46 protein-coding genes (2 of these 46 only partly in view) are annotated in these 57671 nt (G+C 69.5%); 34 read left to right on the top strand and 12 right to left on the bottom strand.

From position 1 onward, the window contains the following. The 14 genes from AR3_RS00480 to AR3_RS00540 form a co-directional block, all read left to right on the top strand. Positions 1-246, top strand: partial view of an SUKH-4 family immunity protein gene (locus AR3_RS00480; protein WP_067906750.1) — the 3' portion only. The gene continues 615 nt to the left of window position 1, outside the view; only the last 246 of its 861 coding nucleotides appear in the window; its start codon lies beyond the left edge, outside the window; it ends in the stop codon at positions 244-246. A gap of 188 nt (positions 247-434) precedes the next feature. Next, positions 435-1832 carry a type VII secretion integral membrane protein EccD gene (gene eccD, locus AR3_RS00485; protein WP_067906752.1) on the top strand — a complete coding sequence of 466 codons (1398 nt, stop codon included), beginning with the start codon at positions 435-437 and terminating at the stop codon, positions 1830-1832. 31 nt (positions 1833-1863) lie between these two features. Continuing rightward, positions 1864-3300 (top strand): type VII secretion protein EccB, encoded by a 1437-nt coding sequence (gene eccB / locus AR3_RS00490; protein ID WP_067906754.1) that lies wholly within the window; start codon positions 1864-1866, stop codon positions 3298-3300. A gap of 82 nt (positions 3301-3382) precedes the next feature. Further along, complete coding sequence (locus tag AR3_RS00495) at positions 3383-3673, top strand: WXG100 family type VII secretion target (protein ID WP_067906756.1); 291 nt, start codon at positions 3383-3385, stop codon at positions 3671-3673. A gap of 379 nt (positions 3674-4052) precedes the next feature. Continuing rightward, positions 4053-4367 carry a WXG100 family type VII secretion target gene (locus tag AR3_RS00500; protein WP_083950780.1) on the top strand — a complete coding sequence of 105 codons (315 nt, stop codon included), beginning with the start codon at positions 4053-4055 and terminating at the stop codon, positions 4365-4367. 40 nt (positions 4368-4407) lie between these two features. After that, positions 4408-4698 (top strand): WXG100 family type VII secretion target, encoded by a 291-nt coding sequence (locus AR3_RS00505; protein ID WP_067906761.1) that lies wholly within the window; start codon positions 4408-4410, stop codon positions 4696-4698. A gap of 143 nt (positions 4699-4841) precedes the next feature. Further along, a complete protein-coding gene (locus AR3_RS00510; RefSeq protein ID WP_067906763.1) occupies positions 4842-5225 on the top strand; it encodes a hypothetical protein in 384 nt (127 codons plus the stop codon). A gap of 12 nt (positions 5226-5237) precedes the next feature. After that, entirely contained in the window at positions 5238-6518 is a 1281-nt protein-coding gene (locus tag AR3_RS32515) for a WXG100 family type VII secretion target (protein WP_067906765.1), read from the top strand. Positions 6519-6682: 164 nt separating this feature from the next. After that, on the top strand, positions 6683-8020 hold the full coding sequence (locus AR3_RS00520) for a S8 family serine peptidase (RefSeq protein ID WP_227023202.1): 1338 nt from the start codon (positions 6683-6685) through the stop codon (positions 8018-8020). A 58-nt stretch (positions 8021-8078) separates the two neighbouring features. Further along, on the top strand, positions 8079-8462 hold the full coding sequence (locus AR3_RS30120) for a hypothetical protein (RefSeq protein WP_146150278.1): 384 nt from the start codon (positions 8079-8081) through the stop codon (positions 8460-8462). Positions 8463-8675: 213 nt separating this feature from the next. Then, a complete protein-coding gene (locus AR3_RS00525) occupies positions 8676-9506 on the top strand; it encodes a hypothetical protein (protein WP_067906769.1) in 831 nt (276 codons plus the stop codon). 383 nt (positions 9507-9889) lie between these two features. Then, positions 9890-10705 (top strand): hypothetical protein, encoded by an 816-nt coding sequence (locus AR3_RS00530; RefSeq protein ID WP_146150279.1) that lies wholly within the window; start codon positions 9890-9892, stop codon positions 10703-10705. 421 nt (positions 10706-11126) lie between these two features. Next, on the top strand, positions 11127-11426 hold the full coding sequence (locus AR3_RS00535) for a hypothetical protein (protein ID WP_146150280.1): 300 nt from the start codon (positions 11127-11129) through the stop codon (positions 11424-11426). 542 nt (positions 11427-11968) lie between these two features. Next, positions 11969-13216, top strand: coding sequence for a hypothetical protein (locus AR3_RS00540; RefSeq protein ID WP_146150281.1), 1248 nt, complete (start codon positions 11969-11971; stop codon positions 13214-13216). Between the two features lie 1490 nt (positions 13217-14706). Here AR3_RS00540 and AR3_RS00545 read toward each other — a convergent pair. Further along, the gene (locus tag AR3_RS00545) at positions 14707-15036 is read right to left on the bottom strand and encodes a WXG100 family type VII secretion target (protein WP_067906777.1); all 330 of its coding nucleotides are present in this window, start codon (positions 15034-15036) and stop codon (positions 14707-14709) included. Next, complete coding sequence (locus AR3_RS00550; protein WP_227023190.1) at positions 15033-15506, bottom strand: YbaB/EbfC family nucleoid-associated protein; 474 nt, start codon at positions 15504-15506, stop codon at positions 15033-15035. Before AR3_RS00550 ends, AR3_RS00545 begins: the two co-directional genes overlap by 4 nt. A 319-nt stretch (positions 15507-15825) precedes the next feature. Here AR3_RS00550 and AR3_RS32520 point away from each other — a divergent pair, with 319 nt between their 5' ends. The 3 genes from AR3_RS32520 (at position 15826) to AR3_RS00565 (ending at position 18736) form a co-directional block, all read left to right on the top strand. Then, entirely contained in the window at positions 15826-17406 is a 1581-nt protein-coding gene (locus tag AR3_RS32520) for a MinD/ParA family ATP-binding protein (protein ID WP_067906779.1), read from the top strand. Next, positions 17403-17855, top strand: coding sequence for a hypothetical protein (locus tag AR3_RS00560; RefSeq protein ID WP_067906781.1), 453 nt, complete (start codon positions 17403-17405; stop codon positions 17853-17855). The genes AR3_RS32520 and AR3_RS00560 overlap by 4 nt, the downstream gene beginning before the upstream one ends. 629 nt (positions 17856-18484) lie before the next feature. Beyond that, on the top strand, positions 18485-18736 hold the full coding sequence (locus AR3_RS00565; RefSeq protein ID WP_067906783.1) for a hypothetical protein: 252 nt from the start codon (positions 18485-18487) through the stop codon (positions 18734-18736). Between the two features lie 43 nt (positions 18737-18779). Here AR3_RS00565 and AR3_RS00570 read toward each other — a convergent pair whose 3' ends face one another. Continuing rightward, a complete protein-coding gene (locus AR3_RS00570; protein WP_146150282.1) occupies positions 18780-19079 on the bottom strand; it encodes a hypothetical protein in 300 nt (99 codons plus the stop codon). 441 nt (positions 19080-19520) lie between these two features. Here AR3_RS00570 and AR3_RS00575 point away from each other — a divergent pair, with 441 nt between their 5' ends. The 6 genes from AR3_RS00575 to AR3_RS00600 all read left to right on the top strand — a co-directional run bounded on the left by AR3_RS00575 (position 19521) and on the right by AR3_RS00600 (position 24801). After that, complete coding sequence (locus AR3_RS00575) at positions 19521-20288, top strand: hypothetical protein (RefSeq protein ID WP_146150283.1); 768 nt, start codon at positions 19521-19523, stop codon at positions 20286-20288. A 12-nt stretch (positions 20289-20300) separates the two neighbouring features. Continuing rightward, positions 20301-20786, top strand: coding sequence for a hypothetical protein (locus tag AR3_RS00580; RefSeq protein ID WP_067906788.1), 486 nt, complete (start codon positions 20301-20303; stop codon positions 20784-20786). 572 nt (positions 20787-21358) lie between these two features. Next, positions 21359-21814 carry a hypothetical protein gene (locus AR3_RS00585; protein ID WP_146150284.1) on the top strand — a complete coding sequence of 152 codons (456 nt, stop codon included), beginning with the start codon at positions 21359-21361 and terminating at the stop codon, positions 21812-21814. A gap of 76 nt (positions 21815-21890) precedes the next feature. Next, on the top strand, positions 21891-22307 hold the full coding sequence (locus tag AR3_RS00590) for a hypothetical protein (protein WP_146150285.1): 417 nt from the start codon (positions 21891-21893) through the stop codon (positions 22305-22307). A gap of 105 nt (positions 22308-22412) precedes the next feature. Beyond that, positions 22413-23003 (top strand): hypothetical protein, encoded by a 591-nt coding sequence (locus AR3_RS30125; RefSeq protein WP_157406590.1) that lies wholly within the window; start codon positions 22413-22415, stop codon positions 23001-23003. Positions 23004-23175: 172 nt separating this feature from the next. Beyond that, a complete protein-coding gene (locus tag AR3_RS00600) occupies positions 23176-24801 on the top strand; it encodes a hypothetical protein (protein WP_067906796.1) in 1626 nt (541 codons plus the stop codon). Between the two features lie 686 nt (positions 24802-25487). On the opposite strand, the gene AR3_RS00605 is transcribed toward AR3_RS00600, so the two are convergent. Together AR3_RS00605 and AR3_RS00610 are read right to left on the bottom strand one after the other, a co-directional pair. Then, positions 25488-26279, bottom strand: a complete 792-nt coding sequence (locus AR3_RS00605) for a hypothetical protein (RefSeq protein ID WP_067906798.1) — start codon at positions 26277-26279, stop codon at positions 25488-25490. 237 nt (positions 26280-26516) lie between these two features. Continuing rightward, a complete protein-coding gene (locus AR3_RS00610) occupies positions 26517-26972 on the bottom strand; it encodes a MarR family winged helix-turn-helix transcriptional regulator (protein WP_067906800.1) in 456 nt (151 codons plus the stop codon). 99 nt (positions 26973-27071) lie between these two features. On the opposite strand from AR3_RS00610, the gene AR3_RS00615 reads away from it, so the two are divergent. Next, positions 27072-28205 carry an epoxide hydrolase family protein gene (locus AR3_RS00615; protein WP_067906801.1) on the top strand — a complete coding sequence of 378 codons (1134 nt, stop codon included), beginning with the start codon at positions 27072-27074 and terminating at the stop codon, positions 28203-28205. A 69-nt stretch (positions 28206-28274) separates the two neighbouring features. Beyond that, complete coding sequence (locus tag AR3_RS00620; RefSeq protein ID WP_067906803.1) at positions 28275-28814, top strand: hypothetical protein; 540 nt, start codon at positions 28275-28277, stop codon at positions 28812-28814. Between the two features lie 3 nt (positions 28815-28817). On the opposite strand, the gene AR3_RS00625 is transcribed toward AR3_RS00620, so the two are convergent. Further along, a complete protein-coding gene (locus AR3_RS00625) occupies positions 28818-29771 on the bottom strand; it encodes a DUF6177 family protein (protein WP_227023191.1) in 954 nt (317 codons plus the stop codon). A gap of 118 nt (positions 29772-29889) precedes the next feature. Between AR3_RS00625 and AR3_RS00630 the strand changes: the two genes are divergently transcribed. Together AR3_RS00630 and AR3_RS00635 are read left to right on the top strand one after the other, a co-directional pair. Beyond that, the gene (locus AR3_RS00630) at positions 29890-31377 is read left to right on the top strand and encodes an LCP family protein (RefSeq protein WP_067906805.1); all 1488 of its coding nucleotides are present in this window, start codon (positions 29890-29892) and stop codon (positions 31375-31377) included. A gap of 246 nt (positions 31378-31623) precedes the next feature. Further along, positions 31624-32664, top strand: a complete 1041-nt coding sequence (locus AR3_RS00635; protein WP_227023192.1) for a glycosyltransferase — start codon at positions 31624-31626, stop codon at positions 32662-32664. Positions 32665-32688: 24 nt separating this feature from the next. Here the strand turns inward: AR3_RS00635 and AR3_RS00640 are convergent, their stop codons facing one another. Continuing rightward, positions 32689-35955: a sialidase family protein gene (locus AR3_RS00640; protein ID WP_067906807.1), complete on the bottom strand. Its 3267-nt coding sequence runs from the start codon at positions 35953-35955 to the stop codon at positions 32689-32691. 241 nt (positions 35956-36196) lie between these two features. Between AR3_RS00640 and AR3_RS00645 the strand changes: the two genes are divergently transcribed. Then, a complete protein-coding gene (locus AR3_RS00645) occupies positions 36197-37603 on the top strand; it encodes a family 43 glycosylhydrolase (protein ID WP_067906809.1) in 1407 nt (468 codons plus the stop codon). A 54-nt stretch (positions 37604-37657) separates the two neighbouring features. Here AR3_RS00645 and AR3_RS00650 read toward each other — a convergent pair whose 3' ends face one another. Genes AR3_RS00650 through glf form a run of 5 tightly spaced genes read right to left on the bottom strand, consistent with a single transcriptional unit; the run spans position 37658 to position 44158 of the window. Beyond that, positions 37658-39184, bottom strand: coding sequence for a sulfatase family protein (locus tag AR3_RS00650; RefSeq protein WP_217998407.1), 1527 nt, complete (start codon positions 39182-39184; stop codon positions 37658-37660). A 48-nt stretch (positions 39185-39232) separates the two neighbouring features. Then, a complete protein-coding gene (locus AR3_RS00655) occupies positions 39233-40000 on the bottom strand; it encodes an ABC transporter ATP-binding protein (RefSeq protein ID WP_067906811.1) in 768 nt (255 codons plus the stop codon). Beyond that, positions 40000-40944, bottom strand: a complete 945-nt coding sequence (locus AR3_RS00660) for an ABC transporter permease (protein ID WP_083950783.1) — start codon at positions 40942-40944, stop codon at positions 40000-40002. Before AR3_RS00660 ends, AR3_RS00655 begins: the two co-directional genes overlap by 1 nt. After that, positions 40941-43010, bottom strand: coding sequence for a glycosyltransferase (locus AR3_RS00665; RefSeq protein WP_083950784.1), 2070 nt, complete (start codon positions 43008-43010; stop codon positions 40941-40943). The genes AR3_RS00660 and AR3_RS00665 overlap by 4 nt, the downstream gene beginning before the upstream one ends. Beyond that, positions 43007-44158, bottom strand: a complete 1152-nt coding sequence (gene glf, locus AR3_RS00670) for a UDP-galactopyranose mutase (RefSeq protein WP_245637839.1) — start codon at positions 44156-44158, stop codon at positions 43007-43009. The genes AR3_RS00665 and glf overlap by 4 nt, the downstream gene beginning before the upstream one ends. A 482-nt stretch (positions 44159-44640) precedes the next feature. On the opposite strand from glf, the gene AR3_RS00675 reads away from it, so the two are divergent. The 6 genes from AR3_RS00675 to AR3_RS00700 all read left to right on the top strand — a co-directional run. Beyond that, entirely contained in the window at positions 44641-45711 is a 1071-nt protein-coding gene (locus tag AR3_RS00675; RefSeq protein ID WP_146150287.1) for a hypothetical protein, read from the top strand. Between the two features lie 63 nt (positions 45712-45774). Beyond that, on the top strand, positions 45775-46938 hold the full coding sequence (locus AR3_RS00680; RefSeq protein ID WP_146150288.1) for a hypothetical protein: 1164 nt from the start codon (positions 45775-45777) through the stop codon (positions 46936-46938). After that, positions 46931-47842 (top strand): glycosyltransferase, encoded by a 912-nt coding sequence (locus AR3_RS00685; RefSeq protein WP_067906819.1) that lies wholly within the window; start codon positions 46931-46933, stop codon positions 47840-47842. The genes AR3_RS00680 and AR3_RS00685 overlap by 8 nt, the downstream gene beginning before the upstream one ends. 23 nt (positions 47843-47865) lie before the next feature. Further along, positions 47866-48978 (top strand): acyltransferase family protein, encoded by a 1113-nt coding sequence (locus AR3_RS00690; RefSeq protein ID WP_067906821.1) that lies wholly within the window; start codon positions 47866-47868, stop codon positions 48976-48978. Between the two features lie 683 nt (positions 48979-49661). After that, positions 49662-53447, top strand: a complete 3786-nt coding sequence (locus AR3_RS00695; RefSeq protein WP_146150289.1) for a LamG-like jellyroll fold domain-containing protein — start codon at positions 49662-49664, stop codon at positions 53445-53447. A gap of 93 nt (positions 53448-53540) precedes the next feature. Further along, positions 53541-57671, top strand: the 5' portion of a protein-coding gene (locus AR3_RS00700) for a polymorphic toxin-type HINT domain-containing protein (protein WP_146150290.1). 2685 nt of this gene lie beyond the right edge of the window; only the first 4131 of its 6816 coding nucleotides appear in the window; its start codon is at positions 53541-53543; its stop codon lies beyond the right edge, outside the window.

Consider the following 57671-nt stretch of genomic DNA (forward strand, 5'->3'; position numbering starts at 1 on the left):
GTCGGCGCGCCGCACCCCGAACGGGTCCTCTGGACGCGGCTGGAGGCGCAGGGCGTGCGTCCGGAACAGGTCACCCGGGTCTACACCGAACTGGAACCGTGCTTCCTGCCCGGGAACTACTGCGCGATGTGGCTCACCCAGTTCACCAACGCCGAGTTCACCTACTCGTTCGACTACGGCAGCACCGCCGAGAACCGTGAACAGGGCTTCCTGGAGCTCATGCGGCACGCCGCCCAGCAGGGATGAGCCGGCAGGGCGATCGAGACGGAAGATTCCGGGAACCGGAGGCCGGGCGGCGACATCCAACGCATGCCGCGGGCGCTTCGCCGGTTCGGCGCGCCCCGGACGGGCGCACCGGTACAGCGAGCGTCCGCGGCATGACACCATGCACATTGGTCGTCCTTGTTTGACACAGCACACATAGCGAGGAAGTCGTGAGCGCGCCCCCTGGAGCCGACCTCTGTCGGATCACGCTCGTCGGACCGAACCGCCGCGTCGACATCGCGTTGCCCGCCGACGCGACGTTCGCGGAGCTCTACCCCACGATGCTGCACTACGCCGGGCAGAACCTCGCGGACGCGGGGCTCGCGCACGGCGGCTGGGTCCTGCAGAAGCTCGACGAGGCGCCGTTCGACCCTTCGTCCACGCCCGCCCAGGCCGGGCTGCGCGACGGTGACCTCGTCTACCTGCGGCCGCGCATGGCCCAGCTGCCGGAGCTGGCGTTCGACGACGTCCCCGACGTCGTCGCCACCGCGGTCAACGACCGGCCCGACCGCTGGCGGCAGGACTCCACGCGCCGGTTCGCGCTGGGCTGGGGTGTGACCGGGCTGCTGGTCGGCGCGGTCGCGGTGCTGCTGTCGGGACCGTCGTGGATCGTGCCGTCCATCGTCGCCGGCCTGATCGCCCTGCTGCTGCTCGGCTTCGCGGTCGGCCTGTCGCGGGCGCTCGGCGACTCCGGCGCGGGCGCCGCCGTGGGCTACGCGGCGATGCCCTACGCCTTCCTCGCCGGGCTGCTCGCCCCGGCCAGGGACACCGCGCTGCTCGACCTCGGCGCCCTCCACCTGGTCGCCGGGTTCGGCGCGGTCGTCCTGGTCGCCACCATCGCCGGATTCGGTGTCGCCGACGGCCTGCCGGTGTTCTACGGCGCCGCCATCGCGGCGCTGCTCGGCACCATCAACAGCGCCATCCCGCTGGTGTTCGACACCGACGCCGCCGGCGTCGCCGCCGTCACCGTGGCGATCGCGCTGGCGCTGACCCCGGCCCTGCCGGGCGTGGCGTTCAAGCTCGCCCGGGTCAAGCTGCCGCCCGTCCCGCAGAGCGCCGAGGACCTGCGCCGCGACACCCTGATGGTGGACGGCAAGCAGGTCCTCAACCGCACCGCCGTCGCCGACCGGTTCGTGACCGGCGGCGTGTCCATGCTCGGGCTGACCGCGCTCGGCGCGTTCATCCCGCTGACGCTGGACGGCGGCTGGGTCAGCTCCGCCATGACCGTGGTGGTGTCGCTGGCGCTGCTGCTGCGCGCGCGTCTGTTCCGCGGCCGGGCGCAGAAGTTCTGGCTGCTGGTGCCGGGCGTCACGGGGCTGGCGCTGCTGGCGGTCAGCACCGCGTTCGAGACGTCCTCGCAGACCGTCGCCCTGGTCGGCGTGCTGCTGCCGGCGCTGGTGGTCTCGGGCATCGCGGTCGGCGTCGGCATGTGGCTGCCGAAGAACCGGCTCACCCCCTTCTGGGGCCGCGCGGGCGACATCGTCGAGATGATCTTCGTGATCGCGCTGATCCCGCTGGCCCTCGGGGTCGCCGGGGTGTTCGAGTACGTCCGCACCGTGGTCGGCTGACCGGAGGGTCCGAGGCTAGGAGGCACCGTCCATGCAGACCAAGCGGGATCTGCTGCAGGCGCACCGGCTGATGACGCACCGCGCCTCGCAGGCGCTGATCCTCGGCGAGCCCGACTACCCCGAACAGCCGCTGCGCCGTCTCAACGTGGGCACGTTCGCCGGGGTCATGGTGGGCGTGCTGGTGGCCGCCGGATTCGGCATCGCCGGGCTGATCTTCGGCGGCGGGACGAAAGGACTGACCAACGGCGGCCTGCTGCTCATCGAGAAGGAGACCGGCAGCCGGTACGTGTGGTGCCAGCCGCAGGGGTACAAGGAGAAGGTCTTGTGCCCCGTCGCCAATTACGCCTCCGCCAAGCTGGCCGTCGCCGGCAGCGGCGGGAGCCAGGGTCAGCAGAAGTCCGTGTCGGCCAAGTCGCTGGCGAAGTTCCCCCGCGGCCCGATGATCGGCATCCCCGGCGCGCCCGACACCGTGCCCGACCGCAAGCGCCTGGTCGGCGGGCCGTGGTCGGTGTGCGTGCGGGAGGGCGACGTCAACGGCATCACCCGCTCGGTGGTGTCGCTGGTCGGCGGCCGGGACGTCGGCGGGCGCAAGCTCGACGCCGACACCGGCGTGGTCGTCAGCACCGGCGCGGGCGCGAACTGGCTCATCTGGCGCAACCAGCGGATGCGCATGTCGCCCGCGGGCATGACCGTCCTGCAGGCGTCGGCGCCGCCCCGGGTGTCGGAGGCGTTCGTCAACGCGCTGCCCGCCGGACCCGACTTCGCCCCTCCGCGCATCCCCGACTTCGGCCGTCCGACCCAGACGCCCGGGGGCGCCAAGGGCACGATCGGCCAAGTGTTCGTCGTCAAGGGCGTCGCGGGCGGCGCCGACCAGTTCTACGTGCTGCTGCGCGACGGCTTCGCGCCCATCAGCCGGGTGCAGGCCGCGCTCATCCAGTCCAGCGGGCAGTACCGCTTCCCCCGCGACACGCCGCTCGAAGCGGCCGTCGTCACCAACAACCGGTCGCCGCAGCGGCTGATGGACGACCGGCTGCCGCAGACCCAGATCAAGGCGGAGCCGCTCAACGTCAAGGAAGCGCTGTGCGTGGTGTACCGCGACACCTCCAAGGGCGCGCAGAACGCCGTGCTGACCGTCGGCGGCGGCAAGGACCTGCCGATGCCGACGCGGGTGTCCGGGACGGGCGTGGACAACGTGGTGCTGCCGCCGGGCAGCGCCGTGCTCGCCGGCGTGCTGCCGGCGTCGGGCTCCGTCGACGCCATCAACACCTACGTGTTCGTGTCCGATAACGGACGCAGGTACTCGCTGAAGTCGCCCGAGACCGCCAAGGCGCTGGGCTACTCGATCTCGGCGGACCAGAACGACTCGGTTCCGGTGCCCGCCAACCTGCTCAACATGGTGCCGCAGGGGCCCGTGCTGGATCCGGACAAGGCGGTCTTGCCGGTCGCCTCCGGTTCTGCGGGTCTATAGATCACTGAGAGATAAAACGCTGCTTCGTTCGGTATGCGGTTGCTACGCTCCGGATGGACGCAGTCGTGACGGAGGGAAGACCGTGGGTCAGGCGTTCAGCACCGACTACTCCGTGATGCAGCAGGCCGAGGCGATGTTCCAGGCCAAGAATCGCGAGATGGTCGAGCTCCTGGACAATCTCGAGGCGGACCTCCAGAGCGGGCTGTCCAAATGGGAGGACGACGCGCGGGACGCCTTCTTCGACGCCAGGGCGAAGTGGGACAAGGCCGCGCGGGAACAGGCCAGGATGATCAAGGAGTTTCACCAGGTCGTCATGACCGCGCGGGGGAACTACCAGACCGCGGAGAAGGCCAACTCCGAACTGTGGGCCTGAACCGCGAGGCGCCTCCCGACGATGACGACGGCCATGGAACCGGGCCTGCGGGCCGCCGGGTCTAAGTCGTGCGATGCGGCCTTCACCGCGCGGTCGCATCGTCGCCGAAGGCCGGAAACGGTCGTCGGTAGCTGGCAGGAAAGTCCGGCCCCTCCGACGGCAACGGTCCCGCATACGCGGGCTGTCGACGGTTGCGAGCGGACCGCGGCAGGCGCACGTCGCGTGCCGCGGACCCGTGGCAGGGCTTTACCGATGCGGTGCCGTGCCCGACGATGGTGGCGAAGACGGGGTGAATGCGAATCGATCCGATTTCGTGCGAACCATCCGGCTCGGCGCCGCGTCTGAAAGATCTGCAGTGGGTAGTGCGGAAGGATGACTCATGAGCCAGAGGTCTTCGGTCGACAGAGCAGAAATGGCGCAGGCGGCCCAGCGGGTCGAGTCCGCCGCTCAGGACCTGCGCAAGATCCAGGGCGACCTGGGTCAGGAGCAGGCCCAGCTCGCCGGCCGGTGGATCGGTGAGGCGAGCAACGCCTTCACCAAGGTCTACAACGAGTTCAACACCGAGCTGAGCAAGGTCCTCGACGTCCTCGAGGAGCTCCACGAGAAGCTCGTGCAGACCAAGATCAACTACGAGGCCAGCGAGCAGCAGCAGACCGAGAGCATCAACCGGATCGCCGGCCTGCTGAACGGCTGACCGAATCCCCCACCGATCCTCGGGACTCAACGGAGGAACAATGAGCTACAGCTCCATGGACTTCGGCGCCATGCAGCAGGCGTACGCGACGTTCCAGGCCAAGTTCACCCAGATGCAGAGCGAGCTGGACGACCTCGAGAAGAGCGTCGAGAGCAAGCTCGCGCAGTGGGAGGACGACGCCAAGAACGCCTACTTCGACGCCAAGCGTCAGTGGGAGCAGTCCGCCCAGGAGATCGGCCGCGTGCTGCAGCAGCTCGGCGAAGTCATCAACTTCTCGTCCGAAACCGGCCAGAGCACGGTCCGTACGAACGTCAACCTCATCTCGGGCTGACGCCGTCCGCGGCCGGCCGCCCCGCGGACGGGCGGTCGGCCGCGACGCTCGCGGGGTGGGCATGCTGCCCGGCCCCATGAGAGGGACACGACGGGGACTCCAGCAGGCAGCGGGGGCCGGGGCGCCCCCACGGGAGGTTTCACATGGGTGCTGGCGGCAAGAGCGAAATCGACACCGATGCGGCCAAGAAGATCCTCAAGATCCTTGAGGACAATCTCGCCACCTTCGACACCGGCTACGGGACGCCGAGCGACATCCAGGGACGCGGCAATGTGACCCAGGCCGACCTCGGCGGGAGTGCGGGTTTCTCCGCTGGCCAGCAGCTCGGCGAGAATACCGCGCGGGCCTACAGCGTGATCAACCAGGAGTACACCACTTTCGTCAACGCCTACGGCCAGGTCATTGAGGCGCTGCGGCGTGCGGTCAACAACCACGACGAGAAGGAGCAGACCAACACCGCTGCGGCCAACAGCGTGCAGGTCAGCCACACCAGCCGACCGACCACCGGGAACACCCGGGCCTACTGATAGGGCGGGGCTATGACGATTGCGGACCAGACGATGACTGACAGCAAGCCGAAGGATCACCACATCCGATACGGCCCCATCTCGCCCAGCGAATTCACCGGCGGCATGGACGAGATGGACCGGATCCTCGACTCCACCCGGCCCGACAAGGTCATCCAAGCCGGACAGGCGTACAACGCCGCCGCCAGCAAGCTGAACGAGGCGGCCGGCACCCTGCGCGCCCAGGCCTCGGCCTTGGAGAGCGTGTGGAAGGGCGATGACGCCGACGTCGCCATCAAGCAGATGCGGCGTCTGCAGACCACCGCCGAGAACATGTACAAGGTCGCCCATGAGACGGGCACCGCGCTGTCCACCTATGGCCCGCAGCTCGAGTGGTACCGGGACCACCGTCCCGGCCGGGGGAACTTCGAGGGCCTGAGCACCGGGGACGCCGCGGTTTTCGCTGCCGGCACCATGATCGCCGGCCCTGGCGGCGGTCTGATCGCCGTCGGCGGCAAGACGCTCGCCGAGGCCATCGGCCTCCTCGAGGACGAGGAGGACAAGATCGCCCGCGAGCACATGAAGCGGCTCACCGAGCGCACTGTCCAAGCCAACGACAAACTCCCCACCACCCTCACCACCGACCAGCCCATGGTGAATCCGGGTGATGAGAGGTGGAAGCGGCGTACCGATTACCCGGGCGGCGGCGGAGGCGGAGGCGGAGGCGCCAAGGTGCCCAACCCGTATGGGAGCGGACCTCCTGGCAGCGACCCCTTCGGTGACCAGAACGTGCCGAACCCGTACGGCGGGGGCTCCGGCAACGGGCAGAACGTGCCCGACCCGTACGGCGGCGGGGGCGCTGGCGGCGGGCAGAACGTGCCCAACCCGTACGGCAGCGGCCCCGGGAAGAGCGACCTGGCGGGGCTGCCCCAGGGGGGCGCTGGAGGCATCGGCGCAGGCGCCGACCCGTTCGGGCGTGGCGGTCTCGGCGGCGGCATCGGTGGCGGCGGCATCGGTGGCGGCGGCGGTGGGATCGGCGGCGGTGCCGGTCTCGGCGGCGCCCCGATGGGCGGTCTGGCCGGTGGTCCTCCGGGTGCCGGCGCCGGTGCGGGGCGCGGTGCCGGTCTCGGCGCGGGCCGCGGTCTCGGCGCGGGCCGCGGCATGGGTGCCGGTGGAATGATGGGCGCGCCCATGGGCGCTCGCGGCGGAGCTGGCGGCGGCGAAGACGAGCACGAGCGCACCACGTGGCTCACCGAGGACGAGGATGTGTGGGGCGGCAACGACGGCGACACCGCTCCCCCCGTGATCGGTTGATGCCGGCTCGTCGGAGCTGATGGTCATGCACGACTCGGCGTGGGTAGCCTGAGGCACTGTCTTGGGCTGCCCGCGCCGATTCGCTGAGTGAGGTTTGCGCTGTGCGACGGATGACGCGCTTGATAGCTGCCGCAGGGGCGAGTTGCTGTCTGCCCTTGACCACGGTGACTCCCGCCGGGGCAGCACCGGGGCCCCGCAGCGACCAGTGGTGGTTCGCGGCGTGGCAGATCCAGAACAAGGTCTGGCCCATCACCAAGGGAGCCGGGGTCACCGTCGCGGTCATCGACACCGGCGTCAACGCTCAACTGCCGGATCTGCGTGACGCAGTGGTGCCGGGCAAGGATTTCCGGCCGGCGGACGGCAACTCGCCAGGATCAGGCGACGGTAGGACCGACACCGACCAGAAGCTGGGCGGACACGGCACAGGCATGGCCTCGCTCATCGCCAGCCGCGGCACGAGCAGCGGGTTCATGGGGGTCGCCCCGGAAGCCAAGATTCTTCCGATCGTCAGCGCCGCGCTGGACACCGCGGCGGCCATCCGGTACGCGGCCGACCACGGCGCCCGTGTGATCAATGTGTCCGCCGGCCACGCGGCGCCTTTGGGAAAGTGTCCGCAGGACGTGCAGCAGGCGATCGCGCACGCCATCCAACGGGACGCGGTCGTCGTGGCGTCTGCCGGTAACTCGGCGACCACCGACAACAGAGTCGAGTATCCCGCTGTGTGCCCGGGTGTGCTTGCAGTCGGTGCCGTCGACAACCAGAAGCGAGCTTGGGCCGACACTCAGCGGCAGCCGTACGTTTCGGTTGCCGCGCCCGGCGTCCTCGTGGGCGCTCTGCTGAAGACGGGGCGGGTCGACACTGGGCTGTCCGGTACCAGTCAAGCCAGTGCGCTGACCTCAGGTGTGGTGGCATTGGTGCGGGCCAAGTACCCGCAGATGTCGGCGCGCGAGGTCGTTCAGCGGATCATCAACACCGCCAAAGACGCCGGGCCTCCCGGACCGGACAACCAGACGGGCGCCGGGGTGATCATTCCGGCCGATGCGCTGACCGCGAACGTGCCCAAGAGCGCGCCCAACCCCGTCTTCGCCAAATTCGACCAGTGGCAGAAGAGCCAGCCGAACGCGGGGAACGCCGCGCCTTCCCCCACATCCACCGGCAAGACCAAGGCCCAGGCCGACAAGGAAAGGGCCGAGCGCAACACCAAAATCCTCTTGGGCGCCGTGGCCGGGGCGGTGCTGCTCGCTGTGCTGATCGTCGGACTGGTCGTGCTCCGGCGTCGTAAGCCCGCGACGGTCGGGCCGATGCCGGGGGGCATGCCCGGCAACTTCCCGGGCACGCAGGCCGGGCAGTCCGGGCCGCCGCCTGGTTGGGGCGGGCATGTCGGCGCACCGCCCGCTGGACAGGCTCCGCCGCAGCCGTTCAATCCGCCGCAGGGGCAGCCGGGCTCCGGGCCGGCTGCGCAGCAGCCGCCGCAGGGGCCACCGGTCGGCCCGCCGCAATGAGAGACTGCGTCGCAATCTGTCATCGGAAAGGGAATCAGGCTTGAGGAAGCGTCTGTTGATGTCCGCCGCCGTCTTGGCGGTTGCGCTCGGCGCCGGTGCGTGCGGAGGGGACTCGAAGGACGAAGCAAACGGTTCGACATCGGTCAGCCCCTCGGCCGCGTCCAGCAGCTCCGCTCCCGCCACGCCCCCCGCCGGAGGCAACGCGTCTTCGAACGGCGGCACGGGCTCGGGCACCGGTTCGGGCGGCGCCGGTCAGGGCACGGCGCAGAACGAGACGCAGGCGAAGATGATGAAGGTCGCGCAGTGCATGCGGGACAAGGGCTACGACGTCCAGGACCCGACGCCCAGCGGCCACATCGTGTTCAAAAACGTCAAGGACGCGGAGGCCGCCAACAAGGCGCTGAACGAGTGCCGCGCCAAGCACAACGTCACCGGGCCCTGAGCCAGGAGCCGCTCGTCGCAGGCTGCGGAAGGGTGTCCTTTCCGAACATGAGAAGGGACACCCTTTTCTCTTACCCAAAGTTGGCTCGCTCTGCGGTGCCTAGGATGAGGCAGATGCAGCGCCCGCCCCGGAAACGACGAGCGAAGCAGACGGAGACGATAGGCCTCAGCGCAATGCGCGACTGGACATAAGCGTCGAAGGACAGAATCGGTCATGGCGGACCTGTTCGAAATCCCCCTAGTGACGATCGTCAATCTGCCGCAGGATCTGCACTACCAGCTGACAGAGCCGAGCACCGGCGAGATCGTCGCCCAAGTATCGCCGGTGGCGGTGGGGGCAGCGTGGCGCGAAGGTACACTGGGACGCCTTTTTCGTAAGGCCAAGCGTGCCCGAAGCATTTACCCGGGAGAGACATATCATGTCCCCCGCATCACCTTTCGGGTGGCGGGCGCGCGGAACGAGACGCTCTTCTTTGTCGATCGAGCCGACAAGCTGATCGGCAATCCTTGCATCCCGAACTCGGCGGTCGTGGCCGCGGACGGTGGCGTACTGGGGTATATAACGAACGATCACTACCACATCCTCAGAGCGGTTGATCCGCCTGTTGATGCCAATGGAATCGCCACCGTTCGCGGAATGGGATTTCTGCTGGACCACCACAACAATGTCGTAGGCGAGGTCGTCAGGCGGGCACCATGGACGCCGCACGCGATGAAGGCGGGCCTTCCTCCCGATGAGTACGCTGTCAGCTTCGAGGGGCCGGACGGCTCGGTCTGGGGAAGAAGGAAAGGCGAGGAGCTCATAGTTGAATTCAACCCGGACGCCTCGCGAACCCTCAGGATTCTCATGATCTCCAACCTGATATGCGGCAAGGCCGATGAGCGGCTCTATACACCCTTCACGACATCCGGATACACGCCGCCGGAGCCGCTGGAACCGGCGACTGAACCGTATCCCGGATATCAGGGGGTCCATGAGTCTTACATGCAATACCAGGAAAAGTTCATCAAGTGGTTCCAGAGGAATGTCGTCCCCTCTGGGTGATCGGATAACGGTCTCAGTTCGTGGTTTCATTTTGCTCCGCTGCAGACGTCAAAAAGCGGGACCTCTGGCTCCGATAGAGGCAAGTTGGGGTCGACCCTTCCTCTATCGGAGTCGCTTCGCCCGGGCCGAGTGGCGGCTCGGCTGGCCATCGGTATGCGGGACGAAACGCAGTTCTTCTCTTGCCTCGGACGTATCCCGGCTATCAAGGGGTCCATTCTGAATACACGGAAAATCGGCAGAAGTTTATCAAATGGTACAAGAAGGATGTTGCTCCAGCTGACTGAACCGTGATCGGTGGCGTATGTCCAAGGCGCTGTTCAATGAAGATTCCAACGTAGCCAGTGGGAAGGTCAGTAGTCGCGGGAGTGGAAAGGGAGGCGACCATGACCGCCGTTACCGAAGTCTCACATCTGGAAGTCCAGGCGGCGGCGCAGGATTTGCACTACCAGGTGATCGATCCGAGTCAGGGGACGATCATCGCTGATGTCTCGCCGGTGGCTGTGGGAACCTCGCAGAGGAGAAGTGCGGTCAAGCAGGTTCTCGCCATGCTCGGCCGGGGCAGAAGGATCATACCTGCGGAAGCGCATCACATAGGACGCGTAGTCCTTCGGGTCGCGGATCGCCAGGGTCCGACGCTCTTTTTCTCCGACCGAGCCGAAAAGTGGATGGTGAATCCGTGTGTGCCGCAGGTGGTCGTCGTCGACGCGAGCGGGGGCGTGCTGGGCTATCTGACCGATGACCACTATGCGGTCATGACTCCGATGGACAGGAAGGTCGCCAACAATATCGCCACCATACGCTCAAGGCGGACGCTGTGCGATCGAAATCGTGACGTGGTGGCCGAAATCTACGTACAGTCACCCACGTACCCCGGGGGCAAGCCGGTGGGCACGCCTGAGTACAACACCCGGTTCGTAGGTCCGGACGGGGTGGTCTGGGCGGAGATCAAGAGCGCCCGTCAGGTGGTCGAGTTCAGCCCGCAGACGCCGTCGGAGGTCAGAAGTCTGATCGCCGCCAATATGATCGCCAACGAGGTCGATAAACGGCTGATCCCGACCGGGAGTGACTTCAGGGCGCCTGTTCCACTGGAACCTTTATCGGATCCGTATCCCGGCTACCAACAGATCCATGTCGAATACATGGAATATCAGCAGAAGTTCATCAAGTGGTACAGAGAGCGGGCTACCCCGGCAGGATGAGGTGCTGACAGAATCACTGGCCGTCGACGGGTCGGCCGTACTCTGGCTGGGCGCTTGTCATTGCGCTCTTGCTGATTTTGTGGCGGGGTTGGTGGTGGAATAGTCCTGTGGTGGACCGGTCCGGCTTGCCTTTAGCTGACGATCGGCGTCCCCGCGGTCGAGTCGAAGCGTGCAGCTCAGCGGAGGTCTGCGAGGTAGAAGGCCTGCGTCGAGATGATCCTTGCCGGTCCGTGACTTCGTCTGTGCATGATGTTGTCAACGCCAGTGACTCTCCGTATGCTGGTCGATCGTCAATGGCGTGCGATGTCAGGGGCTCATCGATAATCAGCCTCACTGAATCGCTCACCATGCCCACTGGTATGGCGTCAGCATGTGAGCCGTCTCGGTGCGAGCGCGCCGAGCTTCCAGGAAAGTGGTGAACGTGACCGACAAATCTGCTGACCCCCGTCGCATCATGCAGCATGCGGACGACATCGAGGCCGAGGTGGTGCCGAGGATCAAGCAGGCCGGGGACACGCTCAACAAGGACGGTACCTACAACCTGGAGGGCGGTGACTTCAGCATCACCTGCATGGCCGCCGGGTCGGCCTACCCGATCGCGCTCCAGTTCGCTTTCGAGGACATCAAGATGCTGATGTCCACCGCCAAGTCATATGCCAAGAAGGTTGAGACCGCTGGGCGCATGTACGCGAAGGCCGAGCTGAGGAGCGCTGGGAAGTAGGCGGCGACGCGTGAGCATCGAGCAACGGCGAGGAAAGGTGGACGAGGTTGGGTAACGGTGCCGGCAATCGTGGCGGTCAGTCGCCTGGCGGTCCGGAGACTCCCCCGTGGGACAGCGGCGGGCAGAATTCCGGCGGCTCCCCTGATCATGGCGGTCCGGCGCAGAGCAGACAGTCCTCCGGGAACAGCCCCGGCCCCGACTCTCGACCGAGCGGCGGCCCGCAGTCATCAGGGGGCGAAACTCCGGCGTCTCAAACAGCCCCGAGCCCGCAGCAGGACGCGGGGAGCCAGCAAAGCCCTAGCGGAGACGCATCTTCGAGGGGCGGGCGGAGTACGGGGGATCAGAGCTCCGGATCCGGTACGCCTACCAGCGGCGGGCCGGACTCTGGGAGCGGACAGCAGAGTCCTGCAGGGGATCAGAGCTCCAGCGGCGGACAGAACGCGAACAACCACTCCACCTCGGGCGGGCAGAACAGCAGCGGCGGGGGACAGCAGTCTTCCAGCCAGCGGCACCCCCAGACGCAGAACGCCCATTCCAAAAGCTTGAAGCAGGGCGTCGGTGCTGGGGCTCTCGGATTGGGCGGCGCACTCATGGCGGCGGCGTCGGGCGGCTCTATCGTCGGGGTCCATGAAAGCCTGATGAGCGTTGCCACAAACATGGCGCAGGGCGCTGGCTTTGTGCTTCCGCCAGCTTTCATGGTCGCTTTCCTTTTCAAGGAGTCCACGGCCAAGACGACCAAGCTTGAAGTAGCTGCTAAGGACTGGGCCGACGCGGCAAACAAACTCAGCGAAGCCGCTCAGACGATCAGAACTATGGTCAAGGCAATTCCCTACGAAGCCTGGACCATGGACGACCGTCCTCTCTATGAGAGCGCCGTCGAGGATTTCGGACAGCAGCTAGACGCGCTCGCCCAATACATCGATGCCGTGCAGATCTCCATCATGGTGGTGGCGTACGCGCTGTTCACCTATTCGATCTTCGCATTCGGCATGGCCGTTTACCTGGACGCTCTCGCCATATGCGTAGGGGCGGCCGCCGCCGCCTCGGTCACGGTGGTCGGGGCTCCCGCGAGCGCGACGGTCATCGCCGAGTGTCAGGCTCTGGCGTCTACCGGGCTGACCATCACGGCTGTGGCGACCGGGGTTCTCGCCGCCGTGGCCACGGGAGTTGCGATGGTCATGGGCGGTGGTGCGCTGCTCACCGCAAACTCCCAGCAGGACAATGGCGCCACCGGTGCTTTCGACGCGTTCAAGAAGGCGGTGGTCACCGGTGGAGCCGCAGCCGGCGCCAACCTTCTGCAGGGTGCTGCGAACAGTGGTCTGAACTTCCTCAACAGGTCCGGCGTGAAGATGTTCCCGCTGGCGGAAGTCGACTTCGACGCCGACCGGGACATCGAGAACACCTGGAATGTCGGGGGCGGCGTCAAACTGACGACGCCCGAGGGCCAGGGAGAAGCCGAGGCCGGGTACCACGCGAAAATCAAGGATGGGCACGTGCAAGGCCAGGAGCTCGAAGCCAAGGGCAAGTGGACCCATCCGGGAAGCGATGTCGGCATCGGCGGCGGCGGAAAGCTCGAATGGGACGAGAACGAGAACCTCAAGAATAAGTCGGTCAACGTCGGAGTTGAGCACGGCCCGTCCGGAAGCAAAGTCGAGTACGAGGCCAACTGGGACGAGAACAACAAGTACAGCGACAAATACAACGTCAATACCCCGATCTTCAACAGGACAGACGGCAGCTTTGAGAAGAAGCAGGAGGACCCGCCGCCTCCGTGGGACCAGGGCCTGTGACGCGTGCTGAGCAGTTCTGCCCTCGGGACGTCGCCTGGCAGGCGACGCCCATCATTCAGGTGAACTGAGACGCGGCGAGACCGCACTGCGCGGTCTCGCCGCGTTTCTCTCAGGTGGCGGATCCTGGACGATGGCGCCGACCATGCCCACGGTTCGGCGTGCTCGACGACAACTCGCCTACAACGCTGCCGGGCAGCCGTCAGGCGCCGGAGCCGGTCGAGGCTCCCGAGCCCGCCGTCCGCCCGAGCCGTCCCTACGCGACCCGCGCGCCGAACGCGAACAGGCGGCCGAACGGCTGCCGCGGGGGAGGAAGAGCCTGGGCTGGACGTCGTCCTCACCGGCCAGGTCTTCATGGACATGATCTTCACCGGGCTGCCGGGCCTGCCGGTGCCCGGCACCGAGCTGGTCACCGACGGCCTCGGCTCGGTCCCCGGCGGCGTCGCCGACATCGCCGTCGCCATGAGCCGCTTGGACCTGCGCGTCGGGTCTGACGGCCCCGTTCTGCGACGACATGTTCGGGGCGTTCCTGTGGCGCACCCTGTTCGAGCAGGGGGACCTGCGCACGCGGCGTCCGGCTCTGGACGTGCCGGACCGGCGACGCTTGAACTAAGGACCTCTCGGCGGACGTACGCTGCGCACGCGCCCAGTTCTGTCAACGTGCTGCGTTACGGGTGCCTGCTGTGGGCGGCGGGGGTGGCCAGGATCGGGTCAGGGATGCGAGCGCCTGTCTTCATCTGACCTTGCCTGTCTCAGGGGGGAGCGCCGTGGAGGACCTCTTCGCTCCCGCAGCGTCTCGATCTGCGCGTCCGTGTTGTGTGACGCCACTGTTCTGCTCTCGACCTGCACGTTCTTACTGGGCGGGTCGACTGGCCGTGTGGAGCTATGGGCATGGCGGGTCGCGTCACGGTGAACATGTGCTGCGCGTGCATCCAGTGCTGTGAGCGTGCTGCGCTACGGGTGCCTGCTGTGGGCGGCGGGGGCCAGGATCAGGTCAGAGATGCGAGCGCACACCTTCATCCGACCTTGTATGTTCTGGGGAAGCGCCGCGGAGCATCCTTCTCGCTCTCACAGCGCCTCGATCTGCGCGTCCGTGTTGCCTGACCGTGCCGTTGGACTGTCGCCCTGCACGTTCTTGATGGACAGCGTCGACGGCCGCGTGGAGCCGCGAGCGTGGCGGGTTGAGCCGCGTTTCCGGTGAACATGCGCGGCGCGTGGGGCCCTGTGCTGCCATGTGCTTCGCTGACGGGGCCGACTGCGAGGGCTGTGAGAGGGGCCGGAATCAGGGCAGAAACGCGAGCTCACCGTCATCGGACTCGTGCTCGTGCCGCGGAAGTGCCGTGGGGCGTACTGCTTACCCCATGGCGCCTCGGCTCCTCGTTCGCTCTGCCCGACGACCGTCCCCGTTCGGCTGCCGTCCGCGCGCGTCCTTCGAGCTTCCCCTCCGACCGCGGGCGGCTGGGCGTGGCGAGCGACCCGGTCAGCTCACCAGATCAGCCGTTGAGGGCGGCGGAGATGGAGTTGATGTTGCCGACCATCTCCTGCTCGGCCTTCTCGTGGTTGTCGGCCACGAGGGTCAGCTTCTCGCCGAAGGCGCGCAGGTCGTCGGCGGCTCCGGTGAACGACTCGTTGGCCGTCTCCTGGATCGCCAGGTAGGACTCGCCGATCAGCATGCCGATGTCGTCGTTGCCCCACGGCGCGCCCATGCCCTCCACCGTGCCCACCAGGCTCTGCCACTCCTGAGCCAGCCGGTCGCCGGCCGCGGTGAGCTCCTTGGCGGCCTGGCGCACCGTCTCGGGGCGGATGGCGTAACCGTTGGTCATCGGCTGCCTCCAATCTTGGCCAGGGTGTCGTTGAGGGCCTGGGTGATCAGCTCCATCTGCCGCAGGCTCTGGTTCTGGATCTCCTCGATCTGCTTGCCGAGCGCCGCCGGGTCCACCGCCCCCTCGGCCGCCCCGGCCGTCGCCGCCTTGGCCCTCAGGTCCTCAAGGGCCGCGTTGACCGCCTCCACCAGCCGCTCGCCCAGCTCCTGGGAGGACATCCGCATCACCCTGGGGTTCAGTTCCACGCTCTTGAGCCGCCCCCCGGCCACGGCGGTCACCTTGATCCGGCCGTCGGCCGCCTCGCCGACCCCCTCCAACGCGTCACCGTCGGCGGTCTTGGTCTTCTCGGGGCGGGGCGCGGTGTTGCCCTGACGCATCGACTCCAGAGTCTTGCGCGCCTCGGTCAGCATCCGGTCGAGCTCGGCGCTGGAGAACCCCGCCACCCTCGTCACCTCCAAGATCGAAACCATGCATCAGCGAGCATATGTCGCAGCATGGCCGAATACGGGCGTCATTGATAGGACGGACGAGGTACGAGAAGGGTTCGCGGCGCCGCGGTCGACGTCCCGGGGGTCGGGCGTGGACCGCGTCCCGTGGCACCGCCGCCCCTGGGAAATATCATTGTTCCGGCTAAGGATCGAAATGGGCGACCCCGTGGCCTCCGCGCGGTCATCATGGATCGTCCGAACGCCGTAGGGACGGGCCCTTGGTCCCCCGAAGCGGCGGCGGGCACAGCGCTACGCCGCACGGTCGGAGTCTCGTAGGCTTGCGGTGACGAAAGGGAGGCACGTGTCCGACTCGAGCTGGCAGGAGGACGTCCTGCGCGAACTGGGCATGCCCCGGCGCGGACTCGCGACTCTCGAACGAGATACGCCTGCCGCGTCGCAGCCGGTCGTGCCGCCGTCGTCCGCTCCCGCGGCGCCGCAGCCTCCGGAGCCGTCCCCCGCCGTGCAGCCGCCGCGTCCCGAAGCGGCGCCCGCACCGCAGCCGCCGCGGCCTGAGCCGACGCCCGCCGCGCAGCCGCAGCAGCCCGCGCAACCGCAGCCGGCCGAGCCGATGGAACCGGCGCACCACGCGCCGATGGCGCCGGAACAGCCGCAGCCGGCGGTCCCCTCGCCGCAGCACGAACCGGACGGCGTTTCGCACCCTCCGGCGCCGCAACCCGAACCGGTGGCGCAACCGGACCCCATGGCCGCGCCCGTGTCACCGGACGGCGGCGCCGCCCCCGCCGCGCCTGCGCCTCCCGCGGACCCCACGCCGTCCGCGCCGCAGCCGATGGTGCACGCCGAGTTCGGCCCCGAGGCGGCGATCGTGCCCGTGGTGACCTCCGCGGCGCCGCCCATGCCCGGCACCCAGGCCCCCGAGGACGGCGAGGACACCTCCGAGGAGTCCGCCCAGGCGGCCTCGGCGCCCGCGCCGGTGCAGCCGCCGCCTCCCCCGCCGCAGCAGCAGACCGGCGGCGGCCCGCGCGTCGCCGACGAGCTGGTGCGCAAGTCCCATCACGGCGACCCGCTGCTCGTCCGGGTGGGACGCGGGGTGCGCAAGGCCGTCGGCGCGTCCGGTTCGTCCAGCATCAAGTCCCAGACCGAAGTCGCCGAGATGCTGCAGCGTCCGGTGCCGAGCTTCCGCCAGTTCGCGGTGGTCAGCGTGCGCGGCGGCGCGGGCAAGACCACCATGGCGGCGCTGCTGGCCACCGAGCTGGCGCGTCATCGCGCCGACCGCGTGCTGGCCGTCGACGCCGACGCCGAACTGGGCTCGCTGCCGCTGCGGCTCGGCGTCCAGGCCGACCGCTCCCTGTTCGACCTGGCGGGACGGCAGCCCCGTTCGTTCGAGGAGGCCGCGCAGTACCTCGCGCGCGCCGGCGAACGGCTGTGGGTGCTGTCGTCGACGCGCGGCGGACGGATATCGGGGGAGTTCACGTTCGACACGTTCCAGACCGCGCTGAGCGCCGTCAGCCGCTACTTCGCCACCGCCGTCGTCGACTGCGGCGCGGGCATCCTCACCGACCTGCATCAGGGCATCCTCGGAAGCACGCACGGCCTCGTCCTGGTCACGCCCGGGACGGTGGACGGGGCGCTGAGCGCCCGCGGCGCGCTGGAGTGGTTCCAGAACAACGGGCGGCACGCGCTGCTGCAGCGCACCGTCATCGCGATGGTGACGCACGCGCCGCAGGCGGGCGCCGACCTCAACCGCGCCGAACAGATGCTCAGCCAATGGGGGCTGCCCGTGGTGCGCGTCCCGTACGACCGGCATCTGGCGATCGGCGGCGCGTTCGACCACGGCAAGCTGGCCGGCGGCACCGGCACGGCCGTCGGACGCATCGCCTACGAGGTGTTCGCCCGCTCGATCGGCGCGGGGGTGGGCCGATGAGCTGCGACCTGGTCGCCGTGGTGCGCAGACCGCCGGACGTGCGCGCGGTCCTGGAAGGGCTGATCGCCATGGGCGTGTCGGTGGAGATCCGCGGCGGCGAGCCCGCGGCCACCCGACTCTACAACCTGGAGGGCCAGCTCATCGTCTCCATCGAGAACCCGGTGCAGGTGGCCGTCCCCGGCGAGATCCGACGGCTGCTCGGCGCCGAGTTCGCGGCGCGGCTGCCCTCCCCGTCCGCTCCGATGTGGTGGGTGGACGTCCGCGCGGTCGCCGACCTGCCGGAGGGGGTGGAGGTGGCGCGCAGGTTCGCCGACGCCCTGGTGCACTGGCTGGGCGGCGCCGTCTACCCCGACGGCGAGTCGGACGGACCGCCGCTGAGCTGGCGCGCGGCCGACCACAGCGGCGCGACGGCCGGCTCGAGCGCGAGCAGCAGCCCCGCCCCGAGCTGACTCCGTCCGCTTCGCAAGGCGGCAACCCGCCACGGCGGCGACAGCGCACGGCGGATGACGCCCAGCTGCACGCGATGGCCCGGTGCTCCACTCGCCGGGCGGGACGTGCCGAGATCGGGTGCTGCACGGCGACGACAAGGCGGCACCCCCGCCTGCCCTCCGGGCATCCGCTGCGCCGCCACGTTCTCTACCGCCTGCCGTCCACTCATGGACGACCTATGCCCACGCCGCCACGGGCACCCATGGCACGCGACCGGCCCGCTGGCCGCGTACAGCGAAGGCCATGACCGTGCTGCGTCCCCGAACCGAACCCGCTCCCGATGTGGTGCATCCGCCCGACTGGCGCGACACCGTGCAGCGGCAGCACGGACCAGGCCTGTGCATCCGGGAGTGCCCTGGCTGAGGGTGCGAGCCGCTTGAACGGACGACGTTGGGCACCTCGACGTCCAGCTGTGGAGGGCGTGAGGAGCCGAGGTGCCTTCGGCGAACGAGGCCTTCTCAAGCCCGTGGCCTCGAATGGGTGGTTGAGGTTGACGACGTATCAGCATGGGGGGCTGTCTCATGCGCCGTGCACGAGTAGATGTCCCCGCCGACCTCTACGACCGGATGCCCTGTCGTCCGGCCTGGGCATGCCCGCGGGCCAACTGCACCTTCCACAGTCCGGCCGCGACCTGACCGTCCCGTCCGGCGGCCTCGCGCGGCAGGTAGCGTTCGCGCTCTACGAGACGATCGACGCAGTGGAACAGAATGCTCGTGACGAGCGGCGTTCGCTTACTCCGGAAGAGGAGGCTCTGATCCACGCGCTGCGGGTGCGGACTCACAAGCTGTTCGAGGATGAGTTGCGGGCGAAGGGGCTCAGGGGGATGCCCGAGGAGTCTTAGATGGGCGTTGAGGTGGGCGCGTCGGCGTGCCGGCGGTCGGAACTTAAGGGGTGTCGCCCCGAAGTCGAACGCACGTGACCGAGTGTGTGAGCAGCGTGACCTGATGCCGATCCGAGAAGCCCGCTTCCTCCTCACCAAAGCGGTCCATACTGGGCGGCGGGCGTTCGGAACGCCCACCCTTGTGAACGGCACGCAAGTCGCGCCGGAGTGGCGCTGCGAGCAGGAGCTCGCTGGTGATCTCGACCTTCTCCTCGGCCATGATCTGCGCCATCGCATGGGCGAGCGCCGAACGCACGTCGGTGAACCCCGTCGCCCGCGCCTGACCGTCCTCGGCGAACCCCACCGTGAGCCACCCAGAGCCGGCGCTGACCACCGACCAGCACCCCTCGGCCAGCCGCCCGATCTGGAGACGCCCCGCACCCCCCCGGGACGACTTCCTCCAGCCTCAGCCGGGCCTTGGCGAAGATGTCGGCGATGCTTTCAGGCAGCAGCGCCACCAAGTCGGGGGCCTGCCGCGTGTGGCGGCGTCATGGACGGATTGAGGTAAGTGGTGAGTGAGAACCGGCGAGTGGGTCCGGCTGGTGAGAACGAGTCCCTTCCAGACGGCACGCAGTTCCCGCCGCAATCTCCGCTCGTCGGGTGGAGAGGACGCGAGGTGGAGCCTCGCACACTCGGTCCTCAAGGCGACGCCGTCGGGCGGGTCGGCAGAGGCACGGGGCCGGAGTTGCCTCCACCGCCGCCGGGCGAGCCGCTTCCGCCGCTCCCTCCGAATGCGTTCGAGGCCTTGCCTCAGAACTATGACGGCTGGACGCGCGAGCCCGTGGTGTACCTGCCGGTGGTGTTGGGCGGAGTCCAGATCGGGTGCCTGTGGGCCTCAACGCGCCATAAGGCGGCCGGCTTCTTGTACCTGCCCGAGGCGATCGACCGGGAGGAGTACTTCTACGCTTCCACGATCTGGTGGGAGCGACTGGGGGAGGCCTACCGACAGGGATTGCCTGCCAGGGAGGCGATCCTGCGCTGGCGGGGCGCTCCTGAGGATCCCCGGGCAGGGGGCATACCGGCGGACGCGCGGGAGCGTGAGCTGCCGAGCCTCGCCGCGCTGCACGAAATGGTGGCGCCGGGGGTTCCAGCGCCTGAAGGACCGTTGATCCAGGACGGGAAGCTCCCCGATGGCACGCCGGTGGACCGGTCGCAGGGCTGGGGACCGTTGGTCAGCAGCCCTTTGCCGACGTACGCGCCCGAGTGCGACGGGCCGATCCGCTACGTCCCTGTCGTCCTGCGGGACGCGGTCGTGGGGTACGTGTGGGCATCAGTGACCGGAGAGGCCGCCGGCTACCTGCCGCGCGAGGCCGCCGGGCAGGACGGCCAGGTCGCCGCCGGCCTATGGCAGTTGTGGCTCAGTCGCAGTTTCGAGGAGGGCGCATCGAGTCTGGTGGCCCTGCGCCGCTGCAAGGCGATGCCGGAGGATCGGCTCTCCAGGGTCATCGGCGCCGACGCCGAGGAGCGGGAGCTGCCGAGCCTTCAAGCCCTGCGGGAGCTGGCACGGCAGTGACCGCCACAAACGGTGGGCGACGTGGACGGGAGGTCGCTCGAAGAGTCGAAAGCCTTCGGGGACGAAGTGCAGGGGAAGAGTGTGGCTGAGCGTTATCCGCAGTACTACTTCTATGAGCGTTGGCCGGTCGTCTTCGTGCGGACGCCCGAGGGTGGTCTGGAATGTCTGGCGTTGTCGCCGAAGACCGGCGGGTTCGAGCGGGACATGTCGTACTACCGGAAGATCCTGTTCGGTACGACCGCCGACATCGACACGGTGACCCGCGACGAGTTCATCCAGCGTGTCGAGGCCCTGCGCAGAAAGCGGCTCAAGGGCGAGGGGCCCGTCTTCGCGCTCTACGAGACGATCAAGGCGATGCAGCAGAAAATTCTCGGCGCGGGGCGGAGGATCACCCCCGAGGAGAAGGCTCTCATCCACGCTCTGCAGGTGCGGACTCACAAGTTGTTCGAGGCCGAGTTGCGTGCGCAGGGGCTTCGGGGGATGCCCGAGGAGTCTTGATGGACGGGGCGGACGCTTCGGCATCGAAGCCGGGGCGCGCGCTGTTCGCGCTGCTTCACCCGAAGGACGCTGCTGTCCGGGTAGACGTGGCGAGTGTCACGTCCATCGGCGCGAGCACAGAGTCCGCTTCCTGGTCGGATGAGACGGACTGAGCCGCTGGTCAATGACGTACGCGGCCTGGATTGGGGACGTGTGGCGACGAAGACATGTGGGGGACGTCACCCCGAGGAGCTGGAGCCTTGGTGAGGGCATCCGAAAAAGCATCTGGTAGCGCATCACGTGTCGTCCATACCGGGTCTCTGTGACAGAACGACTTCGAATCCAGACAGTGCTCCTTCCGTCGGAGCCAACGTCCGGATCAGTGCTTGTGATGAAGGGTGTCCCCGATGCGGTCGGACGGCCGGAATACGATGCGGCGTCGGACATCTGGTGGGAGCGGCTGGCCGACGCCTACGAGCAGGGGTTGCCCGCCGCGGACGCCGTCTTGCGGTGGCGCGGTGCTCCGGAGGAGCCCCGAGCGGGCGGCATTTCCGGCGGACGCGCGGGAGCGTGAGCTGCCGAGCCTGGCCTCGTTGTACGAGGTGGTGGAACCCGGCGTACCGGCGCCCGAGGGGCCGTTCATCCAAGACGGAAGGTTTCCGGACGGCACACCGGTGGACCGGTCGGAGGGGTGGGGCCCGCTGATCAGCGCACCGCCGCCTCCGATGTACGGGACGGCGAGCGACGGGCCGATCCGGTACGTGCCTGTGGTCCGTGACGGCGTGGTGGTGGGGTACCTGTGGGCGTTGTTGGCAGGGGACGCCGCCGACTTCGAGCCGCGGAAGGCTGCCGGTGTGAAGGGCGAAATCGCGGCCGCCCTGTGGAAGACGTGGCTCAGCGACATCTACGCCGAGGACGTGTCAAGCCTTGAGTCACTGGGGCGCTGCAAGGCCTCAGCGGGTCATCCGTTGTCCGGAGTCGTCGGCGCCGACGCCGAGGAGCGGGAGCCGCCGAACGTCCAGGCCCTGCGGAAGACGGCTCAACGGTGATCGCCGACGTGCCGGCCGGAGCGGAGGGACGCGGCCGGCACTGGGAGCATCCAGGGACGCAGTGCAGGGGAAGAGTATGGCTGAGCGTTATCCGCAGTACTACTTCTATGAGGGGTGGCCGGTCGTATTCGTGCGGACGCCCGATGGCGGTCTGGACTGTCTGAGGTTGTCGGCGGAGAACGGGGAGTTCGTCCGGAACATGTCGTACGTGCGGAAGATTCGATACGGCACGACTGCCGATATCGATACCGTGACCCGGGACGAATTCATCCAGATGGTCGAGGCTCTGCGGGGCGAGCGGCTCAAGGGCGAGGGGCCGGTGTTCGCGCTGTACGAGACGATCGACGCAGTGGAACAGAAGGCTCGTGATGAGGGGCGTTGGCTCACTCCTGAAGAAGAGGCCCTGATCCACTCGCTGCGAGTGCGGACTCACGAGTTGTTCGAGGCCGAGTTGCGTGCGCAGGGGCGTAGGGGGATGCCCGAGGAGTCCTGATGGACGGTGGTGTGGACGCGTCGACGTTGGAGCCGTGGACGGAGCACGAGCCGGGTGCGCTCTTGTATCCGGAGGGTGCCTCGCTGTTCGCATGGGCGCGACGGAATGAGGCAACAGCTGCGCGCGGGCATGTATCAGCAAGGCGTCGGCACCTGGTTCACCGCCACGGTCAAGCTCACCCGCCCCAACAGGTACGAGGTCCAGTTCGACAACGAGGGCGAACTGGCGTGGGGTCAACGGCTACCGGTGGCGGCGCTGGATGAGGAACGGCGCATGTTCCCTCGCGATCCTCAGCACACCCCCGGGTGGCTGCGCCGCGGCGCAGGCGAGTTGCGCATCGCAAAACCGTTCGACTCTTTCGCCCCCGACGGGACCCCCGTCGTGAATCGCCCCGAGGTGCCGGAGGGCGAGTGGGACGCGGTGGTGCGCTACCTGGAGCAGGCGCCGATCGTGCTGGCCGCCCGCGGCTTCGACGTCGATGTGCTCGACCCGGCGCGTCCCCGTCGGGTGCCGTTGACCTACCACACCGACGGCACGTGGGTGTGGTCCGGCGCGGTCGGCTATCACCTGCGCGTGCACGGGGTGCCGCCGGAACCCGAACTGGTCGCCCACATCCGGTCGGGCGGCTTCCAGGTGCCCGAGGTGAGCGACGAGGTGCGTTCTCAAGCCGTCGCGGCCATCACCGGTCCGGCCTGAGGAAGTTGATAAAGAGGACGTCATGAACGACCTTCCGCCCCAGGGCCGTCCGCCCGGCGACCCGCGTCCTCCATTCCCGCCCCCGCCGCCCGTCCCGCCGCCCCCGCCGGGCATGCCGGGACCGTTCGGGGCCGGGACGTTTCCGGGGCGGCCTCCGATCGGGCCGCCCCCGATGCGGAACAACGCCCCGCGAGGCTACGAGCCGTTCACCCGCAAGCCGCTGGTCTACCTTCCGGTGATGCTGCGCGGACGGCATATCGGCTACCTGTGGGCCGGGATGACCGGCACGGCGGCCGGGTTCATCCGACGCAACGAATTCCTCACCGAGGCGTTCGAGGCGCCGATGGTGTGGAGCGAACGACTCGCCGAAGCCCACGCGCAGGGCCTGCACGCCCGCGAGGCGATCCGCCGGTGGATCGGCGCGCCTGAGGACCCGCGCGGCGGCGCCGTCCCACCGGACGCCCGAGAGGGACACGCCGACGACCTCGCCCAGCTGCAGGCGCTGGCCAATCCCGGCGAGCCGCCGACTCCCGGGCCGTTGATCCAGGACGGCGAATACCCCGACGGCACCCCGGTGGACCGCTCGAGGGGCTGGGGGCCACTGCACTTCCAACTGCCGCCGAGCTACTCGCCGACTGCCGCGGGGCCGGTCCGGTACCTGCCCGTGGTCAAGGACGGGCTCGTCCTGGGCTACCTGTGGTCCTCGGTCGCCGGTGGCGCGGCGTCGTTCCTGGCGCGCCGCGACGCGGGCGTGGACGGACGCAACGCCATCGCCGCCTGGACCCCGCGGCTGCGCGAGCTGCACGGCCAGGGCGTCCCCGCCACAGAGATGCTGCGACGCTGCCGCGCCATGGCCTCCGACCCCCGCGCCGGGGCGGTTCCCGCGGACGCGCGGGAGGAGGAGGCCGCGAGCCTGGCCGACCTGGAACGCCTCGCCGCGACCTTCGAGCAGTCGCTGCGGATCTCGTTCAACCCTGACCCGGACGACCCGGCCGTGGCGCGTCGCCCGGCCGTCCCCGCGCATGAGCGCGCGGCACTGCTGGACTACCTGGAACGCGCGCCGGTCGTGCACGACGCCGGTGACCCGCTGCCCGATCCGTACGACCCGCGGCGGCGGCCCGTCGTCCCGAACACCTTCCACACCGACGGCACGTGGGTGTGGCTCGGCGGCGTGGCGCACTGTCTGCGGGTCCACGGCGTGCCGCCCGAGCCTGACCTTGTCGAGCATGTGCGCGCCAACCGGTTCCGGCTGCCCGAGGTCGGCAGGGACGCTCGAGCACGGGCGAGGGCCGCGCTCGAGCGTCAGGGGGTCCTCGTGGGCCCTCCGCCCGCCGCAAGGCCGACCGCATCGGAGAAGAAGACCGAACGCCCCAGGCGCATCGATCCTCGGGACGTGCGGCGGACCACCGAGGATCTGGCGTTCCAGCAGGTCGGGAGCACGATCGACAACTACGCCTCCAACACCACCAAGCCGGTTCGCTACCTGGTGGTCGGCGGAAAGCGCGGCGTCCTGGGCTACCTGTGGGCCGCCGAGGGGGAGGAGGCGGCCGGGTTCGTGTACCGGCCGGACGCCGGGGACGACGGCCCTAACGAGGGGGTGGCCTGGGTGATCGAGCTGCGCGCCGCCAAGGCGCGCGGCGTCCCCGCGTCGCGGCTGCTGGAGGAGTTCGCGAAAGCGCGCCTTCCGGTCGCGCCGGACGCCGACCACCTGGGTCGGATCATTCCCGGGTCCGAGGGCCGGGCGCCCAGCCTCGACGCGCTGAAGGCCATGGCGAAGCAGCCTCCGAAAGACGGCTGACGGTCCCAGCGGCGGCCGGCGGCGGGATCAGGACCGGCCCCCCAGAGCCGTTCGGGTGACCGGCAGGTCATGGGCGCCTTCTTTGCGCAGATGACGCGTCGGCGCTGCGGCGTTGGCACAGCGCGACGCGGGCGGCGGCGCCGCGCCGGACGCGGTCGGTGTGGCGGACGAGGCGGTGGACGTCGCAGTGTCGCAGGGCGCCGCGGGTGCGTTGGCGTCGGGCGGCGGCCGCTTGCGCGTAGCGTCGGCGAGTGCGGCGGTAGGGCCTGCTGCTGGGCATGAGCTGCGCCTGGTGGAACAACGAGCGCAACCGCCACCAGGACACACCGTTCACCGCTTGGCCGCCGAACATCGAAGCCATGCGGTCGCCCAGGGCGAGTGTGTGGTGCCTGCGGAGGCCCAAACAGCCAGCCGGTTGGGGAACGTTTGGTCGGTTGGCGCGCGCAGCGGTGCGGCTCCCCCAGTGTCATCGCGGACACACCGTCTGCACCGACATGACGCCGCCGGGTGTGCGGATGCGTCGCGTCCCCGCCGGAGGGCGTGTCCACCGTCGGGAGGCCTCGGCCGAGTGAATGACGGACCCGCGTGCCGCGCGCATGCGGGGCATGGACCGTTCAAGAGAACGGGGCCGTACCGGCCGCGCCTGGGGCGGCGGTACGGCCCCGATGATGTGCGGGTGGAAGTCGTCAGTTGCTGAAGCGCAGGGCGTTGGTCACCTCGACGCCCAGTTCGCCCGCCGTGTTGAACACGGGGCCGCCGCGGTCGCCGGCGGAGCCGCCCTTCGCCCAGTAGGACTGGGCGTAGATGACCGACGAGTTCAGGGTCCAGGCCCGGGTCCACGAGCCGGGCTCTCGGGAGAGCTGCGGCATGCCGCTGCCGGCGGACGGCTTGAGGAGTCGAGGCCAGCCCTTGGAGTACACGGCCCGGCTGACGGCGCTGGCGTCGGACGGGCTGTTGAGGTTGACGACCGAGATGACGGTGACGATGGTCCGCGACGGGTTCGCGTACACCGCCGAGTACATCTGGCCGTTGCAGGGGTGGAGCCGGAGCCGTTCCAGCATGGTGGAGTTGGCCCGGGCGGTGCACGAGTCGATGCGCGTGCCGACCTGGGTGAACGTGTTGCCCTTGTAGGTGCGGATGGTCGACTTGAGCACGTCGCGCGGGTCGATCGCGCCGCCGCCCGTGGTGGTGGACGTCGTCGGCGTGCTGAAGGGCGAGTACGTGGTCGTGGGGGTCGTGGAGGTCGGCACGGCGATCGGCGGGACCCGGTCGTCGTCATCGTCGTCGCTGCTCGCGACGATGACGATGACACCGATGATCAGGACGAGCACGAGGAATCCGCCGCCGAAGAGCAGCGCGAGGATGGCTTTGCCGCCGCCGTCGCTCTTGGGCGGCGGGGGCGGGTTCCCCAGGAAGCCGGGACCGTGCGGGGGTCCCGGCGGGTAGCCCGGCTGCCCTGGCCACTGAGGCGGATTCATGGTCCCTCCGAGCAGGTCGAACAGTGGGGTGGAACAACTCCGCGATCATCGGACGGCCCCTGCGGTCCGGAATGATCGATGGATCGCGCCGCCTCTCTCGCAAGGCGAGAGAGGCGGTCGGTGTTCATGTGACGCGGCGCCGTCCGATGCCGTTCCGCCTCTCGGCGAGAAAGTGCCGGAGCCGCCGGTGACGAGAAGCGGGCCGGGCAGCGCTCGACCGTCGGCGGCAGAAGGTGCTCAGCGGCGGGAGTGGTGCGCGAGCACCCTCGACAGCAGCCGGACCAGTTCGCCGCGTTCGTCAGGGGAGAGCGGAGCGAGCAGTTCGTCCTGGATCTGGGCGAGCACCCGGTCGAGCCGGTGCAGGCGGCGCGTGCCGGCGGGGGTGATGGTGATGACGTTGCGGCGCCGGTCGGACGGGTCGGGCGAGCGGCGCACCAGGCCCTGGTCGGACAGCTCGTTCAGCATGGCGACCACGTCGCTGCGGTCGATGCCGGTGCGGCGGCCGAGGTCGGCCTGGCTGGCCGGGCCGAACTCCTCCAACGCGGCCAGCAGCCGGTAGTGGTAGCCGCGGGCGCCGGCGGCGGCCATGTGGGCGGCGACCAGCCGCTGGGCGTGCAGCGACACCTGGTTGATCAGCCAGCTCGGCGCGTCCTGCAGGCGTGCGGGGGTGGCGTCGGCGGGCGTGGCGCTCATGCGCGTCAGTCTAACCGCGAAGTCGTTGGTCGCACCCACGAAATGGCGTTATCGTTGGTCGAGCCAACATTCGTCGACGTTCCCGGATGGAGGTGCACGATGCCGGACGAGCGGCTGACCCCCTTCCGCCTCGACGTCCCCCAGGCCGACCTCGACGACCTGGCGGCACGGCTGGAACGCACCCGCTGGCCCGACCAGATGCCCGGCGTCGGCTGGGACCACGGCATACCGCTGGAACGGGTCAAGGAGCTGGCCGAGCACTGGCGCACGGGCTTCGACTGGCGCGCCCAGGAGGCCGCGCTCAACGCCTTCCCGCAGATCACCACGGTCATCGACGGCACGCGGGTGCACGCGCTGCACGTGCGGTCCCCGGAGCCGGACGCGCTGCCGCTCGTCATCACGCACGGCTGGCCGGGCTCCGTCGCCGACTACCTCGACGTCATCGGCCCGCTGACCGACCCGCGCGCGCACGGCGGCGACCCGCGCGACGCCTTCCACCTGGTCATCCCGTCGCTGCCCGGCTTCGGGCCGTCCGGTCCCACCCGCGAACCCGGCTGGGACGTCGGCCGCATCGCGCGCGCCTGGGCCGAGCTGATGGCCCGCCTCGGCTACGAGCGCTACGGGGCGCAGGGCGGCGACTGGGGCACGCCCGTCTCCTGCGAGCTGAGCGCGACCGTGCCGGAGCGCGTTGTCGGCGTGCACCTGACGTACCTGCCGACGCCCGTGCCGTCCGGCGTCGATCCGGACGAGCTGACGGACGAGGAACGGTCGCGCGTCGAGCGCATGCGCCGCTACCTCGCCCAGCCCGCCGGGTACTGGCGGATGCAGTCGACGCGTCCGCAGACGCTCGCGTACGCGCTCACCGACTCACCGGTCGGGCAGCTCGCATGGATCGCCGACAAGGTCGCCGAATGGACCGACCCCGCGTGCCTCGTCAGCGACGACAAGTTGCTGACCACCGTGTCGCTCTACTGGCTGACAAGGACTGCGGGGTCGTCGTCCAGGCTCTACTACGAGGCCGCCACGGCCCGGAAAAAGCCGCTGGAGTGCCCCGTCCCCTTGGGGGTGGCCGTCAGTCCGCACGACATCGTCCTGCCGGTGCGCCGGTTCGCCGAACGCCGGTACGACCTCGTCCACTGGACGGAGTTCGACCGCGGCGGGCACTTTCCTGCCCTGGAGGTCCCCGACCTGTACGTCGAGGACGTCCGTGTGTTCTTCCGCAGATTTCGCTGAACGGCGATGCGCCGAGCCGTGAGCGCACGGTGATGCCGTGAACACCGCCCGGCAGTTAGCATCCCGCTCATGCCAGAGAAAAAGGTGAACGGCGGATTTGTTGCTTGCATCATCATCGGCCTGCTGGCGCTCATCAGCGCCGTGGGCATCCAGTTCCTGAACGTCCTCACCGGCGGGGACAGCTCGCGCGACCCCCGGCAGATGGCCGAGCTGGGCAACTTCACCATCGTGTGCGCGATCGCCGGGCTCGGACTGATCCTCATGGGCATCGGCCTGCAGATCGGCGCCCTGGCGAAGGACGGGGCGAGCACCGCCGTGCCGGGGCGGCCCGCGGTCCCGGCTTACCCGCAGGTTCCGCAGCAGCAGCCGTACGCGCAGCAGCCGCAGGCGCACTACCCGCAGCCCGGAGCCGCCGTCCCGCAGCAGCAGGCGCAGTACGCCCCGTCTCAGCAGGGGCAGTACCAGCAGTCCGGGCCGCAGCCGCAGGGACAGCACGTCCAGCAGCCCGCCGGTCAGCAGGCGCAGGAGCAGCAGTCGCAGGCTCCGCAGGGCGGGCCCCAGCAGGCCCGGTCTCAGCAGGAACCGCAGCAGGGGCAGGCGGACAGCTGACGGTCAGCCGCGCCGCTGGGCGGCCTGGAGGTGCTGCATCACCTGGCGGTGGCGTTGCCACCCGTCGGGGGTGCGGCCGTCGCCGAGCGGGAAGAGGGTGAGCGGGGCGCTCGCCGGGCCGACCTGCTGGCCGGGGATGCCGGGCGGACCGGAGACCGTGCCGGCGACGGCCAGCGCGACCGGTCCGGGGGCGCCCGTCCACCGCGGTTCGGTGGTCAGGTCGACGCGGCCCGGGACGAGCTGGACGAACAGCGAGACGACCGGCTGGTCGGCGGCCAGCGCGCCGACCAGGGACGGCAGGTGCTGCAGCGGCGGCGGGTCGTCGCCGCCGTAGCCGACGGTGACCGTGGTGACCTCGGTGATGACGCCCGTGTCCGCCGCGGTGAACTCGCACACCGCCTGCGCCGGGCGCGGGCCGTCGCCCACGACGATGAGCCGGGCCGAGGGACGCCCGCGGGCGTGCTCGGTGAACCGGTCGGGCTGCCAGGGGTGGGCGAGCGGCTCCGCGGGGCCCCAGCCGACCGGGCCCTTGCCGGTCAGCAGCTGCAGGAGGCGGTCGGCGGCGCCGCCGAGCACGCGGCCGGGGCCGTGCTGGGACCGGTAGATCAGCGAGAGCTGCGCGCCGATCGGCGCGGTGGGACGGCTGGTGTACCCCGGCGCGTAGTCGCGGGCCTCCGGGACGGGCACGAACGTGGCGCCGTTCCACTGCAGCGGCCGCCCGGTCAGGCCCTCGTAGTAACCGTCGCCGTCGCGCACGACCCACTGGGCCGCCCGCCCGGCCACGACCGAGCGCAGCGGCAGCGACAGCCGCGCGCCGATCGGGGTGACGAGCTGCAGCGTCCGGCCGGAGCCGATGCAGTCGTCCAGGGCCTCGGCCAACCAGGCGTGCAGCGCCACCACGGGGCGGTCCTGGAGCACGACCATCGCCTGGTCGGTCAGTGCGTCTACGGTGCTCATCCTCCACCGGAGTCTAGTCGCCCGGGAACGTCCGATAGTGGCCGGAAGGGCCGGTCGGCAGGGCGACTTTCTCCGCGAGCCCGGTGGCCAATGTCACTTGTGTGCTGAAATGTTACGGATGCAGCGATCGGCGACCCCGCGCGTGTACTTCGACGGCGCCGCGGCCCTGCCCCCGGACCCGGACGAGGACCCGGGGCGGAGCCGCCGCTGGCGCGTGCTCGGCTGGGTCTCCGTCGCGCTGTCGGCGATGCTCGTGGTCGGCAGCCTGACCGCCTACGGCTTCTGGCGCCGGCTGGACGGGCAGATCGTCCGCGAGAACGTCGACGACAAGCTGGGCGCCGACCGGCCGCCCAAGCTCAACAACTCCATCAACATCCTGCTGATGGGCTCCGACAGCCGGCAGGGGGCGAACGCGCGGTACGGCACCGAGCAGGGCGAACGCTCCGACACCACGATCCTGCTGCACATCTCCCCGGGCGGCGACCGCGCCATCGGCATCAGCTTCCCGCGCGACACGATGGTGCAGCGGCCCTCGTGCAAGACCCGCGACGGGCGCGTCCAGCCCGGCGGCCTCAGCATGCTCAACGCCGCGTACTCGATCGGCGGACCCGCCTGCACCTGGAAGACCATCGAGGCGATCACGAACATCCGCATCGACCACTACGTCGAGGTGGACTTCACCGGCTTCAAACGCGTGGTGGACGCCCTCGACGGCGTGGAGATCTGCGTGCCGAAGCCCGTCAACGACCCCAAGGCCGAGCTGCGCCTGCGCGCGGGCAGGCAGGTCGTCAACGGCGACCAGGCCCTCGGCTACGTGCGCACCCGCACCGGCGGACTGGGCGACGGCTCGGACCTGTCGCGCATCAAACGGCAGCAGCAGTTCATGGCGTCGGTCGTCAAGAAGGCCACCAGCCAGGGGATGCTGACCGACCCGGCCAAGACCTACCGGTTCCTGTCGGCGGTCACCAAGTCGATCAAGACCGACAGCCGGTTGTCGCTGTCGGTGATGCAGCGGCTCGCGGCCAGCATGCGCGGGCTCAGCGCGGGCAAGGTGCGCTTCGTCACCGTCCCGGTGGAGCCGTACCCGCCCGACCGCAACCGCGTGCAGTTCAACAACGCGCTGGCCCAACCGCTGTTCAAGGCGATCCGCCAGGACAACACGCTGCCGCAGGACAACCCGCAGCCGAAGCGCCCGGGCGGGGGCCCGGGCCCTGCCGGACAGCAGGCCGCCGGACGGCCGGGCCAGGCCGTCCCGCCGAACCAGGTCAAGGTCGCCGTCTACAACGGGACGACGACCGACGGGCTCGGCCAGCGCGTCGCCGACCAGCTCACCGAGAAGGGCTTCCAGGTCGTCAAGGTCGGCACGACCAAGAAGGCGGCGACGGCCCGCACGCAGATCCTGTACGGCGCCGGCGCCGAGCGGCAGGCCGCCGCCCTCGCCGCGGCGCTGCCCGGACACCCGCCCCGCGCGTCCGCCGCGGCCAAATCCGGCCACGTCTATCTGATCATCGGGCGGGACGGCGCGAACGTGGCCGAGGCCAGGCGCCCGGTTCCCAAACTGGCCGGGGAGATCCGCGCCGACCAGGACGTTTGCGCCGGGACGTGACGTGGGGGAGGCTCGTGGCACAACCCGCGAGCCAACGTGACGAGGGGGTGGATACGGCGGCGATCCGGAAACCATCGGTCGATGGTTCGCCCGGCTCCCCGATATCGTGACGACGCAGACGTACCTTTCGTCTACCCTCCGCGAACCGACCCGCCGACCGGACCCGACGGCCGACCGACCCACGACCGCGCGGGACCGTCCTCGGCGCCGCGCAACAACGGCCCGCTCCCGGGAAATGGACAGTCCTTGAAGGCCGACATACCCCCCGAACCCTTCGCCCTCCTGATGACCGTCTACGGCGGTGACCGGGAGGACTACGTCCGGGACGCCTTCCGCAGCGCCGTGCACGACCAGACCCTCCGGCCGGACCAGGTCGTGCTCGTGCAGGACGGCCCCGTCCCGCCCGAGTTGGAATCCTGCCTCCGGGAGCTGGTGGCCGAAAGCCCCGTCGAGGTGACGTTCGTCCAGCTTCGGAGCAACCGCGGCCTCGGCCCCGCCCTGGACGCCGGGCTGCAGGCCAGCCGGTACGACATCGTCGCGCGGATGGACGCCGACGACGTGGCGATGCCCCACCGCTTCCAGGTGCAGGTGCCGCTGGTGCGCGACGGCGCCGACCTGGTCGGCGCCGGGCTGCTGGAGTTCGGCGCGCACATCGGCGACGTGGTGGGCCGCCGCATCCCGCCCAGCGACCCCCACGACATCGTCCGGTACTCGCGGCTGCACGACCCGTTCAACCACCCCACCGTCGTCTACCGGCGCAGCGCGGTGATGGCCGTCGGCGGCTACGGCGACCTGCCGCTGATGGAGGACTACTGGCTGTTCGTCCGGATGATCGCCAACGGCGCGCGCGTGGTGAACGTGGCCGAGCCGCTGGTGTACTACCGCGTCGGCGACGGCGCCTACGAGCGGCGCGGCGGCCGCGACCTGCTGCGCTCGGAACTGCGGCTGCAGCGCGCGATGTACCGCGAGGGCTTCATCACCCGCTGGCAGTACCTGCGCAACGTCGTCATCCGCGGCGGCTACCGCCTGACGCCGACGTTCATCCGCCGCCCCGTCTACCGGATGCTCGTCGCCCCCTACGGCGCCCGCCGCAACCGCGCCCGCGCCCTCGACGCGCCGCAGACCTCGACCGCGCCCCCGGCTCGGGAACCGGCCGAAGACCCGCAGCCGCCGCGCCCCGCCCCCCGGTACGTCCCGCGCCACGCCCGCGACGCGCGGGACGCGGTCGCGGGCGGCGGGTCTCGGCGGGGGCGGGAGAACCCTTCACCCACCGCGGCGGACGGCTGACCGTGGCGGCCCGGGCGGAGCGGTTCAGGGGATCGGCCTCCGCCACAGGACGGGCTGTTCGTCGCTCTGGTCCATGTTGCGGCCGACGCCGAGCAGGTGGTCCTTGAACGGGGTCAGGCCCGTGATCTCCTGGTCGCCGGGACCTCCCAGGCCCTTGCCGTCGTGCTTGGCGCCGCTCCACGAGGAGCCGTCGGCGGACGTCCACGAGACCACGTCGGTCGAGCCGTCGCGGCCGGCGGTACCGGTCGCGACGAAGCCGTTGCTCGTGGCGGTCAGCGCGGTCACCTTGATGTTGTCGGTCTCCTCAGGAGCAGCCGGCCTGCTCTCGCGCCACGTCTTGCCGCCGTCCGTGGAGACATAGCCCACGGGGGTCGAGGTGGAGCCCGCCGCCCCGGTGCCGAGCGCGACGACCGTGTTGCCCTTCATCGCGACGTGCGTGAGGAACGCCTCGGCCAACCCGCCAAGCAGCGGAAGCTGCTGCAGGGTCCACTGCTTGCCGTCGGGGGACGTCCACACCGCCGGACGCGCGGCGGGCCCCTTGCCGAGAGCGGGGTCGCGCAGACCGCCGACCGCAACGTAGCCGGACGGGCCGCTTGCGACGTCCCGCAGCCAACGGTTGGAGTTGGGCAGCGCCTCCAGGCCGTTGTTGCCGACGCTCCTGCCGCGCTCCCAGGTCTTCAGGTCCGTGGAGAACCAGGTCGCGGCGGACAGTCCGTCTTCGCCGACGATCACGTAGCCGGCCGGACCGTACGTCGCGGCGAACGTGGCCAGGGAGGTGTTCTTGGCGGGCTTGAACTGCTCGCCGGAGTCGACGGCCTCCCAGGTGGCGCCGTCGGAGGAGGTGACGACCAAGGGCCGCCGCGGGGCGGCCTGGTCGGACCCGACGGCCAGCCAGCCGGCATTGCCGTGGACCACGCTCAGCAGCTTTTGCGGACCGGGCCGCGAGAGCGCCGTCCCCTCGCCCTGTGCCCGGCTCCACGTACTGCCGTCGAGCGAGGTCCAGATGGCCGCGTCGCCGCCCGAGCTGCCGACGGCCACGGCGCGGTCGGCGGTGACTCCCACCGAGGTCACCGAGTGGTCCGGCCGGACCGCGCCGGGAATCTTCGCGACGTCGACCGGCAGTTGGGAGCCCCGTCCGTCCCACACGGCCAGCAGCGCGTCGGCGTCGCCGGATCCCGTGGTCCGGCCGACCGCGATCGTCTGCTCGCCGCTGACCGTCCCCGAGTGCACGATCCGGCCGTTCTCCGACGGCAGCGACCCCGCGTCCTGCCAGGTCCGGCCGTCGGCGCTGCGCGACAGCAGAATGTCGCGGCCGCGCGCCACCATGGCGGTGTAGGCGTTGCCGGAGGCGAGCAGCCGGATCACGCGGCGATACCCGGACGCCTCCAGCCGGCCGGCCTCCGTCCAGGACGCGCCGTCCTTGGACAGGTACATGTGGCCGAAGGTCTTACGCCCCTCCTTGGCGTCGCGGAGCGCCGCGAACCCGACCGGGCCGCCGCCGATCACCAGTCCCCGGTTGCCCTTGGGCACCGGGACCTTCGTCTCGGTCCAGCTGCGTCCGCCGTCCGTCGACCGCCACACCCGCCGTCCCGGCCGCGCGTTGCGGCCCGACGGGACGTGCAGGCCTTCGAGAAGCATGGTCCCGCCGCTGGCCACGGCGTTCTCCAACACCGTGACCCGGCCCCCGTTCACGGGCAGCGACACCTGGTCGCCGAACCGCGCCTCCCAGCGCGTCCCGTCCGCCGACACCCACACCGCCGGCACGGCGTCGCTGAAGTCGCCTTTGGCGGAGTGGTCGCCGATCGCCAGGAAGCCGTGGTCCGAGCCGATCACCCGACGGACGCGGTTGCCCGGGCCGAAGGGGTTGCCGACGGCATCGGGCTGGCGGCGCCAGGAACGTCCGTCTTTGCTCGTCCAGACGACGCCGGCGCCGCCGGCGCGCCGCCCGATCGCGACCCATCCGCGGGACGAGCCGCCCACCACACGGGGCACCTCCTTCGGGCCCGGCTCGCCGTCGTCCTCGCCGCGCACCTCGGCCGAGCGGAAGGAACGCCCGCCGTCGGTGGAGACCAGGAACTGGCCACGGGACGACTGGGCGTCCCACTCGGCCCCCACGGCGACGACGGTGTCGCCGACCGCCTCCACGGCGGTCAACTCCTGGTCACGGCCGTCGGTACGGACCGATCCGTCCACGGGGAACACCGATCGGGCGAGTTGGGCATCGCCACCCGCGCCCTCGTCGTCTCCGCCGCCGAGGTTGGACACGACCACGACGCCGCCGGCGACCAGGGCCGCCGCCGCCAGGCCGGCTCCGCCGATCAGCGCGATGCGCTTGCCGAGCTTGCCGGAGCCGCGCTTCTTCTTGCCGCTGGGCGCGGTGCGCCACGGCTCGTCGATCTGGGGCGGCGGCGCGACGGGACGGGACGCCGGCTCGTCGACCTGGGTGCTCGGCGGGCCGGGCGGATTCTGGCCGGGGATCTCCTGGGCGTAGGGGAACGGCGTCGGCTGCGGTTTGTCGCCGGGGATCTCCTGCGGGAACGGGAACGGCGCCGGCGGCTGGGACGGCGGCGCCGTCGGTGTCGACGCGGGGAGCACCGGCTTCGCGTCCGGGATCTCCTGCGCATAGGGGAACGGCTCGGGCCCGGAGGACGCCGGCGGCTCCTGCGCAGGCGGCTGATGTGCTGGCGGCTGCTGGGTCGGCGTCGGCGTGGGCGCGGGGAGCGGGGTCCCCGGGATGTGCTGCGCGTACGGGAACGGCGCGACCGCCGACTCGCCCGGCATCTGCTGCTGCGGCTCGGACGCGGACTGCTGCGGACGAGGCACCTGCTGTGTCGCCTGCCCCGTCCCGGCGCCCTGGTCGCTGTCGGCGCGGGTCCGTTCGATGTCGTCGGCCTGACCCGCGCTGTCGGCCGTGCTGTCGGCGGCGTCGTCCGCGACGGTCGGCGACGCGGTGGACGCCTCAGGCGTCGCCGTCCCGCTCTCCGCCGGCAGCCACGCCGACAGGTCGGTGACGGTCTCCTCGGGCGCCGGCGAGGAAGGCGGCGAGGCGGGGGCGGCGTCCTTGGCCGTGAACACTTCGGTGCGCATGGGATCGGCCCCGTCGTCCCGCGTGGCGTCCCCCTCACCCGGGCCGACGGCGAACGGCACATCCGGCAGCAGCGGAGCGTCGGTGGACGACTGGGGCTCGTTCAGCCACTGCGGCGGGGGCGGGGGTGCCGTGTTCTGCGGGTCCGACGACGCCTGCGGCTGGTCGTGGCCCGGTTCTTCGTCCGGAGTCCTGCGTGGAGTCACGCCCGTCTCCCAATGCTGAGTTTGGCTCGGCCGTTAGCGAGTGCCCGACTGTGCGCGTCCGATTGGCCACGGAACAACGTATTGCAATGGATCATATCGACCGTGGTCTGGTGAAACGGTCCGGTCAACCCCCGCGGTCAGAGACGCCACGAGAGCGCTCCGTTGTTGATCCCGCAAGATCGGTTGATGCGTAGTCCCGATGTAAAGTGATGAGGATTGTCGCGAGGGGAGGGGCACGGGCATGAGTTACCGGCCTCTTCTTGCAGCGTTGTCGGGAGCGCTCGTCTGCACGGTCGTCGCGGTGTTGACCGCCGTGATCACGGAAGGTGACGGCCCGGACCGCCGACCACGCCCCACCGCTTCGGCGACGGCCACCGAAATGCCCGCGCCCGTGCAGTCCCCGATGAGCGACGCCGGTCCCGCCAACGGGCCCGCCCTGGACTCCAACTTTCCCGACCCCGAAGTGCTCAAAGCGGGAGACGCTTACTTTGCGTACGCCACCAATGACGGAGGCAAGAACGTTCCGGTGGCCAAGGCGCCTTCCGCGTTGGGCCCGTGGAGCCGCACCGACGCGGACGCATTGCCCGCGCTGCCCGCCTGGGCCCAGCACGGCCGCACCTGGGCGCCTGACGTGTCCGTCCGCTCCGATGGCTCTTACCTGCTGTATTTCACGGCCATGAGCCGGGACGGCGGCCAACAGTGCATCGGCGCGGCGACCGCGTCCTCGCCTCTCGGACCGTTCACTCCCCAAGGCACCAGTCCGTTGGTCTGTCGGCGTCATGTCGACACCATCGATCCGGCTGCGTTCGTCGACAGCGACGGCGCCCGCTATCTGCTCTACAAGCAGGGGGGCGAGCACGGAGGTCTTTACCTGCAGCGCACCAGCCCGGACGGCCTGCGCCTGGATGGTTCACCCGTTCGCATCCTTACCAAAGGCGATGACGAGCCAAGCCTCATCGAGGCGCCGGCCTTGGTGAAACACGGCGGCACGTACGTTCTCTTCTACGCGGCGGGCGTGTTCTACCGCTCCGACTACCAGACCAGATACGCCACGGCCTCCTCCATCACCGGGCCGTACACGAAGGCGCCCCGGCCGCTTTTGTCCACGGACGGATATCGCAAAGAGATCACCGGACCGGGCGGCGCCGACATCGTGCACGACGGCACCGACAGTCACCTGGTGTTCCACGGGATCGCCCAGTTCCTCGGCGGGGACAGCGTGCGACGGGCCATGTACGTCGCCGAACTGGGCTGGGCGGACGGCACGCCGGTGGTCCGCGGCAGCCCCGTCCGCTACGAAGCGGAGAACGGACGGGTCTACGGCGCACGGATCCGGCGCGTCCGTGACGGCGTGTCCGGCGGCGCGGCCGTGGACGACATGGACAACGCCCAGAGCTTGGCCGAGGTCGACGTCTATGCCCCGCGCATGGGGGACTACCTCGTCCGGGTGCGTTACGCGAACCATGGCGACGACGCGGCTCACATGCTCACGGTCAACGGGGGCGCTCCCGTCGTCGTCCGGTACCCGGGCTCGTCCGGTCGATGGCGGGACGTGGAGATCGAGGTCGCCCTGCGCGCCGGCTGGAACGTGCTGCGCCTCGCGCGCCAGTTCGGCAATGCGGAGCTCGACTACATCGAGGTCTCCTGAGCCCCTCCGAGCGGCCTGCTCTGCGGCGGCTCAAGGCGCGGATGCGACGGACCGTCAGCGCCCCTGGTCGGCGGTGCGGCACGCCGCGCCCACGCAGTGCCGCAGAGCGGCCAGGAGGGCGGCCAGCTGATCACGGCGCTCTTGCGGCAGCCGGTCGGCGAGGTTGTTCAGCGCGCTGGGATCGTTGCGAAGGTCGTAGTATTCGCGTTCGCCTTGGTCGTATTCCAGATAAAGCTCGTGGGGCGTACGGACCGCGGCGTATGACGGCGGGTTGCCCCAGCCGCGCCCCGGGTAGTCGGGGTCGCTGGGGTCGGAGACCGGGCCCGCGTGCTCGATCAGCACCGAATTGCGCCACCCTTGGACGGTGCGCCCGTGCAGGAAGGGCACCAGTGACCGGCCGTCCACGTAGTCGGGGGTCTTCACCCCGGCGAGTTCCTCGAATGTCGGGCGCAGGTCCGTGTTCTGAGCGAACGCGTGCACCACGCGCCCGGACGGCACACCCGGCCCCGTGACGATGAGCGGCACCCGGATGTCCACGTCGTAGGCGGTGCCCTTCCCCTCGACGAGACGGTGCTGTCCCATGTGGAAGCCGTTGTCGGAGCCGAACAGCACGTAGGTGTTGCGGTCGAGGCCGCGTTCGGCCAAGACCCGACGCACCTTGGCGATCAGCTCGTCGACCGCCTGCACCATGCGCACCCGGCCCCGGTACTTCCTGTCGATCGTGCGGATGCCCGGGGCGCCGATGCGGGGCCACGCCTGCATCCAGCGCGGTTTGTCGCTGACGTCGACTTCGTCGAAGGCGGGGCCTCGAGGCGCCTTGACCTTCGGGAACAGCTTGGCGTGCCGCGGGGCCGGGGTGAACGGCGCGTGCGGTGCGAAGGTGGAGATCTTCAGCAGGAACGGGCGGTTGGTGGTGGTGCGGTTGATGAAGTCGACCGCCTTGTCGGCTAGGACGTCCGTCAGGTAGTCCTCGGGCCGGTTCCCGTAGCGGACGGCGCGCCCGTTCTCACTGAGGACGTAGTTGTACTCCTGGTAGCCGAGGCTGGTGGCGTACCACTCGGTCCAGCCGGGCGGTACGTACGCGAGTGCGCCCGCCTGGACTTTCGCCGGGTCGTACCCGTTGAGGTACTTGCCCATCAACCCTGTGCGGTAGCCCGCCGCCTGCAAGGACGTGGCGAAGGTGTCGCGTTCGGCCCCGTTGGCGTGAAAACGCTGCCAGCCCCCGTTGGGCGGCTCGTTCGTCATCACCTGGGTGTTGTGCGAGTACCTGCCGGTGAGGATCGTGGCCCGCGACGGGCAGCACAGCGTGTTGGTGGCGAAGAAGTTGGTGAACGTGACGCCCTGCTCGCGCATCCGTTTGACCTGCGGCATGTAGTCGACCAAGTCCCAGCTCAGGTCGTCGGTGAGGATGAACAGGATGTTGGGCCTGGGTCCCTGCGGGGTGGCCGTGACCTTCGACGGTCCGGTCGAACCCGAGCCTCCGAGCCCGCAGGCGGCCATCAGGCTCAACGAGAGCAGCAGGGCGAGCCACCTGCGCGCCGAGCCGACGACGGAACCGGTGCGGGGCGTGAACGGGGACACGGTCGGCGCGTGCCGGGCTCGCGTGAGTCGACGAGGCATGCGTCGCCCTCAGCCGACCGGCTGCGATGCCGGACGCGGCCGCTGCCGGTCTTGGCGCCACATCTCGCCTGCCTTCGCCACGTCCCCGTCGAAGACTTTCCGGCCCGAGCGCATCATGACCCCCCGGTCGCACAGTTTCGTCAGCATCTGGATGTCGTGGGCGACGATCACCATGGTGCGGCCCTCGTCCCGCAGGCGGCGGATCCGCTGCAGACACTTCTCCCGGAACGGCGGATCCCCGACGGCGAGCACCTCGTCGATGAGGAAGATGTCGGGATCGGTGTGCGCGGCGATGGAGAACGCCAGCCGCATGAACATTCCCGAGGAATAGAACTTCACCTGGTTGTCCAGGAACCGCGCGACCCCGGAGAACTCGACGATCTCGTCGAACTTGCGGCGGATCTCCGCCTGCGTCATGCCGAGAATGGCGCCGTTGAGGAACACGTTCTCCCGGCCCGTCAGCTCCGGATGCAGGCCCGCGCCGACATCGATCAGCCCGGCCACCCGGCCGCGCACCCGCACGGTGCCGCTGTCCGGCGTCATCACCCCGGAGATCAGCTTGAGCAGGGTGCTCTTGCCGGAGCCGTTGAGGCCCATGAGGGCGACCGTCTCCCCCGGGTGGACGGTCAGGCTGACGTCCTCGAGGGCGTGAAAGGTCTCCGACAGGCTCTGCCGACGCACCGCTCGGATGGTCATGTCCTTGATCGAGCGCGCGTGACGGAGGGTGAAGCGCTTGCTGACGGAGTCCACGATGATCGAGGGAGCGGGCGCGGCCATCACAGCTCCTGAGCGAATCGGCTCTGCAGGCGGGCGAAGATCCACTGACCGAACAGCAGCATCGCCACGGCGAACGCGAGCGACGCCAGGGTATGGGCCGTCAGGTGCGGCACGGGCGGCATGTCGCCGCGGGTACCCGGCAGCCAGAACGCCCGCTGGAACAGCGTGACGGCGCTGACCAGGGGGTTGGCCAGATACAGGTCCAGCACCCAGTCGGGCGCGCTGTCGCGGACGTGGGTCCACGGGTAGATCATCGGCACCGACCACACCACCACGATCATCGAGATGTCCACGACCTGCTCCATGTCGTGGAAGAACACGGTGATCGCGGAGCAGAGCAGCCCGAGCCCCATGCCGAGCAGCACCACGATGGCGAAGCCGACCAGGGCGCCGGCCAGAGTCGAGGGCGACGGCCGCGCCCCGGACGCGATCGCGGCGATCACCAGGATCGCCAGGCCGGGCAGGAAGTGGACCAGCGACACCAGCAGCGACGCGGTGGGGAACAGCTCCCTCGGCAGGAAGACCTTCCGCACGAGCGGCGCGTTGTGCAGCACCGACCGGGTCGCGGACGTCAGCGTCTCGGTGAACAGGTTCACCAGCACCATCGCCGAGAACAGGTAGACCGGGAAGTCTTCGATGACCCGGTCCATCCCCATGAAGACGCCGATGACGAAGAAGTAGACGCAGAAGTACACCGCGGGCCGCACGTACGACCAGCCCAGGCCGAGCAGCGACCCCTTGTAGCGCGCCTTCAGCTCGCGGCGCAGCAGCAGCCGGAGCAGATAACGCCGGCGAAGCATCTCCCGGAGACCGCCGGAGCCCGCCGGGTCGTACATGCCGCTCATGTCCACGTCGGTGGGCGCCGCCCCCGGGACGGGCACCGGTCCGCCGTCGGAGGAGGGGGCCTCCGCCGCCGCGCCGCCCGCGGCCCTGGCGCCGCTCATGACCGCCGGCGCGAGGCCTCGAACGTCTCGCGCCACCGTTCCGGAGAGGTCAGCTCGGCCAGCGCCGCCCGGTACCGCTTCGCCAGTCGCGGCCACTCCTTGTAGAGCTTGGCGTGCAGGGCGTTGGTGCGCACCATGAGCGACCGGAACTCCTTGGGGTCGCGCCGGTACCACGCGGCACCGGTGCCGTCGGCGGCCGACACCAGTGCGCTGTCGAACCGCGACAGCCGCCACCAGCGCAGGTCGATGTGCGGAACGAGCGTTTGCGGGTTGCGGAACGCCGAGTCGTCCACGGGGCGCATCTGCTTGAGCCCTCCGACGATCGCGGCCTTGATCATGCCCTTGCGGCCGACCGGCGGCTCCGCCTCGCGGCCCTTGCGCGGCGGCTTGCGACGCCGGATCGCGGGGAAGTCCTCCAGATCCTCGCGGTACTTGGAGTCGGGGAACTTCGCCCGCACCGCGCGGATCTCGTCCATCTTCGACACGATCGACTCGTGCATGTGCTCGGGGCCGCGCAGCACGTCCTCGATGGCCATCAGCATCAGCTCCGCCGCCGAGTACTGCATGGCCAGTGCGTGCTTGATGGAGACGAACAGACTCTCCTTCAGCAGGTTGCCGCCGCGGTCGTAGGGCGAGTGGAGGAGCGCCGAGACGAGCCGGTTGCGCTCGTGGAAGTACGCCTGCCAGTCGATGGTGTCGTCCTTGTCGTGCCACGGCACGTGCCAGACCGCCACACCCGGCAGCGACACTGTGGGATAGCCCGCGGCGCGCGCCCGCACCCCGTACTCCGCGTCGTCCCACTTGATGAACATCGGCATGGACAGGCCGATGTCCTTGATCACCTTGACCGGGATCAGGCACATCCACCAGCCGTTGTAGTCCACGTCGATGCGGCGGTGCAGCCAGTGCGTCTCGCGCATTCTGTGGTAGCCGAAGTCGTGCCCGTGGAACGTGTGCGGCGCCGGCCCCCAGAACCAGCGGTAGGGCGCCAGCGTCTCGCCGTAGGCGTGCAGGACCGATCGGTCGTAGAGGCTGAACATGTGGCCGCCGACGATGGTGGGCTTGCGCGCCAGGTCGGCGAAAGTGACCGCGCGCAGGATGCCTTCGGGCTCGGTGACCACGTCGTCGTCCAGCAGCAGGACGTAGTCGCTGGAGCCCGACCGCACCGTCTCGTCCATGGCGCGGGCGAAGCCCCCCGAGCCGCCCAGGTTGCCCTGGTCGATGATGCGCAGTTTGCCTTCCAGCGCCTTGGCGGCGTCGGCGTAGTCGGGATGGTCCTCGACCCGGTCGGTCCCCTGGTCGATGACGAAGATCTCGTCGATGACCTCCAGCACGTCGGTGGCCTTGCCGAGCGCCAGGAGCTGCTGGACGCAGAAGTCGGGGCGGTTGTAGGTGGTGATGCCGACGCTGGTGCGGCCCTGCGGGACGTCGGTCTCGGCGCACCACTCCGCGGCTTCCAGCACGGCGGGACCTTGCGTGGCCACCAGCTCGAACCAATACCAGCCGCCGTCCACGAACGGCTTGAGCGGCAGCCGGAAGCGGCGCTCCTCGGTGGCCGTCGAACGCACGTCGACGGCTTCCAGGCGCTGGGAGTGCCCCTTGGAGTTCGACCGGTACACCAGGATCTTGACGTCGCCGCGCACCCGGATCCGCAGGATCACCTCGTCCAGCGCGGTCCACCGGCGCCAGTAGCTGGCGGGGAAGGCGTTGAAGTACGTCAAGAACGACACCCGGCGGCCGCCCGGCACCACCACGCTGCGCCGGTCCGCGCCGTCGTGGTCGCGGTCGGAGCCGTCCCAGTGCTCGGCGGGCTGGTAGTCGGGCCGATCGGAGGCGTCCGGCTCGTCCACGTCGATGCCGTCCGCCGCAGGGGTGCGGACGACGTTGCCCTCGATGTAGAGCTTGAGGATGTCCTGGTCGGGGTCGACGGGCATGACGACGCGGTGCAGGACGCGAAGGCCATCGCCGCTGCCCTGTCCGGCCCCGTCCTCGACCCGTGCGGTCGTGCCGCCGCCGTCCTGTGCGGTCCCGCCGGAGCCCCGGGCTGCGTCAGCCGTTGTGGTCATTCGTCGGTCCCTTCGCTGACGAACCGGGCCCCTTCGGTGAAGTGGGGCCGGATCCGGTTATCGACCATGTTGAGCGCACTCGCGATGGCCATGTGCATATCGAGGTACTTGTACGTGCCCAGTCGCCCTCCGAACAAGACGCCGTCCTCCCTCTTGGCCAGGTCCCGGTAGCGCAGCAACCGGGACCGGTCCTCCGGAGTGTTGATCGGGTAGTACGGCTCGTCGCCGCGGGCGGCGAACCGGGAGTACTCCCGCATGATGACGGTCCGGTCGGACGGATAGTGAGTGCGCTCGGGGTGAAAGTGACGGAACTCATGGATCCGGGTGAACGGCACGTCTTCGTCGGCGTAGTTCATCACCGCGGTGCCCTGGAAGTCGCCGGTGGGCACGACCTCGAGTTCGAAGTCGAGGGTGCGCCAGCCCAGCTCGCCCTCGCTGTAGCCGAAGTAGCGGTCCAGCGGGCCGGTGTAGACGACCGGCACGTTGCCGACGATGTCGTCGCGCAGATCGAAGAAGTCGGTGTTCAGCCGCACCTCGATGGCCGGGTGGTCGGCCATCCGCTCCAGCCAGGCCGTGTAGCCGTCAACCGGCAGTCCCTCGTAGGCGTCATTGAAGTACCGGTTGTCGAAGGTGTAGCGGACGGGCAGCCGCGTGATGATCTCGGCGGGCAGCTCCCGCGGATCGGTCTGCCACTGCTTGGCCGTGTATCCGCGGATGAACGCCTCGTACAGCGGCCGCCCGATCAGCGAAATGGCCTTCTCTTCCAGGTTGGTCGGGTCGCTCACTTCGGCGGCCTGCGCGGCGATCAGTGCGCGGGCCTCGTCGGGGGTGAAGACCCGTCCGAAGTAGGAGCAGATGGTGCCGAGATTGATCGGCATCGGATACACGCGGCCCTTGAAGACGGTGAAGACCCGGTGCTGGTAGCCGGTGAAGGCGGTGAAGCGGTTGGCGTACTCCCACACGCGCTTGTTGGAGGTGTGGAACAGGTGGGCGCCGTAACGGTGGATCTCGATGCCGGTTTCGGGTTCGGGCTCGCTGTAGGCGTTTCCGCCGATGTGGTCGCGCCGCTCCAGAACCAGGACGCGCAGTCCGAGTTCGCGCGCGCACCGCTCGGCCACGGTCAGACCGAAGAAACCGGATCCGACCACTACAAGATCAATATTCACGTGCTTCCCCGAAGACGACGGCGTCCCTGTCGGCCTGACCAGCCCGCTTCCCACCCCCGTGCGGTCCGGCGCGCTGCACGTCTTGTTGGAAAGAACGGGACTTTTAGGGCGAGTGCGCAGCTAAGATACCCGCTGGTCGAGTCCCGTGCGGCGCGTTCGGCGCGATGACGGCGGTCAAGCGGCCCGAGCCATGCTCGTGCAGGTCCTGCTCTGAACGGTTCACTCAAGGGTTCTGTAGGTGATGACCGGTGACCTCGGTGGTCTACGTTCATGTGGGTGCTCCCAAGAGCGGTACCACATACCTGCAGAACGTGCTGTGGCACAACCGCGAAGCGCTGCGGAAACAGGGCGTCCTGTATCCGGGGGAGCACAGGGCCTCGCACGTCTGGGCGGCGTTCGACCTGCGTGAGGCGTTCTTCGACGGCATCCGGGATCCGGTCACCGACGGCGCCTGGCCCCGCCTCGTGGACGAGATCCGCGGGTGGCGCGGCCGGTGCGCGGTGATCTCTCAGGAACTGCTGGCCTCGGCGTTCCCGCATCATGTCGAGCGGGCGCTGAACGACTTGTCCTTCGCCGAGGTCCACCTGGTCTACACGGCGCGCGATCTGGCCCGGCAGATTCCCGCGCACTGGCAGGAGGACGTCAAGAACCGCTGCTCGCTGACGTTCGCCGAGTACGTCGAAGGCTTGCGGGATCCGCACCGCCCGGGGTTGTCGCACTGGGTCCGTGAGTTCTGGCGTATGCAGGATGCGCCCGACGTGCTCGCCCGCTGGGGACAGGGGATCCCGGCCGAACGCGTGCACGTCGTCACGCTTCCCCGGCCGGGTGCGCCGAGTGGCCTGCTGCTGGAGCGCTTCAGTGAGGTCATCGGCTTCGACCCGTCGCGCTGCGACACCTCCGGCGCGTTCGGCAACCCGTCCCTCGGCGCCGCGGAGACCGAGGTCATTCGGCGGCTCAACCTCGCCACGCGCGAAGACGTCGAGTGGCAGGTGCACGACGACCACGTCAAGCATTATCTCGCCCAATCGGTGCTCACCTCCCGCGAAGGCGCACAGCGTCTTCGTCTTCCCGACGCGCACCGACCGTGGGTGGTGCAGCGTTCGCGGGAGATCGTCGAGGCGTTGGCCGGATCCGGCTACCGGGTCGTGGGGGACCTGGACGAGCTGGTCCCGGATGAGACGGGCGAGGCCAAGGGCATCGACCCCGACGCCGTCGGCGAGCAGGAGGTCATGGCGGCCGCGGTGGATGCGGCAGCCGCGATGGTGCGGGCGTGGGCGGATGCCGGGGCGGCTCCCGACGGCCGCGGACGGGACGAGGTGCTGGACGTCAAGACAGTCGGGGCGCTGCTCAGGCAACTGGACGAGATGCACAGGGACGCGGCGCACCTCGAGGAGGCCACCACCCCGGCCATCAAGAAAGTCGTCCGGAACCTCAGCGAACGGTATCCCCTGGTGATGCGCGCCCGGGAGAGGTACTGGCGTCTCGTCGAGGCGCGGCGTGAGAGGGAACCGCGTGCCACGGCATCGGAGAAGTGACCCAAGCCCTGGGGCGCGAACGTGTCCCGTCGCCCCCGGGCAGACGGCAAGGCGGGACCGACCATGAAAGAGATCTTCCTGCATGTGGGCGCCCCGCTCGTCGGAGCGGGGGCGTTGCAGGATGCGTTGTGGCATGCCGCATCCGCGTTGCCCGAGCACGGCGTCTGCTATCCCTTGCGCAATCCGCACGAGCATTTCGCCGCAACCATGGACCTGCGGGAGATGGCGTGGGGCGGACGCCGCGATCCCGCCTGGGACGGCGCGTGGGATCGTGTGGCCGAGCGGGTGCGCGACTGGGACGGCCGCATGGCCGTCTTCTCCCATGAGCTGCTCGGCGGAGCGTCCAAGGTCCAGGCGGAACGCGCGGTCGCCTCGCTCGGACCGGGCCGGGTGCACGTCGTCTTCACCGCCCGCGACCTGGCCCGGCAGCTCGCCGCCGACTGGCAGGAGCAGATCAAGCACCAGCACACCGTGACCTTCGACCGCTTCGTCGACGACCTGGTGACGAAGGGGATCGAGGCCCCCGCCCCGTTCGGCGAGATGTTCTGGGGTCTGCACGACCCGGTCCGGGTGCTGGAGACCTGGGGCGCGGTGGTGCCGCCGGAACAGGTGCACGTCGTCACCGCGCCGCAGGGACCGGCCGCCGGTGAGGTCCTGTGGCGCCGGTTCGCCGAACTCGTCGACATCCCGCCCGAGCTGTGCGACATCGCCGCAGTCCGTGATGAGCCCGTCTTGGGCTTCGTGGAGGCGGAACTGCTGCGCCTTCTCAACGGGCAGATCGGCCCCTCCCTCGGACGCCGCTACGAGCCCCTGGTCCGGCGGCACCTCGCCAACAAGGTGCTCAGCGCCCGGCCCGGAAAGATCGAGATCGTCGTCCCCGCCCGGCACCACGCGTGGCTGCGGGACCGCTCCGAAGAGCTGGTGGAGGGCCTGCGAGCGGCCGGCTATCACATCGTCGGCGACCTCGACGATCTGCTGCCGGATCTCGATGAGCGCCCCGTCGTCGACGCCGTGGAACCCGCGGCCGTGACCGCGGCGGCGATCGAGCTGATGCACATGCTGCTGAACGACCTGGCCGCGGCGCGTCAACGCGCCCAGATCGCCGAGCTCAAACGGGAACTGGCGCAGGTACGCCAGCAGCTGTCTCGAGTCGCCTCGACCGTGTCCGCCAAGCCGTCGCCGCTGCGCCGCGCCGCCGGCCGCCTCGGGGGCGGCGGTCGTGGGTGATCCGCGTGTCGTCGCCGTCGTCGTCACCCACAACAGGCGCGACCTGCTCATCGAGGCGCTCACAGCCATCGGTGCCCAGACCCGCCGTCCCGACGCCGTGCTCGTGGTCGACAACGCCTCCACCGACGGCACGGCCGACCTGGTGCGCACGCGATTCCCCACGGCGGACCTGCTCGCCCTCACCGGCAACACCGGCGGCGCCGGCGGCTTCGCGGCCGGCTTCGCCCGTGCCCTCGACCTGGAGGCCGACCTGGTCTGGGCGATGGACGACGACACGGTGCCCGAGCCGACCGCGCTCCAGGAGCTGCTGGCGGCGCGGCAACGCGTGCCCGGCCCGCCCACGCTCGTCGCGAGCCGTGTCGTGTGGACGGACGGCCGCGAGCACCCGATGAACACTCCCCGGGCGAAAGCGAACGCCGGCCGGAGGGAACGCGAGGCGGCCCGGAGCGCGGGTTGCGTGCCGATCAGGTCGGCGTCATTCGTCTCGATTCTCGTCGACGCGGAGGTCGTGCGCGAGCGCGGGCTGCCGATCGCCGACTACTTCCTCTGGAACGACGACTTCGAATTCACGACGCGGCTGCTGCGCGGACGGAGCGGGGTGCTGTGCCCCGGCAGCGTGGTCGTCCACAAGACAAAGACGTTCGGGGGGACCGACGCCGATCCCGGTGAGCGCTTCTTCTACGAGGTCCGCAACAAGATCTGGCTGTTCACCCGCAGCTCCGGGCTTTCTCCGACCGAACGCCTTCTTTACGGCGCCTCCACCGTTCGTCGCTGGATTCTGACGTTCCTGCGGTCCACGGATCGCGCCGTCTTGCGCCGCGGTTTGCGCCATGGCCTGTGGGCAGGCGTTCGAACCCGACCGCGGGCCACCATGGAGATACTTCGAGACGCAGGTTTTCAATGACTCCGGAAGGTCCCGCCGCACAAGTGGCGCCAGCCCTCGCCTCCTCGACACCCGCGGCGCAGGGCAGGCTTCGAGTCCTGGACCTGCTGCGTTTCGTGGCTGCTTCCGCGGTGATGCTTTTCCATTTCACCGGTGTCGCAGACCGCAGGCAGTGGGGACAGGACCCGCGCGAGCTCTTCCCCGAACTGTGGTTCACCCGGTTCGGGCAGTACGGCGTTGATCTGTTCTTCATCATCAGCGGGTTCGTCATCCTGATGAGCGTCTGGGGAAGAACGCCCGGGGACTTCGCCGTCTCCCGTGTCTCCCGGCTTTTCCCCGCCTACTGGTTCAGCGTGGCCTTCGCCCTTGCCGTGTTCGCGGCGACCGGCCTGTACGCGGAGTACGGTCCGGGCACGGAGAACATGTGGCAGCGTTTCCTGCCCAATCTCACCATGCTGCAGCGCGGTGCAGGGGTGAGCCATATGGAGGGCCTCTACTGGACGCTCTGGGTAGAACTGCACTTCTACGCGCTCATCGCCCTGCTGGTCTGGCGCGGGGTGACCTACAACCGGTGCGTGGCCTTCATGATCGGCTGGCTGCTCCTGGGGCTGTACGCCCAGGAAGGCGACTCGCAGCTGCTGAAGGCACTGCTCATTCCCGACTGGGCGCCGAACTTCATCGCCGGCATGGCGTTCTTCCTCATCTACGCCTACGGCTCGAACATCGTTCCATGGCTGCTGGTGGCCGCGAGCTGGGCCTTGGCGACCGCGTACTGGCCACGGCACATCGAGCGCTGGCTCTATTGGCACGGCGTCCATGAATACGTGTCGCCGGCCGTCATCACCGCCATCTTCCTCACCATGGCCCTGGTGGCGACTCATCGTCTGGACTGGATCCGCTGGCGTCGGCTGACCGTCCTCGGGGCCCTCACCTACCCCCTCTACCTGGTCCACCTCACGGTCCTGCGTCCGGTGACCCACTACCTCTACCCCCAGTACGGCAGATGGCAGGTCCTCGCCATCGCCGTCGCCGTGGCCCTGCTCCTGGCCTACCTGGTCTATCGATTGGTCGAACAACCAGGTCAGCGTTGGCTGAGAACCCGTCTCAGAACCGCTCTCACGCAAATCCGCTCTGTCCGGCAGCCGGCGTCGCGGTAAATCCTGAGTACGCCTCGCCGGTCGGCAGCGTCGATTCAGCACGTGCCGACGCGTGGGGCGGAACGCCTGGCTGTGGACCGCACGTCGATGGCCCAGCGCGCCGGCCTGCGGAGCCGGATGGCGGGAGAACCAGCCGTTTGACCTGATGTGGTCACTCTGGTCGGTAAACCAGCTCGCTGGCCTGAGCTTTTGTGTTTTGCCGGACTTTGTGTGGCCTGTCCTGATTTGCGTTGTTATTAAACCGTGCTCGTCCGACCGCCGGTCGATCCCCATGATCAAGGCAGCCTGTGGTGATCTTGATGTTGTGGGGAGCGTGCGTGCCCGGTCGGCGGCGTGTGACGACTTCGTCTGCACTGCGGATGACGACGGCGGTCGCGACGGCGGCGGCGTTGCTGTCGCCGGTCGGGATCGCCGTGTCGTCGCCTTCGGCGAGGGCGGATGAGCAACCGAAGCGAGAGGCCGCGACCGAAGCCGAAGCCCTCGCGGCGGCGCGCGCCTCCGGCAAGCCGGTCGAGGTGCTGGCTCAGCGCGGTGAGCACCGGACGGTGCACGCCCTGCCGACGGGCCGCTTCGAAGTGACCGAGCACCTGCGACCGGTGCGAACCCGCAAGAACGGTCGGTGGGTACCGATCGACACGGGACTGAGGCGCTCCGGAGCAGAGGTGGTGCCGGGTGCGTCCAGCGTGGGACTGCGGTTCTCCGGCGGCGGCAAGGGGCCGCTCGTTCGGATGTCCCGAGCGGGGCGGGCGATGTCGCTGACCTGGCCGGGAACGCTGCCCGAGCCCGTGCTGGACGGCGACACGGCGATCTACAGGGGAGTGCTGGGGCCCGATGTCGACCTGCGGCTGCGTGCCTTGGCCGACGGTTTCACGCACACCCTGGTCGTCAAGACCGCCGAGGCCGCGAAAGACCCCCGCCTGGCGAAGCTGGCGTTCAAGCTCGGCACCTCGCGCCTGACGGTCGACCAGTCCGCCTCCGGCCTGCTGACGGCCCAAGGCACGGCGGGCGGCCCCGTGTTCGAAGCACCCGCACCGGTCATGTGGGACTCGTCCCAGCCGCAGGCGCCGTCCCCGCAGGCGCGCGCGGCGGCGACACGTCAAGACCATGCGAAAGGCCCCGGAGCCGGCGCGAAGGTCGCGCCGGTGAAGGTCGATCTGAACGACGGCGAACTCTCGCTGATCCCGGACCGCGGCCTGCTGACGGCACCGGACACCAAGTTCCCGGTCTACATCGACCCGGTGTGGACCACGAACAAGGCGTCCTCATGGGCCATGGTGTCCTCGGGCTATCCGAACCAGTCCTACTACAAGTTCGCCGGCAACGCGACGGAAGGCGTCGGCCGCTGCGAGGTGGCCAAGGACAGCCGATGCGTGAAGGACCAGACCAAGCGCATCTTCTTCCGCATGAAGCTGCCGTCCATCAAGGGGCGGTACATCGAGTCGGCCGAGTTCGTGGCCTACGAGACCGACGCGTGGGACTGCGACAACCCCACCTCTGTGCAACTGTGGCGCACCAGCGCGCTGAGCTCCTCGGCGACCTGGAACAACACCGCGAACGCCTGGAATGAGCATCTCACCTCGCGGGACGTGGCGTACTGCTCGAAGACGCCGGTGGAGTTCGGCGGGTCCGCGCTGCGTTCGCATGTGCAGTCGGCGGTGAACAACGGCTACTCCACGATCACCTTCGGGCTCCGGGCGTACAGCGAGTCGTCGATGTCGTGGTGGAAGCGGTTCGCCGACGACGCCTACCTGAAGATCCAGTACAACCGGCCGCCGTACCAGCCCGACACCGAGACGATGTTCGCCAGCCCGGGCACCAAGTGCGTCGACCGTCCGCAGGCGGGCTGGGTCAACGACGTGCCGACCGTGTACGCGTATCTGAAGGACCCCGACACCGAGGACGCCAACAAGGTGCAGGCCCAGTTCACACTGCACTGGGCCGACAAGGCCGACGGCTCGGACTGGGGACCCAAGTGGACGTCGTCGTTGACGCCGCCGCTGACGTCGGGCAGCCGGCACCAGATCAAGCTGCCGACCACGATCCCGCAGAAGAAGCTGATCGGATGGGGCGTGCGCGCCTGGGACGGCGTGCAGTGGGGACCGTGGAGCTACGACGGCGCACAAACGGGTTGCTATTTCTACTACGACCCGTCGATTCCGGCGGCCCCCACGATCTCCTCCACCGACTACCCCGATGACCAGACCTGGCACGGCGGAGTGGGCGAGCCGGGCACGTTCACCATCAGCGACCCGGCCAAGGCCGCCGCACGTTACGACATCAAGCTCAATGGTGAGCCGCTGCCCTCGGTGGCGACGACGGACGGCGCGGCCCGGCAGATCACGGTGACGCCGACGCGTTCGGGGCCGAACATCCTGGAGGCGCAGGCCTTCACCAAGGCCGGACAGAACGGCGCGCCCACCACCTACGAATTCTGGGCAAGGACGGGAGCGGAAGCGGCGGCCCGGTTCGGCTTCGACGAGAACCCGGGGACGTCCGAGGTCACCGCGGACACTCCCGGAACGGCGGTGCACGTCCGCGGCGGCGCCAGGCTCGGCGGCCAAGGCAAGGTCGGGACCGCGCTGACCCTGGACGGAAGCAGCGGGTACGCCGAGACGGACCTGCCGGTGATCCGGACCGATCAAAGCTTCAGCGTCTCGGCGTGGGTTCGCCTGGACGCGACGGATCCCGACAAGTACTACACGGTGCTCAGCCAGGAAGGCGTCTATAAGAGCGCCTTTTTCCTCCGCTACGACGTCGGCTCCAGGAAATGGGTGTTCGCTCGGCCGTGGACCGACTCCGACGTGGACGACAAGGCCTGGTCCACCGCGTGGTCGAAGAACCCCGCCGCCTTCGGCGTGTGGACCCACCTGGTGGGGGTCTACGACCACGAGTCCCGCAAGATGCGCATCTATGTGGACGGCGAACCCGGAATCGAGAGCAACAACCAGGTCGAGAAGGTCTGGCACGCCGACGGCGGGCTGCAGATCGGCCGGGCCAAGTGGCTGGGCTGGCAGCTCGACCACCTGCCCGGAGCCGTCGATGACGTCAAGGTGTTCCAGCGTGCGCTGACGGACGACGAGGCCCACCGACTGGCCGAGGGGACCGATCCGCCGGTCGACGGACTCAAAGCGCACTGGAGCCTGGATGAAGACGAGGGCTCGAGTCGTGCCTACAGTCCTGTCGCGCCGGTCAAGGCCACGTTCACCGGGGGAGCGTCCCTGGGGCATCCCGGTCAGGACCGCACCGCCCTCCAGCTGGACGGCACCACGGGATATGTGAGCACCGACCGGCCGGTGGTCGACACGAGCCGCAGCTTCTCGGTGGCCGCCTGGGTGCGGGTCGACTCGTTCGACTCAGGACGGCACCTGTCGGTGCTCAGCCAGGACGGCACTTATCGCAGCGGCTTCTATCTCAAATACGACCCAGTCCAGCGCAAGTGGGTCTTCACCCGGTTCGCCGAGGATTCCGATCAGCCGGACGGCCTGAGTTTCCCGTCGTGGTCGAAGGAGACCGCGCAGGCCGGGGTCTGGACCCATCTGGCCGGAGTCTGGGACGCCAACACCAGGCGGATGAGGCTGTTCGTCAACGGCGTTCCCAGCAACTACAGCGCCGAGGTCACCTCGGTGTGGAAGGCCACCGGCGGGTTGCAGATCGGCCGGTCGCTGTGGCAGGGCCACAAGGTCGACCACTTCCCCGGGCTGATCGACGACGTCCGGGTCTATGACCGCGTCCTCGGAGCCACAGAAGTCGAACAGCTCGTCAAGCAGCATCCGGCGCTCAAGGCCCGGTGGAAGCTCAACGCCGACGGCAGCGGCGAGCCCGAAGGAGCGCCGAGCCTCGCCCTGCGCAACGGCGCGACCATCGATCCGGGCGCGGGCTTCTACTACGGGGCCTCGTCGGCGGGCCTGCGACTCGACCCGGTCGCGGGGGCCTTCGCCGAGACGCAGGCGCCCGTGGTGAACACCGACGAGAGCTTCAGCGTCGCGGGCTGGGTCCGCTCGCCGGGCCGCCCGCAGTCGAAGGCGACCGTGTTCTCGCAGCCCGGCGCCAACACCAACGCGTTCGTCTTGCGGTACGTGCCCGGCGAGGACCCGGAAGAGCAGGGCGACTGGCAGATCGAGATGAACAACGCCGACCAGCAGGGGACCACGCCGCTGGTGGCGTCCAGCTCGGTCTTCGAGGACGACTGGAACCACGTCGCGATCGTCTACGACGGCCTGCGGGACCGCATGCGCCTGTACGTCAACGGTCGGCTGGAGCAGGTCGTGGCGGAGAAAGGCCAGGTGACCGGCTTCCGAGCGGCGGGCGGCGGCCTGCAGCTCGGCCGGAACCGGTTCGCCGGCACCGGCGGCGGCGAGTTCTGGCCGGACGCCATCGACGACGTGTGGGTCTACCAGGGCGCCCTTACCGAGACCCAGGTGCAGACGCTCAGCGCCTACGACGAACTGCCGACCGACGCGGGCCCCTAGCGCCCCGCACCCCCCGACGAACATCACCCGTCCCACCGAACCGCTTTCGACATCGCGATGCGGCCCACCCGGCCGCAGCCTGTGGAGGATGCCGTGAGGGCACGTAGGACACTGGTGCTGGAGCCGCGCCGGGCCGCGCGCGCCATCGCGCTCGCCTTGCCGATCGCGCTATCGGTGGAGCTGCTGTCGGCGTTGCCCGCACAGGCCGATCCTCCCAACGCACGCCGGCCCGAGGTTCGCCACAGCGAACGGCTCGTCAAGGGACAGCGTCTGAAGGTCCGTCCGCGCAAAGACGACCCCGCCGCCAAGCCGGGACCGGCGGCCAAAGCCGCCTGGCCCTCACCCGGGGCGGCCGAGGTGGACGTCCCCGACACAGGATCGGCGAAAGCGGGCAGGCTTCCGGTCGAGGTCCTGCCGCCCACCGGCCGCTCCCGGCAAGCACGAACGCGAGCCGTGGCCGATGCCGGCAAGGTGCGGGTGACCGTCCTCGACCGCAAGGCCACGCGTACAGCCGGCATCAACGGCTTGGCGTTGACCGTGGCACGGACGGACAAGTCGGCTCCCGGCCGTGTCGGGATCCGTCTCGACTACGCCGAGTTCGCCCAGGCGTTCGGCGGCGCCTACGGGTCGCGGCTCCGGCTGGTACAGCTCCCCGAGTGCGCGCTGACTACACCCAGCAAACCCGAATGCCGGTCGGCGACGCCGATCCCGTCCAAGAACGACGCCGAGACCAAGACGCTGACCGCGGAGGTCGAAGCGGCACCCGCCGCGACCGGCACTGCAGCGGCGAGAGGAACGGTCCTCGTCGCCCAGGGTGAGACGTCCGGATCGCAAGGCGACTACAAGGCCACATCGCTGTCGGCGTCGGCGACCTGGAACGCCGGTGGGAACACCGGCGAGTTCACCTGGTCCTACCCGATGCGGGTGCCGCCCGTCCCAGGGGAGCTGGAGCCCAACCTGGAGATCTCCTACTCCTCGGGCAGCGTGGACGGACGCACCGGCAACACCAACGGCCAGCCGTCCTGGATCGGTGAGGGCTTCGACCTGTGGCCCGGCTTCATCGAACGGCGCTACATGTCGTGCGAGGACGACGGCGCGCCCAAGGACGAGTGGGGGAACTCCCCCGGCGACCAGTGCTGGGGCTACGACAACGCCACCGTCACCTGGAACGGCAAGGGCGGCGAGCTCATCAAGGCGTCCGACGGAACCTGGCGTCTCAGGGACGACGACGGAACCAAGTTCGAGAAGCTGACCGGCACCACCAACGGCGACGACGACGGCGAGTACTGGAAGGCCACCACCACCGACGGCGTCCAGTTCTTCTTCGGCCTCAACCGGCTGCCCGGCTGGAGCTCGGGCAAGCCCGAGACCGACGCGACCTGGACCGTCCCCGTCTTCGGCGACGACTCCGGCGAGCCGTGCCACAAGTCCACGGGATTCAAGGACTCGTGGTGCCAGCAGGCGTACCGCTGGAACCTCGACTACGTCGTCGACCGCGACGGGAACGTCATCACCTACACCTACGGCAAGGAGATCAACCACTACGGCCGCAACCTCAAGCCCGAGGACGAGACCCCCTACGTCCGCGGCGGTTACCTGAAGACCATCGCCTACGGCCTGCGCGAGGACGACGTGTACGCCACGGCGCCGGCCCGCGTGGTCTTCGAGACCTCCGAGCGGTGCCTGCCGGACGAGACGTTCGACTGCGATCCGGCCAAGATCGGCGACAAGCCGGACTACTGGTGGGACGTCCCGTGGGACCTCAACTGCGACTCCGGCCAGGAATGCGAGGACGACCACGGCGCGGTCGCGCCCACCTTCTGGTCCCGCAAGCGCCTCACCAAGGTCACCACCCAGGTCATCAAGCCGGACGCCTCCGGCTACCGCGACGTCGACTCCTGGTCGCTGGACCACGGCTGGGGCCTGGCCGACGTGGAACGGGACCTGCTGCTGAAGGAGATCGGCCACACCGGGCACGCCGCCGCCACGCCGATCAGCCTGCCGAAGGTGACGTTCAACCACGTCCAACTGCCCAACCGGCTGGACAAGACCGGCGACGACATCCTGCCCTACATCCGCTACCGGCTCGGGGCCATCTATGACGAGTCCGGCGGGCAGCTCGACATCGCCTACTCCGAACCCGAGTGCACCCCGGGCGACACACCGGCTCCGGAGACCAACACCAAGCGCTGCTTCCCCGTGATCTGGGCGCCGCCGGGCCGGGAGGAGCCGATCACCGACTGGTTCCACAAGTACGTGGTCACCTCGGTCACCCAGGTCGACCGGACGGGCCTGGCGCCCGACATGGTCACCAAGTACCAGTACCTGGGCGACGCCGCCTGGCACTTCGACGACGATGACGGCCTGACCAAGCAGAAGTACAAGACGTGGTCGCAGTGGCGCGGATACGGCCAGGTCCGCACCTTCACCGGCAGCCACGACAACCCGTCCACCCAGACGGACACCTTCTACCTGCGCGGCATGGACGGCGACCGCAAGACCAAGGACGGCGGTACGAAGTCCGTCACGGTGTCCGACGGCGAGGGCGGCACGCACACCGACCACAACTCGCTGGCGGGGTTCGTCCTCAAGACCGTCACCTACACCAAGCCCGACGGGGCGGTCCATTCCAAGACCGTCAACACGCCGTGGCGGGTGAAGACGGCCGAACGCGAGCGCTCCTGGGGGACCGCGACCGCCGAGGTCGTCCGTACCGGCGCCTCGCACACCTGGACGGCCAAGGACGGCGGCGGCTGGATCGAGACGAAGACCGAAACGGAGTACGCCGAGTCCGGCCCGGGAGTCGGACGGGTCGTCTCGGTCAACGATCTCGGCGACGTCACCACCAGCACCGACGACAAGTGCACCCGCACCACCTACGCCGACAACACCGGCGCCCACATGGTGGACTTCCCCTCCCGGGAGGAAACCGTCTCGGTGGCGTGCTCGGTGACGCCCGACCGTTCCAAGCACGTCATCTCCGACGTCCGCACCTACTACGACAACGGTGCTCTCGGCGCGGCCCCGTCCCGAGGCAACCCGACCAAGACCGAGAAGATCGCCGCCCATGACGGGACGACGGCGACCTACGTCACGGAGTCGGAACTCGCCTACGACGACTACGGCCGGGTGACGACGAGCAAGGACGCCGCGGGCAGGGCCACGACCACCGCCTACACCGACACCCACGGTCTGACCACCAAGAAGGTCGTGACGTCCCCGCCGGCCGATCCCGCCGACGCCTCGACCGCCCTGGTCACCACGGAGGAGATCGACCCCGCCTGGGGACAGCCGACCCGCACCATCGACCCCAACGACCTGCGGACCGACCTGGAATACGACGCGCTCGGACGGCTCCGGAAAGTCTGGAGACCCGACCGCTCCAAGGCGAACCAGCCCGACACCCCGAACCTCGAATTCGTCTACCGGGTCGCCGAAGGGAAGATCGTCGCCGTCACCACCAAGAAGCTCACGCCGGACGGCGGCGCCCAGCGCATCGCCCAGATCGAGCTGCTGGACGGCTGGCTGCGGACCCGCCAGACCCAGGCCCCCGGCCCCGAAGGGCGGCTGATCACCGACACCTTCTACGACGACCGCGGCCAGGTCGTGCGGACCAACGCCCCGTACTCCGCCGCCGGCGCCCCGGAGACCGAGCTCTTCGGCATCGGCACCCCGGGCAACGTCGAGTCCCAGACCCGCACCGAGTACGACGGCCTGGGCCGCAAGACCGTCGAACGGCTCATGGTGGGCAACGGCTCCCAGCCCGAGCAGGAGAAGTGGCGCACCACCTACTCCTACGGCGGCGGCAACCGCACCACGGTCACCCCGCCTCAGGGCGGCGTCCCCACCACCGAGATCACCAATGCCCGCGGCGAGGTGATCGAACGGCGCCAGCACAACGGGAACGACGTCGAGACGACCCGCTACGCCTACACCCCCGCCGGTGAGCTCGCCTCGGTGACCGACCCGTCCGGCAACACCTGGACCATCACCTACGACCTGCGCGGCCGCAAGATCCGCACCACCGACCCGGACAAGGGCACCACCACCTACACCTACGACGACCTGGACCGCCAGACGTCCGTCACCGACGCCCGCGGCAAGAAGGTCGTCACGGTCTACGACGGCCTCGACCGCAAGATCGCCCTGCACGAGACGTCCGAGAGCGGCCCCAAGCTCGCGTCCTGGACGTACGACACCGTGGTGCGCGGCAAGGGCAAGCTC

Source organism: Actinomadura rubrobrunea NBRC 15275, from assembly GCF_001552235.1.
Taxonomy (GTDB): domain Bacteria; phylum Actinomycetota; class Actinomycetes; order Streptosporangiales; family Streptosporangiaceae; genus Spirillospora; species Spirillospora viridilutea.

Excerpts from the sequence above, each read along its gene's own strand:
- AR3_RS00625 (WP_227023191.1), bottom strand. The coding sequence starts at position 29,771 with ATGAGCACCGTAGACGCACTGACCGACCAGGCGATGGTCGTGCTCCAG.
- AR3_RS00565 (WP_067906783.1), top strand. The coding sequence starts at position 18,485 with ATGCCCGCGGGCCAACTGCACCTTCCACAGTCCGGCCGCGACCTGACC.
- AR3_RS00500 (WP_083950780.1), top strand. The coding sequence starts at position 4,053 with ATGAGCCAGAGGTCTTCGGTCGACAGAGCAGAAATGGCGCAGGCGGCC.
- AR3_RS00545 (WP_067906777.1), bottom strand. The coding sequence starts at position 15,036 with ATGACCAACGGTTACGCCATCCGCCCCGAGACGGTGCGCCAGGCCGCC.
- eccB (WP_067906754.1), top strand. The coding sequence starts at position 1,864 with ATGCAGACCAAGCGGGATCTGCTGCAGGCGCACCGGCTGATGACGCAC.
- AR3_RS00660 (WP_083950783.1), bottom strand. The coding sequence starts at position 40,944 with ATGAGCGGCGCCAGGGCCGCGGGCGGCGCGGCGGCGGAGGCCCCCTCC.
- AR3_RS00620 (WP_067906803.1), top strand. The coding sequence starts at position 28,275 with ATGCCAGAGAAAAAGGTGAACGGCGGATTTGTTGCTTGCATCATCATC.
- AR3_RS30120 (WP_146150278.1), top strand. The coding sequence starts at position 8,079 with ATGTCCGCCGCCGTCTTGGCGGTTGCGCTCGGCGCCGGTGCGTGCGGA.
- AR3_RS00630 (WP_067906805.1), top strand. The coding sequence starts at position 29,890 with ATGCAGCGATCGGCGACCCCGCGCGTGTACTTCGACGGCGCCGCGGCC.
- AR3_RS00600 (WP_067906796.1), top strand. The coding sequence starts at position 23,176 with ATGCGGAACAACGCCCCGCGAGGCTACGAGCCGTTCACCCGCAAGCCG.
- AR3_RS00525 (WP_067906769.1), top strand. The coding sequence starts at position 8,676 with ATGGCGGACCTGTTCGAAATCCCCCTAGTGACGATCGTCAATCTGCCG.
- AR3_RS32515 (WP_067906765.1), top strand. The coding sequence starts at position 5,238 with ATGACGATTGCGGACCAGACGATGACTGACAGCAAGCCGAAGGATCAC.
- AR3_RS00655 (WP_067906811.1), bottom strand. The coding sequence starts at position 40,000 with ATGGCCGCGCCCGCTCCCTCGATCATCGTGGACTCCGTCAGCAAGCGC.
- AR3_RS00680 (WP_146150288.1), top strand. The coding sequence starts at position 45,775 with ATGAAAGAGATCTTCCTGCATGTGGGCGCCCCGCTCGTCGGAGCGGGG.
- AR3_RS00510 (WP_067906763.1), top strand. The coding sequence starts at position 4,842 with ATGGGTGCTGGCGGCAAGAGCGAAATCGACACCGATGCGGCCAAGAAG.
- AR3_RS00530 (WP_146150279.1), top strand. The coding sequence starts at position 9,890 with ATGACCGCCGTTACCGAAGTCTCACATCTGGAAGTCCAGGCGGCGGCG.
- AR3_RS00665 (WP_083950784.1), bottom strand. The coding sequence starts at position 43,010 with ATGACCACAACGGCTGACGCAGCCCGGGGCTCCGGCGGGACCGCACAG.
- AR3_RS00550 (WP_227023190.1), bottom strand. The coding sequence starts at position 15,506 with ATGGTTTCGATCTTGGAGGTGACGAGGGTGGCGGGGTTCTCCAGCGCC.
- AR3_RS00610 (WP_067906800.1), bottom strand. The coding sequence starts at position 26,972 with ATGAGCGCCACGCCCGCCGACGCCACCCCCGCACGCCTGCAGGACGCG.
- AR3_RS00590 (WP_146150285.1), top strand. The coding sequence starts at position 21,891 with ATGGCTGAGCGTTATCCGCAGTACTACTTCTATGAGGGGTGGCCGGTC.
- AR3_RS00505 (WP_067906761.1), top strand. The coding sequence starts at position 4,408 with ATGAGCTACAGCTCCATGGACTTCGGCGCCATGCAGCAGGCGTACGCG.
- AR3_RS00645 (WP_067906809.1), top strand. The coding sequence starts at position 36,197 with ATGAGTTACCGGCCTCTTCTTGCAGCGTTGTCGGGAGCGCTCGTCTGC.
- AR3_RS00605 (WP_067906798.1), bottom strand. The coding sequence starts at position 26,279 with ATGAATCCGCCTCAGTGGCCAGGGCAGCCGGGCTACCCGCCGGGACCC.
- AR3_RS00615 (WP_067906801.1), top strand. The coding sequence starts at position 27,072 with ATGCCGGACGAGCGGCTGACCCCCTTCCGCCTCGACGTCCCCCAGGCC.
- AR3_RS30125 (WP_157406590.1), top strand. The coding sequence starts at position 22,413 with ATGAGGCAACAGCTGCGCGCGGGCATGTATCAGCAAGGCGTCGGCACC.
- AR3_RS00560 (WP_067906781.1), top strand. The coding sequence starts at position 17,403 with ATGAGCTGCGACCTGGTCGCCGTGGTGCGCAGACCGCCGGACGTGCGC.